Here is a 56,314-nt window from a genome sequence, read left to right on the forward strand (position 1 = left end):
TCGCCATCCATCACGGGGCGCGCCAGCTCCAGCCGGATGGGCGCGATCTGGCCGGCGGTGCCACGCCGCACCAGTTCGCGCAACGAGGCCATCGTGGTATCGACCAACAAACGCGGCACCGGGCCGGTGGCCTGCAGCCAGCGATAGCGCACGGCCGCTTCGCCATGGGCCACTTCCACTTCGACCAATTCCGGGCAAGTCAGGCGCTTGTAGCGCGATAGGGCGACCAGCGCCTGGCCCAAATCCGGCGCATGCAACGCGACGATGGCCGCCACGCCATAACCGCGGGCCAGCCCTTCCGCGCCAAAACGCAAACCCGCCGCGCGATCGCTGATCTGCGCTTCGGCCGCCAGCCAGATCCGGAAAAACTCATCGGTATGCCAGGCATTCGACACCGGCACACCCGCGTGGGCGCACAGTTGTTCGATAGACACGCCCACTTTTGCGGCAATGCCCGGGGCGAAGGAAAAGGTGTTGGGGTAGGGCTTGAGCATGGCGCCAGCATAGGCGGGCGCACCGGGGTGGACAAATCAGATCGCGCCAAAATAGACGCGTGATCTGCCAGACGCCGAAGGTCCTGCCGAGGAACTGACGGCAGCGCAGAAAACAAAAAAGCCAACCCGGCTGGGTTGGCTTTTTTGCGGTAGCTACCTGAATCTCAAGCAGCGTATCTGGAGGCGCGAGCCGGAGTCGAACCGACCTACACGGATTTGCAATCCGGTGCATAACCGCTTTGCTATCGCGCCAATATGACCCGGTGGTGCTGACTAAAAAGGGAAAGTATTGGCACTTTCCCTTTTTATCCTGAATCTGGAGCGGGAGAAGAGTCTCGAACTCTCGACCTCAACCTTGGCAAGGTTGCGCTCTACCAACTGAGCTACTCCCGCAGCGGAGTGTGTTTGCGGGTTGTGTTCGACAATTTAACTGGAGCGGGAGAAGAGTCTCGAACTCTCGACCTCAACCTTGGCAAGGTTGCGCTCTACCAACTGAGCTACTCCCGCCCGGATAAATCATCTTGTACAACCGTTCTTGCTGTGTGCGTTCAGTGGAGCGGGAGAAGAGTCTCGAACTCTCGACCTCAACCTTGGCAAGGTTGCGCTCTACCAACTGAGCTACTCCCGCACTGCGTTCACCGCAAGAGCTGCGCATTATGGAGAAGGCCGCTGGGCGTGTCAACACCCTGATGCGATGAGCGTGGGCTCTGGTTTGCGGACAGCTGTGCTAATCTTGCAGGCTGGGTTGATGGCGGGAAACGCCATGCGGTGCAAGAGCCCTGATCTGAAAGCGTTTTTACGGTTTTAACTGTTTTTAATGTCTAGCCAGAACCGTTGTCGGGTGATCCACAACGTCTGCATGGAGGAATGCCATGTCCCGTCGCGTCGTCACGCTCGCGCATTACTATACCGAGCCCCACATCCAGCAAATGGCCGATAAAGTCGGCGACAGCCTGGAACTCTCGCTCTACGCCAAAGAATGCCAGGCCGACACCATCGTGTTTGCCGGTGTGCGCTTTATGGCCGAGACCGCCAAAATTCTTAATCCGCAAGCCGAAGTCATCCTGCCCGATCGCGGTTCCACCTGTTCGCTGGTCACGCAAACCGATGTCACCGCGCTGAAAGCCTGGCGCGAGGCCCATCCGGACCACGTGCACGTGTCGTACATCAATTCGTCGGCCGAGCACAAAGCGCTGTCGGACTGGATTGTGACCAGCCGCAACGTGGACGACATCATTGCCCACCTTTATGCCGACGGTAAAAAGGTCATCTTCTCGCCCGACCGCAATATGGGCGCTTATCTCAATTTTCAGTACGGCTACGACATGCCGCTGTGGTCGGCCGTATGCGAAGTGCACGACAAGTTTAACCAGGCAGCGCTGGACGAAGCGTTTGCCGGCATCAGCACCGCCAAGTATCTGATTGCGCACCCGGAAAGCCCGCTGCCGGTGTTGCAGCAGGCCGATTACGTGGGTTCCACTTCCGGCATGCTTAACTGGATCAAAAGCTACGCCAGCGAGCCCGATGCCACCATTTTTGTGGCGACGGAAGACGGCATTCTCTACAACATGCGTCTGGCGCGGCCAGATCTGAAAATCGAGCAGGCGCCCATTTACGCCGGTTGTCAGTGCAACCAATGCCCGTACATGAAGCTGAACACCACGCAGGCGGTGCAACGCGCGCAGGCGGGCGAAGGCATTCGCATCGATTATCTAAGCGAAGAACAGATGGATCTGGCGCGCCAGCCGATTGAGCGCATGCTCGAATTCTCGAAACGTTATTACGCGTAAATCGCGCCATCCGCACGGGCGGCTATTTTGAGAGATGCAGGCCAATCTCGGAATGCCGCCCGCGCCATTCATTGCCGAGGATGCACGCACGATGCAATACGACTATCTGGTGTTTATTGGCCGGTTTCAGCCGGTTCACCTTGGGCATTTAAAGGTGATCGAGGCGGCCATGCAGCAGGCGGCCAAATTGATCGTGATTTGCGGCTCGGCACGCCAGGCCTCCAGCCCGCGCAATCCGTTTACGCTGGATCAACGCGAAGACATGCTGCGCGCCGCCTTGCCCACTGAATGGCAAGACCGTGTGTTTGTGGTGGGTTGTTCTGACCGCATGTACAACGATCAGCAATGGGTGACCGAAGTCCAAAACCTGGTGGATAAGGTCATTGCGGTCGATACGCTTAGCCTCGGCAAAAGCGAGGCGCAATTCCGTATTGGCACCATCGGCAGTCCCTCACGCCGACATACCTGGTATCTTGATTTATTTCCGCAATGGCAGCGCGTGGAAGTGGCTGATGAACCCGGCATTGACGCCAGCCATGTGCGCCAATGTTTGTTTGACGATAACGGCGCCGGCTTTGCGCAATCGGCGCCGCGTTTGCCCCACGCCGTATATAGCTGGCTGCAGCAATTTCGCGATGGCGCGACGTATGCGCAATTGGCCGAGGAATATCGCTATATCCAGAATTACCGCAAAGCGTGGGCCAATGCGCCGTATCCGCCCACATTTGTCACTACCGATGCCGTGGTGATTCATTCGGGCCATATCTTGCTGGTACGCCGCAAAAATGTGCCGGGCAAAGGGTTATGGGCTTTGCCGGGTGGCTTTGTAAATGGCGATGAATTGGTGCGCGATGCGGCCATTCGGGAATTGCGCGAAGAAACGCGGCTGAAAGTGCCCGCACCGGTATTAGCGGGTTCGATCCGGGCGAATCGCGTATTTGATCATCCCAAGCGCAGTTTGCGCGGCCGCACCATTACGCATGCATTCCTCTTTGAATTGGTACCCACCGGCGAGGGCTTGCCCAAAGTGCGCGGCAGCGACGACGCCGACCGCGCGCAATGGGTGCCGCTGTTTGAATTCAACCGCATGGAAGCGCAATTGTTTGAAGACCATTTCTATATCGTGAACTGGTTTCTGGGCCAGATCTAAACGCATAGGGTGGGTCGAGACCCACCATTCAAAGCCGCAAACAAGAACGCAATCTATCCTTGTTGATGCCTTCGAATGGTGGGTCTCGAACCACCCTATGTTAGAAGCGGCGGGTCAATTCGGCTTCAACGCGTTGGCCAATGACTTCGGTATCGCCTTCGCTTTTTAGCCGCAGCAATTGCAAAGACCTGCCCGCCAGCGCAATCACATCTCCGCTCAAGTAATGCGGCAATTCGTCGGGCAGCGGATTTTCCGTATCGATCAAGCCCGTCCATTCCGACGGCCCCGATACCTCCGGAATCGTAAAATCCACCTGCTCGTAATGCGCATTCATCAGCAGCAGCAGCGTCGAATCACCCGCAGAACGCATAATCCCGCTGGCTTGGGCGCGGCCATCCATCAGCATGCCAAAGCATTTCATATGCGGATCGTGCCAGTGTTCCTGGCTAAGTTCGGTGGCGTCCGGGGCAATCCAGGTCAGATCGCGCACTTCCAGCTTGTCGTTCCACTCGCCCGTCAAAAAGCGCGCGCGACGTAAGACCGGCAGGGCATTGCGCACCAGCGTCAAGCGTCGCACAAACTCAGTCAGATGCTCACCGCGGGTATCGATATGTTCCCAATCCAGCCAGCTGATTTCATTGTCCTGGCAATACGCATTGTTATTGCCGCCTTGCGAATTACCGAATTCATCGCCCGCCAATAACATGGGCGTGCCCTGCGCCAACAAGAGCGTGGCCAACATATTGCGCTTTTGTTTCTCGCGCAATTCGTTGATGCTTTCGTCGCTGGTTTCGCCTTCTACGCCATGATTCCACGAGTGATTATTGTCGCTGCCATCGCGATTACCCTCGCCATTGGCTTCATTATGTTTGTCGTTGTACGAAACCAGATCATTCAAGGTAAAGCCATCGTGCGCGGTGACAAAATTGACGCTGGCCCAAGGCCGCCGCCCGCGGCGGTTAAACAGATCGCCTGATGCAGTCAAGCGCGTGGCCAATTCGGCGGCCTTGCCTTCATCGCCTTTCCAGAAGCAGCGCGTGGTATCGCGAAAGCGATCATTCCATTCCGCCCAGCCGGGTGGAAAGCCGCCCACCTGATAACCGCCGGGGCCGCAATCCCACGGTTCGGCAATCAATTTAACGCTGGAAAGAATCGGGTCCTGGCGACAGCTATCCAGAAAGCCGCCGCCTTCATCAAAGCCATAAGGTTCGCGGCCCAGAATGGTGGCCAGATCAAAACGAAAACCATCTACGCGCATTTCAGTCAGCCAGTAACGCAGGCTGTCGGTCACCATTTGCAGCACACGCGGGTGGCTTAGATTAAGCGTATTGCCGGTGCCGGTATCGTTGATGTAATAGCGGGGATTATCGGGCAGCAAGCGGTAATAGCTGGCGTTATCAATGCCTTTAAAGCTCAGCATCGGGCCCAGTTCATTGCCTTCAGCGGTGTGGTTGTACACCACGTCCAGAATCACCTCCAGCCCGGCGCGATGGAAGCGATCGACCATATTCTTGAATTCCGAAATCGAATTCGAAGAAAAGTATTGCGGATCGGCGGCAAAAAAACCGATCGTGTTATAGCCCCAATAATTGGCCAGACCGCGTTGCAGCAGATAATCGTCATTCACAAATGAATGAATCGGCAATAACTCCACTGAAGTTACGCCCAGGCTTTTAATGTAATCGACGATTTCGGGCTGGCTTAAACCGGCAAAAGTGCCGCGCAAATGTTCGGGCACATTGGGGTGCAATTGGGTAAAGCCACGCACATGGGTTTCGTACAGCACCGTTTTATCCCACGGCACCCGCACGCCACTGCCGATTTCCCACGAAAAATTGGAATCGACCACCACGCATTTCGGCACGTATTTAGCGCTGTCGCGTTTATCGAAACTCAGGTCGCCATCTTTGTGGCCCACGGTATAGGCAAATACCTCGGGCGCCCACACCAACTGGCCCACGTGGCGCTTGGCATAGGGATCTAGCAGCAATTTGTTGGGGTTAAAACGGTGGCCTGCTTCCGGGTCATAGGGTCCGTGCACGCGATAGCCATACACCTGGCCCGGCGCCAGATCCGGGATATAGCCGTGCCAGACTTCATCGGTGTATTCCGGGAGTTCAATGCGTTCCAGCTCGGTTTGTCCGCTGTCGTCGAACAGACACAATTCCACTTTGGTGGCATGCGCCGAGAACAGCGCAAAGTTAACGCCGTTGCCGTCCCAGGAGGCGCCTTGCGGCACCGGCGAGCCTTCTTTGATTGCGGCCAGATTGACTGCCATTCGTTTTTCTCCGCGTCGGGCGGGTGGTGTCATTGAGGTATAGACAGGATTTAATGCAACCCCAATACAGGGAAACCGCCAGATGTTGCGGCACAGCAAAACCCGGCCGCGCACGAGGGCGCAGTCGGGGCAATGCAATGCGTGAGTAGACAAAAATACGCTCGCAGAAAGCGAGCGTAGAAACGCTTGCGGCCCAAGTTACGGCGCGCGCAAACGCGAGGGTTGGGGGGTTGCAGGCTAACCGCGCCGGACGAAGACTCAATCCAGCGTGGTGGTTTGCGTTACGCCCGGCTTGGTGCCTGTGCCAGCGGGGGTCAGCGCGGTGCCGCCTTCGCTTTCCCAGTCGCTGATCGGCGTAGCGCCCGCAGCGCGGCCGGTATCCACCAGTTTGCTGTGGGCCTGCTGGTCACGCGCATTGCGATACAGCATGACGCCCAATCCGGCCACGGCGGCCAGCAATAATGATCGCTTCATGATGTGCTCCAGTCCCTGAGCCCGGCGCATACGCCCAGGCATCGATCGGGTTACGCCCCGTTCGGTTGAGCGGGGCGTGTGTTGGGTAATGCGGCTGTGGCGCTTACTTGACGGTGGTCTGATCGTCCACCGACTTCACGCCTTCCACCGCGGTGGCGACGGTCTTGATCTGATCCTTGTGCGCGGCGGTATCCACCGTTCCGGTCAGCGTGACTGCGCCATCCTTGGAGGTGACATTCAGCTTCAGCGTTGATAGCCCGGCATCTTTGGCCAGCGCGCTCTTCACCTTGGCGGTCAGGCCGGCATCGGACAACGCCGCGCCTGCCTTGTCGGAATTCTGTTTCAGCTTGTCGCCCGCGTCGGCGGTGGCGGCTTTGATCTTGTCGCCGGCTTCAGACGTGCCCGATTTCACCTTGTCGCTGGTGTCGGAAGTGGCAGCCTTGATCTTGTCCCCCGCCTCGGATGCTTCGGCTTTGATCTTGTCGCCTGCGGCGGAGGCATCGGCCGACAGCGTGCTGCCGGTGCTGCTGCTATCGGTGGCCGGGGCCACGTCGGTGGTGCTGGCCGGCGCCATCGGCGGCGACATCGCATCGGCGCTCGAAGCGGGTGCGGATGCGGTATCTGTCGATTCATTCTTGCTGCACGCGCTCAGGCTTAACGCCAGCAGCGCAGCGGTGATCACAAGGGTCGATTTGACCGGGGAGGGTTGCAGGGTCTTCATGTGCTTTTCTCCGTTGTTTGTTATGCGTGTTGTTGACTAAGGCAGAGTGCCGGGGAAGGCCAGGCTGGCCTTCCGGTTCCGGTTACATGAGAATTTTTATGTGTAGGCAGCAACCCGCGGCTTAATCCCAATACGGGCGGGCTTCGTAATGCTTGTGCGTGTCCAGTGCCCATTCCGGCTGGCTCATGTCGGGCAACTCGCCGGGATGGCAAGCCGGTGCGTTCACCAGCGTTTCTTCTTCCACATTCAGCGTAAAGCAGGCCTGATTGGGGTCCACCGACACCGAGTGCCACGGCACGATGCGCAAAGAACCGCTGTCGGTGCGCAGATCGGGGCGCAGCGACACAATCAGATAAGCCACTCGGCCCTGATAAACGTCGATAACCAGGCCTCGCACATCGCCCAGCGCCAGACCTTCAAAGTCCACCACTTCGCCACCGGCCATTTCGCCCGCGACGGCCAGACGCATGGTCGGGCATGCGGCGCGCCCGGCCGTGGCGGGGCGTTGGCTGGCATTGCTGCGCGTGGAGAAATGCGGGCTGTCGTGCGAGAAGTCGTTTTGCGCTTCGTGCACGTGCGGGGTATCAAATTCGATGCCGTTGTTCAGATTCCAAAGTGCCATGATTGCTGCTCCTGTTTCTGTGGTCATACAGCGGGGTATTCAGCGTGCGCGTTTGCGCTAACTTGCGGTACGGCGCGCTGTATTCCGCGTCGATCCAGTTCTTGTCGTGCCGCTTGATTTATCGGGTGGCCCGGGCGTTCAGGACGCCTGCGCCGCCCAGGCATTCAAGCGGTTGTAAAGCGTTTTAAGGCTCACCCCCAGCACGATGGCGGTCTGACGTTTGTCGCCATCAAAGTGCTGCAGCGTGGCCAGAATCGCGTCGCGTTCCATCTCGGCCAGCGACTGGCCCACGCGCCACGTCAGTGTTTCTTGCGCTTCGTCCTGCGGGCTCCAGCTGCTGAGCGGGGCCACCGAGGCGGCATCCAGCGCATGGTCGGCCAGGATGTAAGCGCGTTGCACGCAGTTTTTAAGCTCGCGCACATTGCCGGGCCAGTCGTAACTGGCCAGCCGGGCTTCGGCTTCGGCGGTAAATTTTTTGCTGGTGCCGTACTGGCGATTCATTTCAGCCAGAAAGTGGCGCGCCAGCATCAGCACATCGCCCTCGCGCGCACGCAATGGCGGCAGATTGATCGGGAACACGGCCAGCCGGAACATCAGATCGCGGCGCAATGCGCCGGCGCTGATGGCTTCAGCCGGATCACGGTTGGTGGCGGCCACAATGCGCGCCGTGCAAGTCAGTTCTTCGGTGCCGCCCAGGCGGGTAAATTCGCCGGTCTCCAGCACCCGCAACAGTCGCGCCTGCAAATCGGGCGACATGGCGGTAATTTCATCAAGGAACAAGGTGCCGCCCGCAGCGCGTTCAAACACACCGGCGTGGGTACGTTGCGCGCCCGCGAATGCACCTTTTTCATAACCAAACAATTCGGCTTCCAGCAATGTCGGCGAAATCGCGCCGCAGTTCACCGGCACAAACGGGCCCGCGCTCCGGCTGCTTTTTTCGTGCACGGTTTGCGCCACCAACTCTTTGCCACAGCCCGATTCGCCGAGGATCAGTACCGGCACATCGGTGGGCGCAACGCGTTCGATCATCGCAAACGCCTGACGCAACGATTTGCTGCCGCCAAACATCCGGCCAAATTGCTGGCCATCGTGGTTGGCAGCGTGACGCGCGCTGGCGGGCTGATCGGCATAGCCCAGCAGTGCGTCATCCATAAAACCGGCAATCCGTTCGTTATGCGTCTTGAGCATTTGTATGTTTTCTCCGCGATGCGTCGCTGATGCGAGTGGTGTCTGGCGCCGCCGGCGCGTGGTTGTACAAATTGCGCAGGCTGGCCATGCCAGAGTAAAGCTTGCAGCGGCCTGTCACATTTGGACCGCGTCCGGTTCTTTTGTAGGCGGGCGGCCACACGCTGTCGGCCGCCTGCCTACGTGCCCAAAGCGACCGTTACGCAGCCACCTTGTCCACGCCCGGACGGTCCCAGAAACGATGGAAACGCATGGCGTGCAACAGGTCTTGCGGCACGCTCTTGCCGGTGCTGTCGGCCACCACAATGCCTTGGTCTTTCAGCGCTTGCGGATCGGTGCCGATGTCGGCCAACGGCAGGTTGGCGTCGTCCAGCACAGCAGCGGCATTCACGCCCACGGCGATCGGTTTGCAATGCATGAACGCTTCGGCCACAAAGGCCTTGGCTTTACCCAGCAAACGCAGGCCGTCGATATGTTCTTTGCCACCCGGCACAAACACAGCGTCGTACAACACCGAGCGCGTGTTTTCCAGCGTGGCATCGGGCGTCACGCTATTGCCTTTGCTGTCTTTAACCGGCGCCAACGTCGGCGCAATCAGGTGCCAGCTGACTTGCTCGGCTTTCAGGGCGGCTTGCAGCGCAGCCACTTCGGCGGCGTCGTGGCCTTCGCCCGCGATGATCGCCACTTTGCGACCGGCCACCGAACCACCCGGATGCACCATCGACAATGCGGGCGACGGCTTGTATTGCGGGGCCAGCTTCGGCGCGGGAATGGCGGGGGCGACCAGGCCCAGGCCCTTGGCCACTTCGCCAGCCAGTTCGGCGTCGATATGCGCCAGGTTTTCTACTACACGTTCGCGCACTTGCAGCGTGTCGCACTTCGACAATTCAAACTTCAGCGCATTCTGCAAATGCTTTTGCTCGGCCGGGGTCAGGCTGACGTAGAACAGCGTGGCCTGGCTGTAGTGGTCGGCAAACAGTTCGGGCTTGGCGCGCAAGAACTCGCCGTCCGCCTTTTGCGGAAACTCTTCATAACCGCCGGGCAGCTTGCCGATATGGGCCGGGGCGTCGGTTTGCAGCGAGCTGGGCGCATAGGCCACGCGGCCCATATCCACGCGTTGCTGGCTAAAGCCATCGCGCTGGAAGTTATGCACGGGACAGACCGGGCGGTTGATGGGGATCTGCGCAAAGTTGGGGCCACCCAGACGCAGTAATTGCGTGTCGGTATAGGAGAACAGGCGGCCTGCCAGCAGCGGATCGTTAGTAAAGTCGATGCCGGGCACCACGTGGCCGGGGTGGAAGGCCACTTGTTCGGTTTCAGCAAAGAAGTTGTCCGGGTTGCGGTTGAGCGTCATCTTGCCCAGCTTGGTTACCGGAATCACTTCTTCGGGGATGATCTTGGTCGGGTCGAGCAAGTCGATCTTGAGCTTGGCCGCGTCGGCTTCGCTGATGATCTGCACGCCCAGTTCCCATTCCGGGTACACGCCGTTTTCGATGGCTTCCCACAGGTCGCGGCGATGGAAATCCGGATCTGCGCCGTTGGTTTTGAGTGCTTCGTCCCATGCCACGCCGTGCGTGCCCAGCAGCGGCTTCCAGTGCCATTTAATAAACTGGCTTTCGCCTGCGGCATTGATAAAGCGGAAGGTGTGCACGCCAAAGCCTTCCATCATGCGATAGCTGCGCGGAATGGCACGATCCGACATCACCCACATGATCATGTGGAACGATTCGGGCGTCAGCGAGATGAAGTCCCAGAACGTATCGTGCGCGCTGGCGGCTTGCGGAATCTCGTTATTGGGTTCCGGCTTTACCGAATGGACAAAGTCGGGAAACTTGATGGCGTCCTGAATAAAGAACACCGGAATGTTATTGCCCACCAGATCAAAGTTGCCTTCGTCGGTGTAGAACTTGACGGCAAAGCCACGCGCGTCACGCGCCAGATCGGCCGAACCACGCGAACCGGCGACGGTGGAAAAGCGCACAAACACCGGCGTTTGTTTGGCCGGATCTTGTAGAAAGCCGGCCTTGGTGTATTTCTCGTTGCCCGGATAGGCCTGGAACACGCCATGCGCAGCCGCGCCACGTGCGTGCACGATGCGCTCAGGGATGCGTTCATGGTCAAAGTGAGTAATCTTTTCGCGCAGCACAAAGTCTTGCAGCAGCGACGGGCCACGCACACCGGCCTTCAGCGAATTAGCGTCATCGCTTTCTTTAAGGCCTTGTTGCGTGGTGATGTTGACCGGATCGAATTCGCGGCGAGCGGCTTCGATAGCGGGCAGATCGGAAGGGGCACCGGGTTTTTGGGGCATGGCAGTTCTCCACGGTTAAGCGCGGCAGGCGCGAAGAGGGATAGGGGAATATCGGATCAACGAGACTGTAACCTTGCTGCTTGCACCAGGCTGTCTACGGTCGGATGAATAGCGGGTAGGAATTGGCTGGGAAAATGTAGGTGTGTTGCAAGAAACTGCGTGGCCTGCGCGCGGCGGCGCACGACGGAAAACGGCCCCCGAAGGGGCCGTTTATTGGCAAGTCGGATACGGGCGTTCAGTAACGATCAAGCGATCATCAAACCCGCGGTACTACGGTCTTACTTTTGCTTGCGACGGCGAGCCGCCACCAGCGCAACCAGACCCAGACCCATCAGGGCATAGGTTTCCGGTTCCGGGATCGGGGCCGAGACGTCCACCGTGCTCAGTTCCCACGAGAATTTGCCGCTGTAGTCAGCCGGATTGCACCAGCTGGTATTGCGATCGGCCAGCGCGATCAGACCGGCAAACAGGCGCACATTGGTAGCGCTGCTGAGGTCGAAATCAACGGTTTCAGACCAGCTGGTGCCGTTGACCTTGTCATACGAATAGCTGACCGGCTTGAAGATGTTCCAGTTTTCCAGCAGGGCGTAGCCCACTTTGAACGATTCAGCGGCCTTGCTGGTAAAGCTGAAGGTCAGGCTGTAATCGCCAGCGGCCAGCGAGCCAAAGTTAAGGCCAGTCCAGCCGGTGGTCCAGACGGTTTTGTTCTTGATGTTGGTGCTGCCCGAATCAATGACTTTGGCGCTGGCCATGCCAGACGCGAGTGCCATGCCCAGGAGTGCAACTGCGGCAAGTTTTTTCATGAGTAAGTGCTCCGAAGGTTTTATGATCGTTGTTCGCTACTGCTGACCCGGATATTAAATTTTCGGTCAGATAAGTCAATATCTTAAAAGCGGCTTAAGAAATCCCCGTCACAGCTATTTGTTTAAAAAACTGACGCAAGCCGCGCCGTTGCTTGTTCCTGACGGCCAAGCCCTGTTTTGCAAAAATGCTGAATGCCGACGAAAGGTAAATTCTTTCAGATTAAATCAAGTATTAGCTTACAGTGATATTCGAAAATAGCCCGGTAGATGGCGCTATGCCTGGCGTGTGGCCGGTTATGAAGGCGCAAGGTTTGCTGCGCGCAGCGGAATATGTTGCGACACGCTTGTAGGCGGAGTTGTCAGGTAGAAATAGCCATGCCGGAGGATGTGAGGAGAGGAGGCAACGCGCTGACGGGCCAGAGTGCACACCGACAAGAAGAAGTGGCGTCCGCGCGGCGCACGCGAGATGGGTGAGGCGGGTCACAAGGAAACGTCAGCATAGGGTGGGACTCGGCGTCCCCGTCAAGACCCACCACCCAAGGCCGCCCGCGCAGAACTGACAAGTTGGCACATCATCGTGAAGCTTAAGCGCAGCGGCATGTCGCTGATGGCTTTGAATGGTGGGGCCAGCCCCACCCTATGGCGAGAAACTTCAGCGCACGCGCCCGCCGCCGGTGGGCCATTGCGCAAACTTCCATTCCTGGTAGTTATCTTTGTTGGCAAAGCCCACATAGCTGGCCGGAAAGTTATCGCGCTTCAGCGGCTTGTCCATCGACTTGCTGTACACGCCCATAAAGCCGCCACCGGGCGCGGCGATATACAGCCAGTCTTCGCCGGTAATCGGGTCTTTATACGCATGGCGCAAAAACCGGCGTGGAAACGGCACGCGGTTATCGCTGATCAGATCATCCAGCGAATGCGGATATTGCATGGCATTGGCGTTGCCCTGCTCGGTGTAATGCTTGATGGCCATGCGGATTTCGTCGCCTTCGGCCAGCAATTGCGTTTCTTTCATGCGGCGGATGCGCGTTTGCCAGACGTCGGCCACTTCCGCCAGATAGATGCCGGTAATCAGCACCATCATCAATGCCCACGCGTAGGCAAAGCCGCGCTGGCGCGTGCCCGACGCCTGGGCGTGCTTACCAGTCTTTGAAATTGCTGCCGTCATGCGCCTGTCCATCCGCACCGCTTTTAACGTCGTACACGCCGGTGCCGTTTTCGGGCGCCGTCACCACCCAGCTATCGCGCTTGCCGGTGATGGGGTCCAGCGGCACTTCGCGCAGATATTTTTTGCTGACCAGTTCGTCCAGGTTATCGGGATAGCGGCCGGTGTCGGCATCAAACTTGTCGATGGCGTCGCGCATGGCGATCAGGTTGTGGCGCAGCACCACTTCTTGCGCGCGATCGGTTTGCTGAAAATAGCGTGGCACCACCAGCGTCAGCAGGCTGGCCATGATGGCCAGAACCACCAGCAATTCGATCAAGGTAAAGCCACGGCGCGAATTACGACACAACATCGGTCACCACTGTCGATAAGGCACGCCGTTAAGACCGACGCCCTCGGATAAGGAGTAAACATCGTACACGTCGCGTCCTTCTTGCGGCGAGTCGGGCGGGCTGGCGTAGCTGCGCTTGCCCCAGGTTTCTTCGTTGCTGCGACTGGCGCAATCGCAAAACGGATCACGCGGCAAGCGGCGCAAAAAATAAATCTTTTTGGCGGTCGGGTCTTTCAGGTCTTTTACGCCGTCCACTAGCAGGCTTAGCGTGGGCGGGTAGCCGGTTTCATCGATCGATTTGTTGATACGGCCATCGTCCACGGCTTGCTTGTACGCATCGATGGCGGCGCGAATCTGCAGCAGATCGCGCTGCAGTTCCTCTTCGCGATTACGCTGCGCGCCGATCTGCCACAGCGGCAACGCCACCGTGGCCAGTACGGCCAGGATGGTGAGCGTCACCATCAGCTCGATCAGCGTAAAACCGCGCGTGCGCCGGGGCAGCGACGTCATGATCGTCAATGCCGCCCCATGGTGCCGCTCTTGGGCAACTGCGTTTCTTGCGCAGGCGCGGGGGGCGGCGTGGGTTGGGCGGGGGGAGGATTGCCCCCTTGTTGTTGCGGCTGCGGTTGCGGCACTTGCGGTTGCGGCGCCGGCTGGATCGGTTGCTGCACAATCGCCGGATTTTGCTGAATACCCGGGTTGCCCGCGCCACTGCCCGAGCTATCGATATTGACGGTGGATTTGCTGCGCAAGCGTAGCGGCTCAGTGGAAATCGAACCCTCAGTGCCGCTATCAAATTGCGTGATATACGAACTCGGCAGCGGCAGATTGCGCACCACGTGCGGCGTAATCAACAGCACCAGCTCGGTTTTGCCTTTTGACGTCGATTTGCTACCAAAAATGCGATCCAGCACCGGCACTTCGCCCAGCCCCGGAATGGCGCTGCCGCTGACCTGATCATTGCGGCTGAGCAAACCACCCAACACCTGGGTTTCGCTATCGCGCGATGCCATCACCGTTTCGGCATGGCGCGTACCTACCTGGTACACGCGCAAGCCGGTTTGCGTGGTGATGGTGTCGACGATATTGGACACTTCCAGCGTCACTTTCATGCTGATATCGCCATCAATCGAAATGGTCGGCTCCACATTCAGCGTCAAACCGACGTCCTGGTAATTGACGTTTTCGCTGGTGACGCCATTGGACGTGGTATTGGTAATCACCGGCAAGCGATCACCAATCAATATCTTGGCTTTTTCTTTGTTTTTGACGCGGATATTCGGGCTGGCCAATACATTGGTATCGCCCTTGTCATGCGTCAGATTGGCGGTAATGGTGGGCGAGCCAAAATTGACCAGCACATTGCTGCGGTTAAACGCCGCCAGGTCGGCCAGACTCAAGGCGCCGCTATATGCGGTATTGGTGGTGGTCGTCGTGGTATCGGTGCCATTGGTGCCGACGGTAGCACTGATGGATTTGGGATATTGAATACCCAGATTCAACAAATCGGACGTGGTCACTTCGAGGATTTGCGCGCTGATATCCACTTCGGATTGCGGCAGATCAATCGCGGCAATCAAACGCTCGGCCACATCGATGGCTTCGGGCGTATCGCGCATCACGATCATGTTAAGCCGGTCATCGATATATACGTCGCGGGTTTTGACCATCTGCTTGAGCATGGCCAGCACTTGTTTGGGGTCGGCATTGCCGACATAGAACGTGCGCATCACCAGATCTTTGTAATCGCGATCTTTATCCGGGCGCTTGGGGTAAATCAGGATCGTGTTTTCGTTAAGGATTTTTTTGTCGAGCTGATTGGTGGCCAGCAACAGATTGATGACGTCTTCCACCGTGGTATCGCGGGCAAAAATGGTGGTTTTAAGTTGCGGCGACACATCGCGATCAAAAATGAAATTGACCTTGCCGATGCGCGAAATAATGTCGAACACGCTGGTTAACGATTGATCGCGGAATTGCAGGCTGATCGGCGTGCGCAATGCCGCGGCCAATTGTGGCTTTAAGTTGGTGCGATTAAGCCGTGTCTGGATTTCGTCTTTAAGCCGGCGTGCCTGCAGATTGCGCGGATTGTCTTGCAGAATCTGGTCGACCGTCACCATCGCGTCTTCGGGATGTTCGGTCTTGATCGTGCCCGCGTACTTGAGCATCGAGGCGTGGCGCAAATCCATTTCGATATTGCTGACCACTTCTTTGGCGCGCAGATTGCCGCTGTCCCATTGCAATACATGCTGGAACGACGCGAGCGCAGTGGCGGTGTCGCCGGTGGCGCGCGCGGCATCGCCCTGTTTGATCAGGTTCTGCACATAAAACTGACGCTGGCGCTCAAAGGTGGCGCGCAGTTTGATGTCGTCCGGATTGGCGCGCAACTGGTCTTGCAACAGCTTGAGGCCGCCTTCGGGGTCGCCTTGCAGAATCATTTGCCGGCCCATTTCGGGCGGCGATTGCATACATGCGCTCAGCAGGGCCAGGGGCAGCACAATCGCCAGCAACAAACGTCGCGGCGGGCTCGAAAACAGGGGTAATGACGCACGCTTCACGGCGTTCCTCCGACGGGCAGTGTCTGCACCTGATTCAGCGGTAAATAGGTAAACGTAATGGCATCACGCGTTACCTGATCGACGCGGTAAATCCCGAGCAGCACTTCTCCTTGTTGTATGCGGCCCAATGCATCGCAGCGAGCGCAGATCACATATTGCTGACCACCCACTTCCACCACGATGCGGTCGTTGGCGCCCTCGTGCCAGCTGGCGATCACCTGAAACGGCAACGGCGGCGCCACCGGCTTGGGTGTGGGCGTGGGTTTGGGCGTTGGGGTAGGGGGCGGTGGCGGCGGTTGCCAGCTCTGGCGCGGAAACAGATCCACCGCGCTGGCGGCGCTGGCGCCACTGGCGTGCGCCGCCGTGGCCGAGGCATTCATCACCGCGGCCACATGCGCCAGTGCGGCTTCGCTGGCGATGGACGCAATGGCGTGGCTGCGCGCGCGCACCGGCATCGCGCCCTCGGCGTTTTCATCTTCGTTACGGCCTTGCCACCACGCGTATCCGGTCAGGATGACGGTAATGGCCAGCACAATCTGCAGCGGGCGCGACAACATCAGCGCACCTCCGTCAGATAGCTCAGCGTGAGTTGCGCGGTCAGGTTGTCGTCGCCGATCTGGCTGCGACTGAACATCAGCGACTCAACGCGCACGCCGGGCAGCGCCTGTAGATCGGCAACCAGGCCGCGCAGGTCGGGGTAACGACCTTGCGCCGGAAACTGAATACCAAAGCGCATCAAGTGGCCGTCACCTTCGCTGACCGATTTGTATTCGCTTTGGGTGATGGCGACATGGTGCGCGTTGGCCATCTCGGTCAGCTGGCGCAGCATGTCGGTAAATTGATCGGGCGTATCCAGCGGCGCGGGCGCGGCGGCTGCGGCGGCGCTGGCCTGGGCTGCCAGGCGCAACTGATGGCGCGCGCTATCGATGGCGATTTCGCGCCGGTCCAAGTCCTGACTGACCGGCACCACTTGCTGCCGATAAATCAACCAGCCCGCCAGCATCAGCGCCAGGCCCACCCAGCCCAGCAAGCCGGCCTGGCGCGGCCATTGCCGCATCCACCATAACAAGCGTGCGCTGTTCATCGGCGCACCTCGCGCCAGGTAAATTCCAGCTGCGATTGCGTGGGCTTGAACGGATCAACCACCTTCAGGCCCTGATGCGCAAACGTTACTTTGCTCACGCGCGGATCGCTGGTCAGGTTGTCGACCAGGCTGAGCGTGTCTTCCAGCGTGCGCGATTCCAGCTCCAGCTTGATGTCATGGTCGGCGGTGACCACTTCGAGTTTGGTCAGGCCGATATCGTTGCTCCAGTATTCCTCCAGCAAAGCCAGCGCCGGGATCGGGCTGACCAACTGGCCTTTGCGGATGGCGGCGACTTTGTCATTCATCGGCGTTTCTTTGCGGGCGGCTTGTTGCGCCTGGTCTTGTTTCTTTTTCAGCCAGGCCACGTCGTCTTCGCGATCCGACACTTGCTGTTGGCGTTGCCGCACGATGTCTTGCTGTGCCAGCGCCCACAGGATGACCACCACGCCCAGGGCAACCAGCACCAGGCCGATCCATGGGGTGGTGCTGGGCTTGCGCTGGAAATCAAGTTGCACTGGCTTCATGCCGCCACCTCGACTGCGGCACGCAGATCTATCGGTTGGCTAAAGCGCGGATGCACGCCGCCCAGCCACTGGATCGGGCCTTGGCCGGACAAGCTGGATAGCGGGATATCGGACGAGCTGACGTAAATTTGCGCCGGCATGGTTTCGCCACCCAGCACCGCGGCGTCGCGCACCAGCGCGGTAATCTGATCGGCGTCGGGCGCGTGGTGGGGCGGCGTGGCGTACGGCTGGGTAATCACGCTGTGCCAGCCTTTGTTAAAGAACAAACAGGTGGCGTATTCGGCTTCCAGCAACACCAGTACAAATTCCCGCGCCTTCAGCCTGGCGTGATGTCGGTTGATTGCGGTAATCAGCAGCGGCTCGCACTGGCTTAGCCGCAATTTGCTGGCGCGCGCCATTTCGTACACGGTCTGGAACAAACCCTGGTCCACCGCCGCCGCCAGCCGCGCCTGGCCAAAACCGCCGGGGGCGACGCGAATGCGCCAGGTGTCGGTGGCCACGCCATATTGCTGCGCCAGCAATACGCGCGCGTAGCCTTCCCAATCGGCCTCGCGCTTGAGCGATGTTTGCCATGGCATAACGGCATAACGCACCCACGGTGCGCCCATCAACAAATGCAGTTGATCCAGCCCCAGGCTGCCGCGCGGCGCGTGCGCCAGCAATTGCTGCAAGCGCAACACGGCGTCATCGCCCACCGGTTGCACGGCGGCATGGGCGCGGTGCAATTGCGGCGTGCCTTTTTTCTGCCCGACGTTGATCCGTGGCCCGCTGGCGAGCAACACGTGGCGGCGGGTCAGCCAGGCGGTGTGCTCAATCCACAAACGTGACACGATTTACTTCCTGCAAAGTGGTTTCGCCGCGCGCCACAACGGCCATCGCGGCCTGGCGCATGCTTAAAAAGCCCAGACTGGCCGCCAGTTGTTTGACTTCGACCGCAGGCGCGCGGCCGGCAATCGCTTGTTTCAGTTCGTCGTTAAGGCGCAAGACTTCGGCGATGGCTTTACGGCCCAGATAACCGGTGCCACGACAATGGTTACAGCCGGTGCCTTTGCGAAAGCGCCAGTGCGCGGTTTGTGCGCGCGTGACGCCCGAGGCCTCTAACAGTTCGTCGTCGGGTGCATCGTCGGTGATGCAATGCGGGCAGATCTTGCGCACCAGCCGTTGCGCCACCACGCCAATCAGCGCATCGACAAAGCTGTTGGGCTCCACGCCCATATGCATAAAGCGGTCGAGTACGGAAAACACGTTGTTAGCGTGCACGCTGGTTAACACCAGGTGGCCCGTTAGCGCCGCTTGCACGGCGATATTGGCGGTTTCGCCGTCACGGATTTCGCCGACCAGAATCTTGTCGGGGTCATGCCGCAAAATGGACCGCAACCCACGTGCAAAGCTCAGGCCTTTTTTATCATTGACCGGAATCTGCAGAATGCCTTGCAACTGGTATTCCACCGGGTCTTCGATGGTGATGATCTTTTCTTCGCCGGTGTTGATTTCCGACAGCGTGGCGTACAGCGTGGTGGATTTGCCCGAACCGGTGGGGCCCGTCACCAGCAGCAGGCCATACGGCTCGGTGGCCAGGCCGCGGATATTGGCCATGGTGCTGTCGTCAAAGCCGAGAATATCCAGGCGCAGTTGCTTGAAGGCATCGCCGCCGTTTTGCTTGTCCAGAATCCGCAGCACCGCGTCTTCGCCATAAATCGACGGCATGATCGAGACGCGGAAATCCACATCGCGGCCATTGGCCAGCACTTTAAAGCGACCATCCTGCGGAATACGGCGCTCGGAGATATCCAGATCGGCCAATACCTTGATGCGCGAGATCACCTGTTCGGCGGTCTCGACGCCGTTGGCGCCGCCGATATGCAATAGCACGCCATCGATCCGGTATTTGATCGACAAGCCGGTGGCGGTGCTTTCCAGGTGGATATCGGAGGCCTTGGATTTAAGACCGTCGTACAGCGTGGAGTTGACCAGCCGCACCACCGGCGAGGCATCGCGCGCGATGGCGGCCAGCGAGATTTCGGTAACGCCTTCGTTGCCGGTTTCGGCATCGGGGCCCGCCTGCATCTGGTCCATGGCGCGATGCGAGGTCTCGAAACTATCCAGCCATGTGCGCACATCGGAGAAATGCGCAAACGCCGTCACATAGCTGACGTTAAGCCGCTGCTGCGCCCAGTTGCGCGTGATGCGATCAAACGGATCGCCCAATACCAGGCGCAGATGGCCTTCGGTGTCTTCGACCAGCACACATTGGCGGCCGACGGCTTCGGCATAGGGCAGCAGATCGTAGCGCGGAAACTGCGCGGTCAGCTCGTCGCGGTCCAGCGCAGGCAGGCCCAGAAAACGGCTGATTTCGGCGCGATAAGTGAGGTCATCCAGCCCCAGCGTTTGCTGGATTTGCAGCGGCAAGGCAGCGTCGGTCTGGGTCTGGCGCAGATGGTTGATCAGTTCGAGCGTTAGCGCGGTCATTGCATGCTCCCGGCTAGCTGGAAGATCGGCATATATAAAAGGAAGACGATGGAGCCGATCATCACGCCGATGATCAGCATCAGAATCGGTTCAAACAAACGGGTAAACATATCGATGGCGCGGTCGAGTTCTTCATCACAAAACTGCGCGGCGCGTTCGGCCATGGTGGCCAGCTCGCCGCTTTGCTCGCCCACGCGCAACAGGCGCTCGGCCACGGGCGTGGTCAGGCCATAACGCGGCAAGGTGGCGGAGACGGTCTGGCCCGCCTTGATATCGACCAGCGCACGCGTTAACGCCAGGCGCATCGGGGTGGGCAATAACTGCGCGGCCAGTTCCATCGCGGCTACCACCGACAAGCCGCCCGACAACAACAAGCCGACCGTGCGATAAAAGCGGGTGAGGGAAAACAGGCGACGATAGCCATCCAGGCTGGGCAAGCGCCAGAACGCTTCCAATAAAGCGGCCTGCACTGCGGGCGTACGCAACAACACAATCGCCAGCGCGATGGTGCCGACGATGCCGGCAAACAACACCGGGCCATGGTCATGCACCAGATTGCCCCACCACAGCAGCACGGCGGCGGCAAAGGGCAGGTCTTTCATGCTGGCGTAAATCTGGCTGAATTTGGGAATCACATAAAACAGCAAAAACAGCATGATGCCGCTGCCGATGCTGATGATGACGGCCGGGTAAACCAGTGCCGAAATAATCTTCTTTTTGACCGAAGCCAGCCGCGATTCGTAATGGTGGTAGCGCTTGAGCGCATTGGCCAGGTGGCCGGTCTTTTCGGCCGAGCCCACGGTGGCGATATACAGTGGCGGAAAATGCTCGGGCATCTGGCTGAGCACGCGCGACATCGGCAGACCTTGATACAACCCGTCAATCAGCCGCGACAACACCACGCGGTTGCCATCGGCGGCGGCTTTTTCTTTGAGGGTTTCCACCGCCTCGACCAGCGTCAGGCCAGCTTCGAGCAGCGCGATCAGCTCTTGCGTAAACAGCGAGAGCGCAAATTCACTTTTGCGAAAGCTGACCCGATGCTGGGCGTGCGCCGACACCAGCTCAAGCCCCTGCGACGACAGGCGCTGCTTGAGCTCGGCTTCGTTGGCGGCCTCCAGGTCCAGCTCTTGCAGCAAGCCGGCCTGGAGCGCTTTGACTTTGTAGCGCATGGCTAGGGGTCAGTGACGCGGGCTGCGTTACTGAAAATACGAGATATCGGCGTCTTCACCCGTGCCGCCTGGCTTGCCGTCAGCGCCATAGGTGATGAGATCGAAATCGTGGCCGTTTTCGCCAGGGCGGCGATAAACATAGGGGTGATCCCACGGATCGTTGGGCACGTCCTTGGTCAGATACGGGCCTTGCCATTTGGCTTCGTCGCCCGGTTTGACGCTAAGTACGGCCAGACCTTGTTCGGTGGTGGGGTAGTGGCCGACGTCCAGCCGGTAATGATCAAGCGCATCGGCCAGCGACTTCATCTGGCTGGCTGCGGTTTTCATCTTGGCCTTGCCCACTTCGCCGAACAGCTTGGGGCCGACGTAACCGGCCAACAGCGCAATAATCAACAGCACTACCAACAGTTCGAGCAGCGTAAAGCCGCGCTCGCGCAGATTGCTTCGTTGCATGGATCGAATCTCGGTTTCTTATGTATTTGTGGTAACAGCAGCCGCAGCCAGAAACGGCGCGGCGACTGCACAGTGACTGTGTTCGTTACGCGCGGGGTTGTTTGTATCGACTGTCGGTGCAGTTACTTGTTTGCGGTTACGCCTTTGTCATGCGCAACTCCATCCTCTGCGCATCCTATACGGCGCATTTTGACGCTGCAAGCGCATTCACGGTGGGGTGAGCAAGGCGCGCAAATGCAGCTTTACCGTAATCAGATCAACTGCATGCGGGGGATGCTTGCCAGATTGCCGTAACTTACGCCAGGCGGCTTAAAGCGACCTTCAAGCGGCGTAAATCAGCAGATTGGTGGGGTGTGACGGCGGTACGGATTGGTATCGTTGTAAGAATTTAACTGTCAATGATGTTGCACACCTGACGCAAAAAAACCACGAAACCGTTTGCGGCGGACGGCGGTTTTGCACGATACCGGTGCATGCGATGGCGGCAGGCTGACGCGTCAGCCATGCAACTCATAATCCAGCACATAACTGTGCCCACCATCTTGCAACACAATCTGGCAGCGCCCGCTAATGCCAAACAGATCGCCCGTGCCCGAATCCGGCACGATGGTGATCGATAACTGCGGCTGGCCGCGCGCCATGGTGCCGCTGTGTTGCAACACAAAACTGCCGCGCTTGCCGTGCAGACTGCCTTCGACGTGCTCGATGGCCACGTAGCCCGCCGAGCCTTCGACCTCCGTGGTGGCGGTCAGCATCTGGCCGCGCCCGGTGGCTTGCAGATCGCCGCTGTAGTACTTGAGCAGTTGCAGGCGGCCCAGCTGCTGCGGCAGCAACGAGGGGGGTGAGGCGTCGGCGTCTGGCGTGGTGGGCGTCATCGAAACCGAAAACGCGCCGGTGGCTTGGGTCATCATGAGCGGCTCCGCACGGATTAACCTGGCTGGTGCTGGGAGCATAGAAAGCGGTAGATGCAGCCGCCAGCAACATCGTGTATCTGGCGGGTATCGGCGGAAGGGCGGGGCGACGGCGCAAGCGTATCTGGCAAGTGCGGGCCATGGGCGGCAGTGTGGCCGGGCGATGGACGAAAAAAAAGACCCGCATTGCGGGCCTTTTTTCAGGGGACGATCAGTAATGCAATCGCTTAGCCGAAGCGCTTGCTTACGGAATCCCAATTCACCAGCTTCCAGAACGCGCCCAGGTAGTTGGGACGGCTGTTGCGGTAGTCGATGTAGTACGCGTGTTCCCACACGTCGGCGGTCAGTAGCGCAACGTCAGCGGTGGTGAGGGGGGTCGCGGCGTTGGACGTGTTGACGATGTCCACCGAGCCATCCGGCTTTTTAACCAGCCACGTCCAGCCCGAACCAAAATTGCCGGCGGCGGAAGCGTTGAAGGCTTCTTTGAACTTGTCGAAAGAACCCCACTTGGCGTTGATCGCGTCGGCCACAGCGCCGGTGGGCGCGCGGTCTGCGTCGGACGGGTTAGGCGCCAGGCTTTCCCAGAAGAAGGTGTGGTTCCACACCTGGGCGGAGTTGTTGAACAGGCCGCCGGCCGGGGCTTTCTTGACCGTTTCTTCGATGCTGAGGTTTTCGAACTCAGTACCTTCGATCAGCTTGTTCAGGTTGGTAACGTAAGTTTGGTGATGCTTGCCATAGTGATATTCGAGTGTCTCTTCGGACATGTGCGGAGCAAGCGCATTTTTTTCGTAAGGCAGGGGGGGAAGGGTATGTGCCATAGATGTATCTCCTCGGTTGGCGGGACTCGGTTTGGCTACTGCGAGGCCACTCGCGGTCGTTTCAAGATCCCGGAAACGGCTTATGCGGAAGTGCGAGTTTATAACAAATGGGGCAGCGGCCAGCGCATTTCAAGCTGGTTTTGCATAAGTCTTATGTCAGCGTAACGCGGCTTTAGTGCCATAGTAGGGCTGTGGTATCGTGCGTGCCTGGACTGGCGCTGCAAGGTGGCCAGGCCCGTTTATCGAATATGCATTCTGAAAACTAGCAAGCGCGGTTGCCACCAGCGCTTCCCGGATGGGTTTTATGACCTTTTTGTCGTTGATCATCGCCTTGGCTCTGGAGCAACTTCGCCCCATCAGTAGTCGCAACCCCGCCTATCTGGCTTTCGTGCGGCTAGCCAATAATCTGGAACGTAACCTCAACGCCGGCGAATACCGCAACGGCGTCTACGGTTGGCTGCTGGCCATGTTGCCGCCGCTGATCGTGGCGATTTCGGTTTATTTTTTGCTGGCGCGCCACAGCCCGCTGATGGCGCTGCTGTGGAATGTGGCCATCCTGTATCTGACCATGGGCTTCCGCCAGTTTAGCCATGCGTTCTCGGGCATTTCGCGCGCGCTGCAAGTAGACGACGTCGATTCCGCCCGCTTGCTGCTGGCCGACTGGACGGGCCAGCACACGTCGCAAATGGGCCCTGACGAGATTTCGCGCCTGGCCATCGAGCAGGGCCTGGTCGATTCGTTCCGTTACGTGTTTGGCACGGTGTTCTGGTTTGTAGCGCTGGGCTGGATTGCCGGGCCGGCGGGCGCGGTGTTGTACCGCACTTCCAGCCTGCTGGCGCAAAAGTGGGGCGCATTCGACAACCAGAATGCGTTTGGCCGCTTTGCCACCATGATGCACGACCTGCTCGATTATATTCCGGTGCGGTTGACCGCCGTCAGCTTTGCCATCATGGGCGACTTTCAGGACGCGGTGGATTGCTGGAATGCGCAAGCGCGCACATGGGCCGATTACACCAGCGGCATCTTGCTAAGCGCAGGCGCTGGCGCCATCGGCATCCGCCTGGGCGATGTGCTGCACCAGGACCACACCGTCAAATTCCGCCCGGAACTGGGCCTGGGTGAGGCCGCCAACCCCGATTATCTTGCAAGCGCGGTCGGCTTGATCTGGCGTTCGGTGTTGTTGTGGCTGGCGCTGATCCTGCTGTTCAGCGCCGCCATCTGGATACGCTAAGCCGGTGATCTGACTGTGCAAAACGGCTGGATAATGACTGGTGCTGACGGAGTAGGAAAAACGCCGACGTAAGATTTGCGTTGGCAGCCTTTGTCAGAATCGACGCGCTGGCGCAAAATTGCGGCTCAGTCACTTGGGAGTCCTTCGCCGTGCCGCAAATCCAGATTGCCGATCGCACCCTTACCGTTGCGAATATCTTTTGTGTAGGCCGTAATTATCAGGCCCATGCGGCTGAAATGGGCTCCAGCATCGGCGCGGAGCCCATGGTGTTTCTGAAACCCAATTCCGCCATCGTCCGTCCCGGCACGCCGCTGCAGTTGCCCGCGTGGTCCCACGAAATCCATCACGAAACCGAATTGGTCGTCGCCATCGGCAAAAGCGGTCGCCATATTGCGCGTGAAGACGCGATGCAATACGTGGCGGGCTATGCGCTGGGCCTGGATCTGACTGCACGCGATGTGCAGGCCGAAGCCAAGAAAAAGGGCCAACCGTGGACGCTGGCCAAGGGCTTTGCCGGCGCTGCCGTGTTGGGCCAGTTTGTGCCCGCCAGCGCCATTCCCAATCCGGCCGACGTCAGCTTTACGCTGCACATCAACGATGCACTGACCCAGCAAGCGCATACGCGCGACATGGCGTTTGATATTCCGGCGCTGATTGCCTGGATTTCCGACCGCTTTGGCCTGACCGAGGGCGATCTGATCTATACCGGCACGCCTGAAGGCGTGGGCCCGATTGTTTCGGGCGACCAACTAATGCTGCAACTGGGCAATGTGTTGCACGACCACTATCAGGTGGCCTGATGCTGATCCGACGGGCAGGCCCTGACGATCTGGCTGCGCTGCAAAGCTGTTTCTTTGCATCGGTGTCGGTATTGGCCGCGCCGCATTACACGCCCGAGCAACGGCGGGCCTGGGTGGAGCGCGCCTTGAGCGATGCGGCGAGCTGGCGCGAAAAGCTGGTCAGCAACACCGTCTGGCATGCACTTGAGGGCGATGTGGTGGCAGGCTTTTGCAGTCTGACCCACGCGGGTCTGGTCGACTGGCTGTTTGTGCATCCGGCGTTTGCGCGCAAAGGCGTGGCGCGGGCGTTGCTGGAGCAGGCCGAAACCATGGCGCGCTATGAAGGCCTGACGCGGATGGATACCTTCGCCAGCCTGGCGGCGCAGCCGGTGTTTGCCGCCTGCGGCTTTACGCTGGACTATCGGCAGGATGTGGACGTCAACGGCATCAAGCTCGAGAACGCCCACATGGTGCGCGAACTCGGCTGATGTCGCGCCGGAGGGCGATCGACGCTCAGCAGGCTTCCAGCGTCGATAGATCCCAGCGCGGGCGTGCCCCGTAGCTGTACTGCGGCGTGGCGTATTGCAGTCGCATCGCGCCAGCAAACGCAATCATCGCGCCATTGTCGGTACACAATTCCAGCGGTGGATAAAACACTTCAAATTTGCGACGGCGCGCGGCTTCGTTCAGCGCGTTGCGCAATTGTTTGTTGGCGCCGACGCCGCCCGCAATCACCAGGCGCTGCATGCCGGTCTGCTGCAAGGCTGCCACGCATTTCTTCAGCAAGACCTCCACCACTGCCTCCTGAAACGCCGCACAGATGTCGGCGCGCGTTTGATCGTCGATGGGCGCTTGCTGGTTGACCAGGTTCAGTACGGCGGTCTTGAGGCCCGAGAAGCTGAAGTCCAGATCGCCCGAGTGCAGCATCGGCCGCGGCAGTTTAAAGCGCGTGGCGTCGCCGGTATCGGCCAGCTTTGATAAGGCCGGGCCCCCGGGGTAGCCCAGATCCAGCAGCTTGGCGGATTTATCAAATGCCTCGCCCGCAGCGTCGTCCACCGTTTCGCCGAGGATTTCGTACTGGCCGATGCCCCGCACCGCCATTAATTGCGTGTGGCCGCCCGACACCAGCAAAGCCACAAACGGAAAATCCGGACGCGGCGTGGACAGTAGCGGCGATAACAAATGGCCTTCAAGGTGATGCACGGCGACGATGGGTTTTTCCAGCGCAAACGCCAGCGCATTGGCCACGCTGGCGCCGACCAGCAGCGCTCCGGCAAGGCCTGGCCCCGCGGTATAGGCAATCGCGTCGATGTCTTTGCGCGTGCGCTGGGCTTCGGCGAGGCACGCTTCGGTTAAGGGCAGCACGCGGCGGATATGGTCACGCGACGCCAGCTCGGGCACCACGCCACCGTATTCGGTATGCATGGCAATTTGCGAATGAATGCGATGGGCCAGCAGGCCCTGTTCACTGTCGTATAATGCGACGCCGGTTTCGTCGCAGGATGATTCGATGCCTAGCACTAGCATGGCGCGCCTCGTCGGTCTGGGTGGGCAAGGGCGCATCGTACCCGTTCATGCAACACCCGAAAAGCACAGGGTTTTGACACGAGGGCTCAGGTCGTGGATAATCCGTGGCTTTCTTCCGGGCACTAAGCCCTAACAACAGGATTTACGCTCGATGCCTTCTGTTCGCGTTAAAGAGAACGAGCCCTTTGAAGTCGCAATGCGCCGCTTCAAGCGCTCTGTAGAAAAAACCGGTCTGCTGACCGAACTGCGTAGCCGTGAGTTTTATGAAAAGCCCACTGCAGAACGCAAGCGTAAGCTCGCTGCCGCCGTCAAGCGCCACTACAAGCGCCTGCGCAGCCAGCAACTGCCCCCGAAGCTGTACTAAGCCGGGTAGGCTGCAAGCCAGATTATGAAAGGCCGCACACGTGCGGCCTTTCCGTCTTTGTGTTACGTCGCCGACGTAACGCTTCAATCGCCAAGAGAAACGGATCATGAGCCTTAAAGTACGCATCACGGACGACATGAAAACAGCGATGAAAGCCAAAGAGACGGATCGTCTGGGCACCATCCGCTTGTTGCTGGCGGCGATGAAGCAGCGTGAGGTGGATGAGCGCATCGAACTGGATGACGCCGCCATCGCCGCCATCATCGAAAAGATGCTCAAACAGCGCAAAGACAGCATCAGCCAGTTTGAAGCCGCCCAGCGCCAGGATCTGGCCGACAAAGAAAAAGCCGAAGTCGCTGTGCTGTCGGCGTACTTGCCTGAACGCATGTCCGATGCCGAAGTGGCCGCGATTGTTGATGCCAGCATCGCCACGCACGGCCAGACGCCCGCGGCCATGGGCAAGATCATGGCCGATCTGAAAACGCAGCTTGCGGGCAAGGCCGATATGGCCGAAGTCAGCAAGCTGGTTAAAGCGCGCATGCAATAAAGGAATGACGCATGATGCCGACCGCATGTACGGGCCTGGCATTGTGCGTTGTCGACCATGGCGCGCATCCCCGAGGCTTTCATTCAGGACTTACTGAACCGCGTTGACATTGTCGACGTGGTTGAGCGCTATCTGCCGCTCAAGAAAGCCGGGATGAACTACTCGGCCTGCTGTCCGTTTCACAAAGAGAAAAGCCCGTCGTTTACGGTGAGCCACTCCAAACAGTTTTATCACTGCTTTGGCTGCGGCGCGCACGGCTCGGCGGTTAACTTTGTGATGGAGTACGAAGCGCTGTCGTTTCCCGAAGCGATTCGCAAACTGGCCGAAAGCGTGGGTTTGCAGGTGCCCGAAGAAGCCGGCGGCGCAGCTGCGGCGCCCAAAGGCGAGCCGGGCGTCTATGACGTATTAAAGGCAGCCAGTGAATATTACCGGCAGCAACTGAAAACCGCGCCAGCGGCCATCAATTATCTGAAAGGCCGTGGCCTGGAAGGGCGCACCGCGGCACGCTTTGGCTTGGGTTATGCGCCGGGCAGCAGCGGTCATGGACTTAAAAAAGTATTCGAAGATTACGACTGGAATAAATTGCTGACCGAAGCCGGGTTGGTGGGCGAGGACGAAGAATCGCATCGCCGCTATGACCGCTTTCGTGACCGTGTGATTTTTCCCATTCTTAATCAGCGCGGTTCGGTGATTGGCTTTGGCGGCCGCATTATCGGCGATGGCAAACCCAAATATCTGAACAGCCCGGAAACGCCGGTATTCCAGAAAGGCAACGAGCTATACGGCTTGAGCCAGGCGCGCACCGCCATTCGCGACAACGGTCGCGTGCTGGTCGTGGAAGGCTATATGGACGTGGTGATGCTGGCGCAGCATGGCGTGGAATATGCCGTCGCCACGCTGGGCACCGCTTGCACCCCGGTGCACGTGCAAAAGCTGTTAAAGCTGGCCGACGAAGTGGTGTTCTGTTTTGACGGCGACAAGGCCGGTCGCAAAGCGGCCTGGCGCGCGCTGGAAAACAGCCTTGAATATCTGGTGGATGGCAAACGCCTGGCATTTCTGTTTTTGCCAGAAGAGCATGATCCGGATAGTTATGTGCAGCAGTTTGGCCGCGAACGGTTTGAACAAGTGCTGACGCAAGACGCCGTACCACTGGCGCAGTTTCTTCTTAGAGAACTGGCCGCGCAGGTCGAACTGGAAAGCGAAGAAGGGCGGGCCCGCCTGGTGCATCTGGCCAAGCCATTGATGAGCAAGGTCACAGCACCCGCCTATGGTTTGATGATCCGTAAACGTCTGGCTGAACTATGTCGGCTGGAGTTGTCTGAACTTGACCCGATTTTGTCAGGTCGCAACGAACCGGCCAGCGCGGCGGCGCCGCAAGCTTACGATGATCCGGGTTATCCGCCTGAATATGACGATGGCTTTGTGCCGCAGCGGCGCTTTAAACCGCGCGACGGTAACAACTGGCGCAATGACGGCGGCGGTGGTCGGGGCAACTGGAAAAGGAAAGGCAACTGGCGTGATCGAGAAGAAGAACGTCCGCGTTTAACGCCGCGCGTGCAGCCCGATATGGTGCAGGGGTTGTTGCAATTGCTGTTGTTTGAACCAGTGCTGGCCACCCGGTGCGAGCCGGTCTGGCTGACCTGGCCCGCGCATGGCGACGAGCTGCTGCAGGATGTGCTGCAATCGGCGCGCACGCATGGCGCGCGCATGAATTCAGCGCAGTTGCTGGAGTTGTGGCGCGATGAGCCGGTGTATACGCGGCTGGCGGCAATGGCCAGCGCGGGCATGGCGCGCTTTGAGCGTTGGTCGGATGAAGAGCGCGAGCTGGAGTTTGCCAACGCGCTCCAGGCGGCCGGGCAAAGTCTGATTCGCGCGGCTACACTGAACCGCAAGGCGGAACTCGAGTACCGCCAGGCACACGGAGGATTGTCTGATGTCGAACGGCAAGAATATATGGCTTTGCTGACGCAGTCCCGCAGCGTCACTTCATAGGCGAATTAACTGCCGATACAAATAAACGACGGCGGACAGCTTGAAATGTGGATACGTGACAATCACTTCCCACTATGAAACTTGATCTGGTTTCTGGCATCCAGAAGCCGGGTTATCTGATATAATCCTCGGTTTTTCCGAATCTTTCCGAGTCTCACGAGTCATGGCGGCAGAACACGATACTGACAAAGTAGACCTCACCCGCGGCACCGCTCCTGGCGGCAAGCACGGCGAAGAGGATCAGCAACTTGATGCTGAAGCCCGTAAGGCAAAATTCAAGTCCCTGATCGTGCTCGGTAAAGAGCGCGGTTATCTTACGTACGCTGAAATCAACGATCACTTGCCTGAAGACATGCTCGACGCCGAGCAGATCGAAGGTGTGATCAGCATGATCAGCAACATGGGCATTCAGGTTTACGACGAAGCCCCTGATGCTGAAGACCTGTTGATGTCTGATGCTACGCCGGCCGTCGCCGATGACGACGCCGTCGAAGAAGCCGAGGCTGCATTGTCTTCGGTCGATTCCGAGTTCGGTCGTACGACCGACCCGGTGCGGATGTACATGCGCGAAATGGGTACGGTCGAACTGCTGACCCGCGAAGGCGAAATCGAAATCGCCAAGCGGATCGAAGACGGCCTCAAGCACATGATTCAGGCGATCTCGGCTTGTCCGACCACCATCACCCAGATTCTGGAGCTGGTGGACAAGGGCCTGAACGACGAAATCCGCATCGACGACATCATCGACGGCTTTATCGACCCCAATGCAGTTGAAGAAGTCGCGCAACCGCCGGTCGAAGTAGTCGAAGAAGAAGAACTCGAAGACGCCGAAGAAACCGAAGAAGAAGACGAAGACGCTGATGGCAGCGCCGTCTCCGCCGCCAACCTGGAACTGCTGAAGGGCCAGGCGCGCGAGCACTTCGATGTAGTGCGCGAGCTGTATGCCCAGATGGTCGCCTCTTTGCAAAAAGACGGCGTGCAAGGCAAGGGTTATCAGGCCGCGCAACAGGGCATCGCAGACCAGTTCCAGAACATCCGCTTCTCGGCGCGTCAGGTGGAAGCCCTGTGCGACCAGCTGCGTTCGATGGTGGATGAAATTCGCGGTTACGAGCGCGAAATCATGGACCTGTGCACGCAGAAAGTCCGCATGCCGCGCGAACATTTCATCAAGACCTTCCCGGGCCGCGAAACCGATCTGGATTGGGTGCAAGAAGAATTGTCGTCGGGCCAGAAATACGCCGAAGTCCTGGAGCGCTATCAGCACGCCATCGTTGAAAAACAAGGCCGTCTGAAAGAACTGCAAGAAAAAGCGATGCTCCCGATCAAGGAGCTGAAGGAAATCAACCGCCAGATGTCCACGGGCGAAGCCAAGGCACGTCGCGCCAAGCGGGAAATGATCGAGGCCAACCTGCGTCTGGTGATTTCCATCGCCAAGAAATACACCAACCGTGGCTTGCAGTTCCTCGATCTGATTCAGGAAGGCAACATTGGCCTGATGAAGGCGGTGGACAAGTTCGAATATCGTCGCGGCTATAAATTCTCCACGTACGCCACGTGGTGGATCCGCCAGGCCATTACCCGCTCGATCGCGGATCAGGCACGCACTATCCGGATTCCGGTTCATATGATCGAAACGATCAACAAGATGAACCGTATCCAGCGCCAGATCCTGCAAGAGACCGGCCTGGAGCCGACGCCGGACGAACTGGCGACGCGCATGGAAATGCCGGAAGACAAGATCCGCAAGATTCTGAAGATTGCCAAAGAACCGATTTCGATGGAAACGCCGATTGGCGATGACGACGATTCGCATCTGGGCGACTTTATTGAAGATGCAGTGACGGTCGCCCCGGCAGAAGCGGCAGTGTATGCCGGCCTGCGCGAAGCTACCCGCGAAGTGCTCGACACCCTGACGCCGCGCGAAGCCAAAGTGCTGCGCATGCGTTTCGGTATCGACATGAGCACCGACCACACGCTGGAAGAAGTGGGCAAACAGTTTGACGTAACGCGTGAGCGTATCCGTCAGATCGAAGCCAAGGCACTGCGCAAGCTGCGCCACCCGACCCGTTCGGAACGCCTGAAGAGTTTTCTTGAAAGCGTGAGCAACGAGCCGTAATATCACGCCTCTTCGTGTGGGCCTGTAGCTCAGTCGGTTAGAGCAGAGGACTCATAATCCTTTGGTCGTGGGTTCGAGCCCCACCGGGCCCACCAGAACAGGTTGCAGATGTAAAAAAGCCAGACATTTCGATGTCTGGCTTTTTTGTTTTCTGGAGCGAAATGCTGCGTTGCAACTGCATAGGGTGGGTCCAGACCCACCAGCCCAAGGCGTACCGAAGAACGCAGACGTTTACACACTATTCCCTGGCTTTGATCGGTGGGTCTAGACCCACCCTATGCGAACAGCGCAGTTAACAGCCGTATTCTTAGTCCTTAACCGTCCGCCCCCATCACTGCTCCGGCACCCCATTCTCCAGCTCCTCCAGCCACAACCGCGCATTTCCATCCGACGGTGCGCGCCAATCGCCGCGTGGCGACAGCGACCCGCCCGCCACCACTTTCGGCCCGTTCGGCACTGCCGAACGTTTGAACTGGCTAAATCCAAAGAAGCGTTGCACAAACACCTGCAGCCAGCGGCGGATGGTGACTAGCTCATACTGATTACGCGCTTCGGGCGGGAATGCTGCGGGCCATTCGCCGGTGCTCGCATCGCCCCAGGCATGCAGCGCCATAAACGCAATCTTCGAGGGCCGGAAGCCGTAGCGCAGGATGTAGAACAGGTTGAAATCCTGCAATTCATACGGTCCGATTTTGGCCTGCGTGCTTTGCAGCGGTTCGCCTGCGGTGGCGGGCACCAGTTCGGGCGAGATTTCCTGGTTCAGGATTTCCAGCAGCGTGGCGTTGACGTCGCCTTCAAACTGGCGCGTTTCGATCACCCAGCGCAGCAGATGCTGGATCAGCGTTTTGGGTAGCCCGGCGTTGACGTTGTAGTGCGACATCTGGTCGCCGACGCCATAGGTGCACCAGCCCAACGCCAGCTCGGACAGATCGCCCGTGCCGATCACCATGCCGTTGTGATGGTTGGCCAGGCGGAACAGGTAATCAGTGCGCAGGCCGGCTTGCACGTTTTCGAAGGTCACGTCATACACCGCCTCGCCGCGCGAGTAGGGGTGGCCCATATCCTTCAGCATCTGTTCGGCGGCCGGGCGGATGTCGATTTCGTGGGCGCTGACGCCCAGCGCCTGCATCAGGCGATGCGCATTGGCTTTGGTGCCTTCGCCCGTGGCAAAGCCGGGCAGGGTATAGGCCATGATGGCGCTGCGCGGCAGGCCGAGGCGGTCGGCGGTCTGCGCGGCCACGATCAGCGCCTGGGTCGAATCCAGTCCGCCCGAAATCCCGATGACCAATGTTTTGCTACCGGTGCTGCGTACCCGTTGCAGCAAGCCCGCCACCTGGATGTTGTAGGCCTCGTAACAATCCTGATCCAGTTGCGCCTTGTTGGCGGGCACAAACGGAAAACGCGAAATCTTGCGCAGCAGACCCAGATCACGTGTCGGTGCATTCAACTGGAATTCAACGGTGCGAAACACGCGGCCATGCACGCGGCGATTGTCATCAAACGTGCCCTGGCGCGCACGTTCCTGGCGCAGCAAGTCCAGATCGATATCGGCGAGGGCAATGCGTTCGCCATCGGGAAAGCGATCGGTGGCGGCCAGCTCCGCGCCGTTTTCATAAATGGTGGCCTGGCCATCCCACGCCAGATCGGTGGTCGATTCGCCGTTGCCAGCCGCCGCATACAGATACGCCGCCAGGCAGCGCGACGACTGCGACTGGCACAGCTGATGGCGTGTATCGGCTTTGCCGACGGTGATATTGCTGGCGGACAGATTGGCCAGCACGGTGGCGCCCGCCAGCGCGCCGGTCGAACTGGGCGGCACCGGCACCCACAGGTCTTCGCAGATTTCGGCGTGCACCACCAGGCCCGGTAAATCGCGCGCAGCAAATAGCAGGTCCGGGCCAAACGGGGCGATCCGGCTGCCGACGCGGATTTCCCCGCCTTCGGTATCGATGCCCGAGGCAAAGTGGCGGCGTTCGTAAAATTCGCGGTAATTGGGCAGATGCAGCTTGGGCACCACGCCCAGCAACTGCCCGGCCTGGATCGCCAAGGCGCAGTTGTAGATGCGGCCGGCGTGGCGCAGCGGCGCGCCCACCAGCAGCAACGTGGCCCAGTTGCCCGAGGCACTGATCAGCCGCTCGATTTCGCGCTCCACGCTGTCCAGCAACACGTCCTGCAGCAGCAAGTCATCAATCGAATAACCGGACACACACAGCTCCGGAAACACCGCCAGCGCTGCGCCTTGGGCATGGCATTGCTGCGCCACGTGGATGATGGCATCCACGTTGGCGTGCGGATCGGCCAGCGTGCAGTTGAGAGTCGCGGCTGCGACACGCGCAAAGCCGTGGTGATAAAGCGAATAAAAAGCAGCGGAGCCAGTCATCGGTAACAGCCAGACAAAGAGGTTCGGCGCGCGGTGGCGCAAGGCTCCCAATATACCACCGGCCGCGCGCCAGGCCGCCAGCCTACTTGGGGCGCGGTGGCTGCAGACTGGCGTCGGCGCGTTGCTCGCCAGCGCGCGTGCGCTTGACGGCAATGGCCACGGCGCGCGCCAGATTGCGCGCTTCTTCCTGGATTGCGGTGTCTTTATCCAGCGTGTCATGGCTGGTGGCATACGGTTCGTAATAGCCGATATAGCGGTCCAGCCGCGCCATCGAACCCGATTCCACCAGGCCCATCCAGTCCAGCCAATCAGTCAGGGCGCGGCGCGAACCTTCGATGCCCGCGACGTCACCGTGCACCAGCACGCCATAAGCGCGGCCCGCCAGATGCTTGGGATAGTCCCAGCCGTCCAGTTCGATAGCCTTGGCTTCGGCATTCTTTTTGCCGTGCGTGCTGCTGGGGTCCGGATTGCCGCCATCGGCGCACACCAGCCGGTCCATCAGCAACTTGAGCGGGCTGGCCACCTGAAACCAATGCGTTGGCGTCACAAACACCACGCCGTGGCAGGCGGCAAAGCGTTCATACACATCGTTCATGATGTCGTTGACCTGGCCCAGCGAATGATTGGGATAGCAACTACAGGGCCAATGACACAACGGCATGGCGGTCGAGACACAGCCTTTGCACGGATAAATATGTAAATCCGGGTCTGACGTCAGCCGCGACAAATCCAGCTTGTCCACATGCATGCCTTGCAATTGCAGCGTTTGCTCGATCAGCCCCATCAGCCGATAGCTTTTCGACATCTCGCCGGGACAGGTGTAATCGTTGCGCGGCGATGCGTTGATAATCAGCACGCGTGACATCGTGGCCGGGTCTTGCTGGCGCTTTTGTGCAGCTTCGATGCGGTCGTGCGCAGCGCGCCATTCCACCGACAAATCGTAATCCGGGTCCTTGAAACCGGGGCCAGCTTTGGCAGTAATCGGCGATTTGCGACCTTCGCTATACGCTTGCCAGGCGATGGCTTCCAGTTTGTCGATTTCGGCCTTGGCCTCGTTAAACGCCGGGTCATAAAAACGCGCCAGATAACGTGCGCGAAATTGCTCGCGGGCAAGCGGTTGCGTCACCTGGCCGGTGCGGGCGGGAGGTACGGCGGCGGGCATCGCGGAAGTCCTTATCAGAGGGGGAGTAGGCTGTCCTGCAGCCTGCGCCGGTCAAATCCGCGCGCCCATCCGGCAACATCCGGCGTGCGCTGTAGGCGGCGCACTTATTTAAAAGACTTGCGACTCGTCCGATACTCGGCGAATACAAATCGCTGCACGCGCGACAAACTGCCGATACAGGTTTCGGTTGTAATACGCTGACCCGGATTGCGTTCCGGGATTACGGGCAAGACCGCCAGGCAAGGCCAACTCACGGCCCGCGCTGGCAACAGGGGAATCCGGATGTCCACCATCTCATCGTTATCGCAAATCGCGTCGTCGCTGGGGACCAGCAATACCGCCAGCAGCAACGCCACGTCCGCCAGCAGCGCCAGCAGTGCGGCTTCCGGTTCCAGCAGCGCCAACACCGCCGCCACGCCGTCCGCAGCCACGCCCAGCAGTACGGTCAGCATCGGCAGCGGCACCGCCGCCAGCGGTTCCACTTATACGTCGGCCGGTCTGCTCAATACGCTGAACACCATCAAGGCCGAAAACATGGCCAGCAACCCGCTGTACAGCCTGGGCGATGGCTCGACGGTGGACAGCGGCAATAGCGATAGCCTGATGAGCATGCTCGGTGGCACCAGCAGCAGCGATTCCAGCACCAGCCTCACCGACACGGTCAACAATCTGCTGGGCCAGATTGAAGACATTAAATCCAACGCGGCATCGACGGCAGCGGCGGCTACGGGCAGCAGCGCCAGCAGCGCGGCGTCCGGCAGCACCAGCACCGATGCGGCCTCGGGCAGCACCAGCACCGTCACCGACGCCACGTCGGCCGACGCGGTGTCCAAGCAGTGGGCCGCCATCCTCAAACAGAATCCGCAAGCCGCTGCGCTGGTCACCAAAAATTCGCTGGATCAGAACCTGATCAGCAACCTGCTTGCCACGTCTTAAGCCGCCAGCGCGGTGTCCTGGCGTTCGCGCCGGATAATCGGATTGAGCGTTTGCGGCGGCATGGTCGGTGGCGCCAGCAAACCGCGCGCCTGGGCAATGGCGGCTGCCTCCGTGCGGGTAGTGGCCTGCAGCTTGCCCAGGATGGCCGCCACATGCGATTTGGCAGTGCCCACCGAAATCCCCAGCATGGTCGCAATCGCCTTGTTGCACGCGCCTTGCGCCATCACCCCCAGCACATCCAGTTCACGCCGCGTCAGCGACACGCGCGACAAGCTGTCCACCAGCCGCTGCGACACCGAATCGCACACATAGCGATTGCCGCGTTGCAGCGCCAGCACGCCGCTCACCAGTTCGTGCCGTTGGCAGTCGGTCAGCACATAGGCATGCACGCCCAGATCCAACGCCTGACGCACTTCCCATTCGCGTTCTTGCGCCGTCACGATCATTAACCGCGGTGCGCTGGCGGGATAGTCGGACTGGCCGCGCAGGCGCGTCATAAACGCGATGATGGTGTCGTAGTCGCCCACCAGCACGTCCACGTTGCTAAAGCTGGTCTGGCCGATCTGGCTGGCGTCGGTGCGGGTTAACAACAGGCCGGGTTCTTCGGCCAGCAGCGCCGAGACACCGGCACCAATTACGGGATTACGGTGAGCCACCAACACCCGGGTATGCATTTCTTTGCTCATGTCGTTGCTCCAGATTCAAAAGGCAGTTTGAAATCGTGATCCCTGGCGTGGTCCGGATAGGTGTCCCGCCGGGGTAGCTGTTCTGTTCGGTCGAGGGATGGTCAACACGATAAACAACGCTGAACAAACGCAAATCCCTGATTCGTGATCCTGGCGTACTACCCGAAAGGGTAAGCGCCGATATTTAATGCCTGCCCTCATCGGGCGAGTGCGACAACACAATGCGGCGGCCAAACATGCGCGCATCCAGCGACCACGCCCCGGGCCCCAGCAGCGCCAGCGCCGCCGCGTTCATGGTCAGCAACAGCGCCATCGGCAGCAGTGGCGGCAAGCACCAGCGCAAGCCGGCCAGTTGCAGCAGCACGACCACGCCCGCCGTCATTGGCGTAAACAAACCCAGCGCCAGCAACGCCGCCAGCACGCCAACGGCAATATCGACGCCTGCCCATGGCGTGTTGGCGCAGCAGCCGTATAAGGGCAGCGCAATGGCCGTGGCCGCGCGCAACAACAGCAGGCCCACGCCGGGCGCACCAGCGGGAAACATGGAATAGAGTCTTTGCATCGGGCCAGCTTAGGCAGCCCGCACGCAACCCACATCCTTCGATCCACGCGGCTTGCGCTCACCCGGTCGGGTTAGTCGCGCCTACGCTGTGCGCCGGTGAGGCGCATCGAGATAGTTGTAGGCGGTGGCCGGACAAGATGCAAATGACAATGGCGTTGCCCTGCCGTCGCCACGTCAGGAATTGCCCATGGTTGAAAGCACCGCGTTTTTAACGATAACGATGCACCTGGGCACTAGGGCAGGCCGCGCAAATGCTTTAAAGTGTGGGCCCGCGCGCGTTACGGCACATGCGGGCATTGCTTCCGTCTGTCGGTTATGCTTCCGCCAATTATCGTATTCACCACAATTAGCCTATCACTAGCCATTTCCATTTTTGCTACAAAATTACTTTATGAGTAAAATTGCCTGCCAAAATGTCAGTTAACGATGGCGGGCGCAAACGATTCCGGCTGCTTGCCTTTTTCGCGCGCTCGCACTTTGCGCGGCATTCCTCGCTTCAGGACCTGACCTATGTTCACCACCGCTGAAACCGCCATCACGCCGCGCCCGATTACCGTGCTGGCCGTCGACGACCACCCGTTGTTGCGCGAAGGCATTGGCGGCGTTATTGGCAGCCAGGCCGATATGCATCTGGTGGGCGAAGCATCCAACGGGCGCGAGGCGGTGGAGATGTATCTGGCGCATCGGCCCGACGTCACGTTGATGGACATCGTGATGCCCGAAATGGACGGCATCGAGGCGCTGACGCAAATCCGCCGGCAAGACGCCAAGGCGCGCATCGTGATGCTGACTACCTATCGCGGCGACGTGCAGGCGCTTAACGCCATCAAAGCGGGCGCCTCGGGTTATTTGCTCAAAAGCATGTTGCGCAAGGAACTGCTGGAAACCATACGCTCGGTGCACGCGGGCCAACGCCGCATTCCGCCCGAGGTGGCGATGGAATTGGCCGAGCACGTCAGCCAGGACAATCTAAGCCAGCGCGAGATCGAAGTGCTGCAACAAGCGGCGGCGGGCCGATCCAATAAGCGCATTGGCGCGCAGTTGTCGATTTCGGAAGAAACCGTCAAAGCGCATATGAAAAACATCCTGGCCAAATTGATTGCCAACGACCGCACGCACGCGGTGACGATTGCGCTCAAGCGCGGGATTATTTCGGTGTAACGGGTCTGCGTGATGCGCCTGGCCCACCATAAAAAAACGCGCCTGTAACAGGCGCGTTTTTGTTGCTGAACACCGGTGCGATTACAGCTGCGACAAGGTGGTGGCGTTGAATTTCTGCCCCAGCGTGGTTTCCAGATTATTGATCGCGCCTTCCAGAATGCTGAAGATTTGCGCGCGATCGCTGGCTTTACTCAAGTCCAGCGTGGCATCGGCCGGCACGCTGACTTGCGCGCGTGCGGTATCGAAGGCAGCACGTGACGTCGCCGCCGGAATAAACGCCGCCTTGCCCGTGCTATCTACGTACGACAAGGTGCCAAACACATTGGCAAACACCGTTTGCAACTGCGTCAGATTGAACGCGACGTGGTTGTTGGGCGTGACCAGCGTGGTTGCGCTGGTGGTCGGGATCGGATTGCCATACAGCTGATCCAGGTAATAACGCACCTGATACGGATATTGCGCGTAGGTATCGGTCTTGCCCCACACCGAGCTGAAATCATTGACCGTGGTCACCGTGCTGGCGGTAGCCGTTGCGCCCAGCTTGCTGTAGCTGGACATCAACGGGCCATAGAAGCCCTGGTTGTAGGCCACGTTCAACAACACATCAAAGAAGTTGTTGGGCAGCGTTTTAAAGGTCACCAGCGCCTGGTCAAACGCCGGTTGCCACGGTGTGGTCCAGCCGCCGGTGCCCTTGCCGGTTTCCACCAATGCAACAAAATCGTTGTAGTGGAAATAACCCGTCAGCATCGGGCCGTAATACTTGTTGTTAAACGAGGGCGGGGTGACCTTGGTGTATTGCGTGGCGGCATCGGCCATCGAGTAGCCGATGTTTTTTTGCAGCGCCACGTAATTGATCAGCGAATGCCCGGCAGGCGCATAACCGCCCGACACCATATCGGCCGCGTAATTGTTGATCTGATACGGGCCGCCCTGGCCCTGGCCCATCACGGCTTGCTGGTCGGCGGACGGATCGATCAGATCGCCCGTGGCTTTGTACAGGCCGGTTTCGATGTTCTCTTGCAGCAACTGGCCCAGGATGGAACCGTAGAGGAAATCCTTGTTGAACTGGATGCCGGGGTAGTACGTCTGCACCAGATGGCCTGTCATCACGCCAGCAATGATGTTGGACATGAACAGATCGGTGTAATTGTCACCATCCAGCGTCAGCGTATCTTGCGCAGTGCCTGCGCCCAGCAACAGATGGAAGTTAAGCGTGCCGCTGCTGACCAGGCTGCCGGACGGGGTTGGCGCGGGTGTCGGCGTCGGTGTTGGAGCGGGCGTTGGAGCGGGTGTGGGCGCCGGCGTTGGAGCTGGTGTCGGCGCCGGCGTTGGTGCGGGAGTTGGTGCGGCGTCGGAGCCGGGTCGGCGTTGCGCCGCCACACGTGGCTTGTCTGGTCCACGGCTGGCCGCTGCCATCGCTGCCGTTGTTGGTGGCCGGGTTCACGCCTTGAGTCCACCAGTTGGCCTTGTAGTTAACGCCGCTGACGCTAACGATGGCGCCAGCGGAATACGCGGTGGTCGCGTTCCATGCCGCCGCGCAGCTGCCCGCTGGCGTCGGCGCCGGAGTGGGTGCCGGGGTCGGGGCGGGCGTTGCAGCAGGGGTTGGCGTCGGCTTCGGCGTGGGTGCGGGAGTCGGCGCAGGCGTAGCGACCGGTGTCGGTGTCGGCGTGGCGGCGCCGGTATCCGCGCCCAGGTCCTGCCACAGGCTCGGTGTGCTGGCCGGGTTCCAGTTGGCGCCCACGTAATCGGTTTGCGTCACCAGCGCTTTGTAGTCGTGGCCGTTGTACAGCACCACGGTGCCCGCGCTATAGGTGCCGCCGTCCACCCAGGCCGGATAAGCCATGGCGACGGTGCTGGCGCCACCAAAAATCAGCGCGCACGCGCCCGCCAACCGGCGATATGTCGGTTTTTTCATCGTTTCCATCCTCTATCTTCGTGTTTGTTTTATCGCCCCTTGAAACGGGGCTGCTGCAGTCTAGTTCAGCTTTTTATAATGTGAAGCCGCACGCAGGATGAACGCGAAGGCCGATAAGACAACTGGTGCGCCAGATCACGTCGCGGCACGGTTTTGCTGCCCCATTGCGGTGCCCAGACGCTGCGCGCCCAGCCACAACTGCTCGGTTTGCAGCGGGCCAAAGCCCAGCCGCAAGCCATGCACCGCGCGCTGGTCCGCGGCAAAGCTGGCGCTGTCCGGCACGCGCACGCCCAAAGCCAGGGCATCGTGCTGCAAGCGCGCCATATCCAGCCAGTCAGGCAAACGCAACCACAAGGCCAGACCGCCATCGGGCAAATCAAACTGCGCCTGGCCGCCCACATGCTGGCGCAGCGCGTGTTCAAATTCGGCGCGGCGTTGCTGGTAGATGCGCAGCGTGCGGCGAATATGGCGTTTCAGCTCGCCGCTTTGCATCAGATCAGCCACCGCCAGTTCAGTCACCGCATTGCCTTGCCGATCGATGGCCATCACCTGCGCGGCGCATCGTTCAATCAAGGCCGTAGGCCCCGCGATATAACCCACGCGTAACCCGGGAGCGAGCACTTTGGACAGCGAGCCGATGTACACCACCTGGTCGGGCGCGGCGCTGGCCATGGGGGAGGTGGGGTGATGGGCGAACTGGAATTCATGATCGTAATCGTCCTCGACGACGGCAAAGCGATGCCGCGCCGCCAGCGCCAGCACCTGCAAGCGGCGCTCGGCGCTGAGCAAGGTGGTGGTGGGAAATTGATGATGCGGCGTCAGATACACCGCCTTGATCGCATGCGCCTGGCACAGGGCCTCCAGATGTTCGGGCCGCATGCCGCCCGCATCCTGTTCAATGCAGACTATGCGCGCACCCGCCGCAATAAACGCCGCGCGTGCGGGCGGGTAGGTCAGCGCATCCATGGCCACCACATCGCCCGGCCGCACCAGCACGCGCGCCGCGACGTAAATGCCCATCTGGCTGCCGCGCACCACGCACAATTGTTGCGGGCCAAGGCTCAGGCCGCGCTCCAGATTCAGCATCGCGGCAATCTGCGCACGCAGTTCCAGCTGGCCGCGCGGGTCGCCATACGCCAGTTGCCCGGCGCGCGCCGTGCTGATCAAGGCGCGACGATAGGCGCGGCCCAGCACATCAAACGGGATCAAGCGCGAATCGGGCACGCCGTCGGAAAACTCGATCACTCGGGCCGCGCTGGGGGCGGGCTCGCTCCAGCGGGGGCCATGTAACGCGTATTGCGCTTGCTGCGGTGGCGTCGCCGTCAAGACGCTCACGCCGCGCGCCTTGTCTTGCGCCGTCAACAAAGCGGGCGCCACGCGCGTGCCGCGGCGGCCTTCCGCCACCAGCCAACCTTGCGCCACCAACTCGTCATAGGCCTCAACGACGGTCTTGCGATTGATGCCCAATTGCTGCGCCAGTTCGCGCGTGCCGGGCAAGAGTGCTTTGCCGGGCAGCCGACCCTGGCGTATCGCCACCGTCAATTGGTGCACCAGCTGCAGATGTAACGATTCAGCGGCGGCACGGTCCAGGCTCAGTTTGAGTTTCCACACGCGTTGCATTCAGGCTCCGGACCAGTCTGGACCAGTGAAGTTTAAAAAACTGGCGGATTTTACCCATCCAGAAACTGGCTAGCATCCTGCTCCTTAATCGCTCTTCAAGGAAGCCCGCATGCCCGCCCCTCAGCCCTTACCCGCCCCGTCGTCCTGTCGGCTTACCGTGCTTAAGGCACAGCGCCTTGCGCCGCACGTGCTGCAACTCTGGCTGCAAGCCGAAACCGCATTCCGGTATCGCGAAGGCCAGTTTTTAAGCCTGATGCTGCCCGATGGCGCGTGCCGCAGTTATTCGATGGCCAATGCCTACCACTCGGCCGGGCGCATCGAGCTGAATATCCGATTGATTGAAGGCGGCCAGGTCTCGGGCTGGCTGGCGCAGCATGCCGCGCCGGGGCTGGCGCTCAGCGCCACTGGGCCATATGGCGATTGTTGCTGGCAAGCGGGTGCGGCCAGCGTGGACATCATGCTGGCCACCGGCACCGGTATTGCGCCGATCAAGGCGATGATCGAACAACGCCTGCAATCGGGCCTGACGCGGCCGCTGATCGTGTATTGGGGCGCGCGCCACGTTGATGACCTGTATCTGCAGGAGCTGTTTGCGCAGTGGATGTTGCTGCACCCGCTGTTGCGTTTTGTCGGTGTAATTGACGACAGCGCCACGCCTGCGCGCACCGTGCAAGGCTGCGCCGCGCAAGACCATCCCGATCTAAGCGCCGCCCATGTCTACGCCTGCGGCGGCCCGGCCATGGTGCACGCGGCGCAACAGTTGCTGACCACGCAATGCGGCTTGCCGCTGGAGAATTTCCACGCCGATGCCTTCGAACCCGCCAGCGTTGCTGCCACGAGTGCGCCGACCGCTGGCGTCACCCTGCAGGTAACGGATCGCGCCGGGCAAACGCAGCCACTGACCGTGGCGGTGGGCCAATCGCTGATGCAGGCGTTGGCGGCCGCGCAAGTGTTGCAAGGCGTGTGTGGCGGTAAAGCATCGTGCGGCACCTGCCGGGTGGCTTTGCCCGAACCATGGTTGGCGCGCCTGCCCGCGCCCGCGCGCGCCGAAGCCCGCTTATTGCGCGCGCTGGAACAGCCTCAGCCCAACCAGCGGCTCGCCTGCCAGATTGCACTCAACCCCGAGCTGGATGGCTTGCAGGTTTCGTTATAAAGCCCGCGCCATCGGTACTTATTGCCCATTACTTATTAACTCGACAAGGAAACCTGATATGAACGCGCCAACCCAATTTACCGCCGAACAAGTCGGCGCCGCCTACGATCCCGAAAAGCTGCTGCTGGTGCGCTCCAAAACGCGCGACGCCATCCTGCGTATCGCCGCGCAGGTCAAGCCGGGCATGGTGGAAGAAGACGCCGTCGAAATGGCCAAGGACATTCTGGAAGAATGCGACATGCTGCGCGGCTGGCACGATGTGTATGTGCGCTTTGGCACCAATACGCTCAAGACCTTCGGCGCGCCGTCCGACCCGGGCATCGTGCTGGGCGAGGATGATATTTTTCTGCTGGATATCGGCCCGGTGTGGCAGCAATGGGAAGGCGATGGCGGCCAGACCTTTGTGACCGGCACCGATCCGGAAAAAAAACGCTGCGCCGATGACGCCTGCGCCATCTTTCATGAAGTGCGCCAGCATTGGCTGAAGACCGGCGCCAGCGGCCGCGAGCTGTATGAATTTGCCACGGCCTGTGCCGAAAACCGCGGTTGGGAACTGAACCTGGATTTGTCGGGCCACCGCATCAGCGATTTTCCACATGCCGCCATCCACGAAGGCCCGATGGCCGAAGTCGAATTCAAACCCTCGCGTTTGCTGTGGGTGCTGGAAATCCACATTCGCCATCCGGACCACACGTTTGGCGCGTTTTATGAAGACATGCTGCTGGAAGACAGCTACTTCTAATCTCAGCGGCGGCCACACCCGCACAAAGAAAAAGCCCACGCAGAAGAGGTACGTGGGCTTTTTTGGGTTGCCTGCCAGGCCGGAATTTCAAAGCTTAAATCAGCGCATGCGCCAGTTGATCCTGCTGCAGCCGTACCAGCACTTCGGCCAGCGAGTCGGCCACTGGCAAATCGCCCGCCAGCGCCACGGTGGTGGGGGACGGACGCAGCAGGTAGCCATATGTTGCGGCTTTCAGCATGCCGATATCGTTCAGCGCATCACCCACCGCCAGCACATCTATGCCATCGCGAATAAGCGTATTCACCACATCCTGCTTGCCTTGGCGCTGGGCAAAGCGGCATTGCGTGATAAAGCCATCGGCATCGGTGTCCAGCCGGTGCGCCATCAGACGCGGATAGCCCAAGCCCGGCAAAAAGCTTTCGGCCAGTTCTTCAAAACAGTCGGACACGATAAACACCGCGCGATCACGCGCCAGCACATCCAGAAAACGGCGCGCATCGCGGTAGGGCTGCAGCATCGACACAATGGCGCGCACGTCCGACAGGCGCAGATTGTTTTCACGCAGGGCCTCGATGCGGGCGCGCATCAGTTTGGGGTAGTCGGGCTCTTCGCGCGTGGTGCGGTTCAACGCCGCGATGCCGGTGTGGCGGCTGATATGCGGCCACAACTCGGGCACCAGAACGCCTTCAAGATCGATGCATGCAACTTTCATGGTATTGGCTCCAGATCGGGCAATTTGCGATTCATTAAGCGGCACGGGGCCACGACGGCGTAACGGTGGGTTGCTCATCGTCCTACTCCCGAAAACAACAGCGAAAAGCCCAGACCCACCAGCGCTGAGCCAATCGCACGGTTAAGGATGTACTGGCGTTGCAACATCAAAGCGCGCAGGCGCGGGGACGAGAAAAACAGCGCCACCAGGCTAAACCACACCCAATGCGCAAACGACATGAAGCCGCCCAGCAACAGACTGGTGCCCAATGAGGTATTGGCGTGCATCACCTGGGTGTAACAGCTGACCACAAACAGCATGGTTTTGGGGTTGAGCGCATTGGTCAGAAAACCGGTGCGAAACGCGGCGCGCAACGATACGGCAGCGGCTTCGCGCCCGCTTTCAGTCGCCTCGTTGGCGGCGGCCACCGGGTGGCTGAAGATCGATTTAAGGCCGATGTACACCAGATAGCCCGCGCCGATGATCTTCATCACCATAAACAGCGCCGGCGTGTGCTGCACCAGCACGGCCACGCCAAAAATCGTATAGAACACATGCACCTGCACACCCAGCCCCACGCCCAGCGCGGATAACAGACCGGCGCCACGGCCTAGTTGATAGCTGTTGCGGGTCACCATGGCAAAGTCAGCGCCGGGGCTGATGACGGCCAGGATGGTAATGATGGCGACTGCGGCAAATTCATTCATTGTGTAGTTCTCCCAGGCAAAAAAAGGCGCGCCGACGCTCGACGACGCGCCACCGAGGTCGACGCGGTTATTTCTTGCTGAACGTCACCACCAGCACGTCGCGATACGCTTCGCGCGTTTCGTCCAGTTGCACGATGGGCGTCACGCCATGCATCACGCGTTCGTCATTGACGATGGCGGTATCAAACGGCTGCATCAGCGTGAAATCAGTCAGAAAGTGTTTGTTGCGGTCATAGATGCGCGTGGTGCCGTTCACCACGTTCTGGCGATGCACCATCATCATGAACACATAGTTGACACCGTCGCGGTGCACGCCTTCCGGGGTGGGGTTGCCGGCTTGCGCGCCCTGGGCGTAAATGCGGAACTGATGCGCTTCGATGTGCCAGGCAAAGTAGGGCGACAGCGCGCCAAACGTTTCGCAGCACAAGCCCAAGATGGACTGCATGACTTCGCCGTGCACCGTGGCGTCTTCAAACGGCGCAAAGTCGCGCGCAATGCCGCCGTTGAGGCTGTTGTAATCCACGCTCTGGTAATGCGGCTGATGTTTTTCCAGATACGCCTGGCGGCCCGAAGGCAGCGCGCTGAAGGTGGCATGGCGACGATAGCGATAGGTGCCGCCATCGCGCATGAACTGATCTTGTTCCAGCCGGTTCCAGCTATCGGCAAATTCGGTCCAGGCCTGGCTGTCGTGCTCGATATCCAGACCCAGCAGTTGTTGGGTTTTCTGCGCGTTCAGAAAGCAAAAGTCTTTGCGGGCGACCAGATTGCATAGTCGCTCCACATCGGTGCTCTGGCTGTCAGGGGTTCTCGTGTACAGATCTTGCGCATGTTCAACGACAAGTTGTTCCATCGGATTGCTCCAGATCGCAGTCAAATTTTTAAAGCGCACGTGTGCGCCGTTCTCACCGAATGCACAGATGTATGCGCCTGCTGGCATCATGCAGTTTGTGCTGTGATTCGGCTTGCAGAGCCCGTAGGCCGTGATGCCGAAGTCATTATTGACAGCTTCACGTCAAGAAAAAAGCGATTAAAATGCAGTTTTTACGTGAGGAATATTCACAGATGCGTTTGCCTCCGCTTAACACATTGCGCGTATTTGACGTGGCCGCCCGCACGCTCAGCTTTGTAAAAGCTGCGGAGGAATTGCACGTTACGCACGGTGCCGTCAGCCGCCAGATCCGCCAATTAGAGGAAGCGCTAGGGGTGGAACTGTTCCAGCGCCGCAACCGCGCGGTGTTCCTCACCGACGCCGGGCTGGCGCTACAGGCCGCCACCGCCTCGGCGTTTGCGCAGCTGATTACTGCCATCGGCAAACTGCAGTCGGACGAAACCGGCAATGTGATCGTGGTGTCGTGCGAACCCACCATCGCGATGAAATGGCTGATACCGCGGCTGCCACGATTTCAGCAGGCCTATCCCGAACTGCAGGTGCATTTGTATGCCGCAGGCGGGCCGATTGATCTGGTGCGCGCGGGCGTGGATGTGGCCTTGCGGCGCAATGATTTTCAGTGGGATGAAACCTGGGACACCTGGCGCGTGGGCGAAGAATCGGTGGGGCCGGTGTGTGTGCCGCAACTGGCGCCGGGCGAGGGGCCATGGCAGGGCAAATTGCTGCATACGCTATCGCGACCCAATAGCTGGGCCAATTGGGCCAAAGCCACCGGCCACGAAATCCGCGCCACCGGCCGCATCAATTACGAGCACTTTTATTTATGCGTGCAAGCGGCCGCGGCCGGCATCGGTGCGGCCTTGGCGTCGTGCTATATGGTGGAAGAAGAACTGGCGGGCGGACGGCTGATTGCACCGTGCGGCTTTGTGCCGGATGGCTCCGCCTATTATTTGCTGTCGCCGCGGCGTATCCACGACGACAGCCGTTTGCTGCGCTTTGCCGAATGGATTACCGCCGAAATGGCGGCCACCCGTGACAAAGCGCGCACGCTAACGGCTTAGGCTAATCCGGCCCGCAGCCACACGCCCGCCAACGCACGGCTGCGGGCGCGCGATCAGCCGGCCAGCGCCTTCAATGCAATGCGCGTGGCTTCGGCCAGCACCGTTTCGGGCGGATCGGCGTCTTTATGTTTGCTGCCTACGTAGATGGCCATGCAGATTGGCGCTGCGCCGTTGCCGGGCCACAGCACCGCAATATCGTTGGTGCTGCCATACGCCCCGGTGCCGGTTTTATCGCCCACCATCCAGCCCGCAGGCACACCGGCGCGAATGCGCTTGTCGCCCGTGGTATTGCCCTTCAGCCATTCGGACAGCAAGCCGCGTTCGTGCTCGGGCAAGGCCTCGCCCAGCACCAGCGTTTGCAGGCTGCGGGCCATATCCGCCGGCGTGACTGTATCGCGCACGTCGCCCGGTATCGAGGTATTGAGTTCGGGCTCCATGCGATCCAGCCGGAAACTGGCATTGCCGGTTTTGCGTGCAAACGCCGTCACTTTGGCCGGGCCGCCCAGGTAACGTAGCAAGGCATTGGCCGCGCCGTTATCGCTGTATTCAATGGCCGCTTTGCACAGATCGCTGACGATCATGCCGTCGGCCACATGCTTTTCGGTGATGGGCGAATGCGCGGGTAGCTGCTTGTGCGTATACAGCAGCCGCTCCTGCAACACACGCGGTTGGCGCTTGCGTTCGTTCAGTACGGCGGCGGCCAGCATGAACTTGAAGGTACTGCAAAAGGCAAAGCGTTCGTCGGCGCGCCAGTCAAAGCGTTTGCCGTTGCCGGTATCAAAGGCGCTGACGCCAATGCGGATGTCGGAAGCGTGTTCCAGCGCGGCCATTGCAGCGGCCAGATCGGGGCTGGCGCTGGTGGCGGCAGATGCGGCAGCGGCCCATGCTCGGCCGGGCAGCGCAAAGGCCAGCGGCGTAAGTGCGGCTATCTTCAGCAAATTACGGCGCGTGGCCGAAAGGCCGGGCGCGGACGGCTTCTCGTGGGATCGGTTCATTGCGGTCATCTCGGTAGTGGGGTCGGGTTGAATGCAGCCGGTGCAGCTGGCGACTATCCACTGCTTGCGCGGGCATGACAAACGAGGATATTTTTAGCCAGCCCCCACAAAATCTATGGTCTGCGATGAACAACCCCCATTTACCGCTGAACGCTTTGCGCGCGTTTGAAGCCTCGGCGCGCCATCTCAACTTCACGCGTGCGGCGCAAGAACTGAACGTGACGCAAGCCGCCGTCAGCCAGCAAGTGCGCGCGCTGGAAGAGCGGCTGGGCGCGGAATTGTTCAAGCGGCTGCCACGTGGTCTGGGCTTGACCGACGAAGGCCGCGCCTTGTTGCCGGTATTAACCGACGCCTTCGGCCGCATCGCGCAGGTGCTTAAGCAGTTTGAAGGCGGGCATTTTCGCGAAGTGCTGACCGTGGGCGTGGTCGGCACCTTTGCCATAGGCTGGCTGATGCCTCGGCTAACAGCGTTTGCCCAGGCGCACCCGTTTATCGAACTGCGGTTGCTGACCCATAACAACCTGGTCGATCTGGCGGCTGAAGGGTTGGATCTGGCGATCCGCTTCGGCGATGGTGGCTGGCCCGGCACGCAGAACGAACTGTTGCTGCAAGCGCCGCTCACGCCGCTGTGCGCTCCCGCGGTGGCGCAGCGCTTGCGCAGCCCGGCCGATCTGGCGCGCGAAACGTTGCTGCGTTCTTATCGCGCCGAAGAGTGGCACGACTGGCTGACCGCCGCAGGTTTGACACCGTGGGCGGTGAGCGGGCCGGTGTTTGATTCGTCGCGTTTGATGGTGGAAGCGGCCCTGCAAGGCGCGGGCGTGGCGTTGGCGCCCTGGCAGATGTTTGAGCGCGAACTGGCGGCGGGCCAGTTGCTGCGGCCGTTTGCGCTGGAACGGGTGGAAGGCGCGTACTGGCTGTCGTGGCTCAAATCGCGCCGCATCACGCCCGCGATGCAGGCGTTCCAGACGTGGATTTGCGCGCAGCTGTAATCAACTGTGGAATTCGATTTCGGCGCTGTTGAGCGCCAGGATCGGCACGCCAAAGCTCTCGATATTCTGCAGCGTGGCGTTGTGGTGAGTGCGGATCAGCTCGGCCGAGGCGTGCGGCTGATCATGCGTGGTATGCGCGTCGGCGGCCAGCGTCACGTAATAACCCAGCCCGGCCGCGCGCCGCGTGGTGGTATCGACGCAAAAATCGCTGGCATAACCGCAGATGACCACATGCTTGACGCCCAGCGCATCCAGTTGCGCTTGCAGATCGGTGCGCAAAAACGAATCGGGCGTGGTTTTGCTGATGCGCAGATCACCCGGTTCGGTTTGCACGTTGCGTTGCAATTGCCAGCTATCGCTGCCCGCCGACAACGGCTCATCGGCGCGGGTGTGCTGGATGAAAATCACCGGCACCTGGGCGGCGCGGGCCCGCGCCGTCAGCGTATTGATGCGCGCGACCACATCATCGGCCTGCCACGGGCGTGGCAGCGGATCAAACAGACCTTGTTGCACATCGATAACTAGAACAGCGGTTTGCATGACAGGGGCTCCAGGTGCGAAGCCGGAAGTTTACCAAGATGCAAGGCGGTGGGCGGCGTTTCATAGCGGCGCGCTAAAGCCGGGCAGGGCGACGAGGGCGCGGGCCAGATAATCCAGCAACAAGCGGGCGCGCAAAGGCTGATACCGGCGCTGCGGATACACCAGCCACGCGGGTTGCGGCTGCCCGTTCCATTCCGGCAACACGCGCATCAGACGCCCCTCATCCAGCAGATCCTGCACCAGCCATGCGGGCGTTAAACACAAACCGGCGCCGTGCAACATGGCGTCGCGCAAGGCCAGCGAACTGTTGCTGCGATAGTGCGCGCTGGCCGGGATGGCCATGCGCTGCTGCGCCGGGCCCAGCAATTGCAGATCGCCTGCGCTGAGCCATGCATTGCGCAGCCATTGTTGCCCTTGCAGCAAATCGGCGGGTGTATGCAATGGCGGCGCAGCGTGCAGATACGTCGGCGCGGCCACCAGCCAGCGCGGGCTATCGGCCATGTGTCGCGCAATGGCATTGCCGGGCGGCGGCCCGCCCAGACGCAGTGCGATATCGACGTTTTCTTCGGTCAGATCGATAAAGCGATCGTTGAGCACCAGCTCCACCTCGATGCGCGGATGCTGCTGCATAAACGCCAGCAGCAAGGCATTCAGCCGCAACACGCCCAGGCTGACCGGCGCGTTGACGCGCAAGACGCCCACGGCGGTTTCGGCCTGGTCGCGCACATCGGCCAGCGCGGCCGCGTATTCCTCCAGCACGCCACGCGCTTTGGGATAAAAGCGCTTGCCCGCTTCCGTCAGCGCCAGGGTGGTGGTGCTGCGTGTCAGCAAGCGCGCGCCGACGTGCTTTTCCAATGCCGCCACCTGCTTGCTGGCGGTGGGTTGGGTTAATGCCAGTTCTCGCGCTGCAGCGGACAAACTGCCCAGTTCCACCGCGCGCACAAGGCACTGCATTGCTTTCAGATGATCCATACAGCCATTCCAATGTGGCATGAAGTGTATGCAGTTTAGCCTTCTACTCGATCCGGATGGCATGGGCCACGCTACGGCCTTCACCCCAACCGGAGCGATCCCATGCCGTGTTTTATGCGTAATACCTTGTTGAGTTTGACCGCCGTGCTAAGCCTGAGCGCCCTGCCCGCGCACGCGGACTGGATCACCACATGGACCGCCAGCCCGCAGCGCGCCTGGCGCGCCGACGAACTGCCGCTGCCCACGCGCATCCCGACTCAATTGCAGGACCAGACCGTGCGCCAGACGCTGCGCGTCAGCGTCGGCGGCAAGGCCGTGCGCATTGCGCTATCCAATTTGTATGGCCAGCAACCGCTGCAAGTGGCGGCCGCCAGCCTCGCCGCAGACCGCAATGCCGCGCCCATCCCTCTGCGCTTTTCCGGCATATCCGACGTGAGCGTGGCGGCGGGCGCGCAGGTGTGGAGCGATCCGCTGCCGCTGCCGATACCGGCGCTAAGCAGTGTGCAGATTGCGCTGTATATTCGCGCCGCCACGCCGCTGACCACCTTCCACTGGGACGGCAAACAAACCGCGTACATCGAAGCGGGCGACCAGACCGCGCACAGCGTGGCGCGCGCCAATGCCATGCCGATTGAAGCGCGCTTGTGGCTGACCGCGGTACAAGTGGATGCCATCGCTGATCCGGGTGTGGCGGCGTTGGGCGATTCGATCACCGATGGCAACGGCGTGCCGCTGGACAGCAATCAGCGCTGGACCGACGCCTTGGCCGCCGCCTTGCCCGGCCGCGCCGTCCTCAACGCCGGTATTTCTGGCGCGCGTTTGCTGCAAGACGGCATGGGCGAGCGCGCCAGCGCGCGGCTGCAGCGCGACGCGTTGGCGCAAGCCGGTGTGCGCGATGTGGTGGTGTTGCTGGGCACCAACGATATCGCCTGGCCCGGCAGCAGCTTTGCGCCGTCTGCCGCCTTGCCCGAACTGGCCCGCCTGCAGCGCGGCTATCTGGCGCTGATCGCGCAAACGCATGCGCGCGGCCAGCGTATTTTTTTAGGCACCTTGCCGCCGTTTGCCCATGCGCTAGAAGGCTCGCCCATCCTCCACTACGCCAGTCCCACTAAGGACGCCTTGCGCCAGGCACTCAATGACTGGCTGCGCGCGGGGCAGGGCGCGGACGGAGTGATCGACTTTGATGCGCTGTTGCGCGATCCGGCCCGGCCCACGCAACTACGCGCCGAATACGACAGTGGTGACCATCTGCATCCGGGCCCGGCGGGCAATGCGGCGATGGCTGCGGCTGCTGCCGCGATCCTGCAAAAATCGACGTCGGCTGATGCAAAATTTTGAGATATTTGAGAGCTGAATTTGCCGCTTAATCAATAGCTTGTGTGCGAGTTGCGGTGCTGCATCAAACATCAGTTAAGTAAACTCGGATTTGTCCTTTGCGCGACGTGGCGCGGGTGTCTCAGGATGCCAGGTTGATCAACCGTACGAGGACAAAAACAAATGCTACGCCTGCACCCACTCGCTTTATCTTTAGCCGCTGCGCTGTCGATATCAGCCGCGCTGGCCGCTACCGCACCCAAAGACGCCACCGCCCAAACCCGGGCCGCCAATGCCGCCGTGCTGCAACAATTGCCGTTTGCCGACCAACAGGATTTTGCAGACGCCCAACGCGGCTTTGTGGCCACGCTTAGCCCGATGACCATCAAAACCGACAGCGGCCTGGTGTCGTGGGACCTGACCAGTTACGACTTTATCAAGGGCGACGCGCCCGCAACGGTCAACCCCAGCCTGTGGCGGATTGCCCAACTGAACCTGGCCAATGGTTTGTTCAAGGTCACCGACAAGGTGTACCAGATCCGCGGCTTTGATCTGTCGAACATGACCATTATCGAAGGCAAAACCGGCCTGATCATTATCGACCCGCTGGTGACCGCCGAAGTGGCACGCGCCGGGTTGGAGCTGTATTTCAAGCACCGCGGCGTCAAGCCCGTGGCGGCCGTCATCTATACCCATAGCCATGCCGACCACTACGGCGGCGTAAAAGGCGTGACCACCGAGGCCGATGTCAAAGCCGGCAAAACGAAGATCATCGCGCCAGAAGGCTTTCTGGCTGAAGCCGTCGAAGAGAACGTGCTGGCAGGCAACGCCATGAGCCGCCGCACGCTGTACCAGTACGGCGCATTGCTGCCACGCAGCGCCCAGGGCCAACTGGACGCGGGCCTGGGCAAAACCACCTCGTTTGGCACCTTTACCCTGATTGCCCCCACCGACACCGTTAAAAAAAGCGGCGAAAAACGCACGGTGGATGGCGTGGAAATGGAATTCCAGATCGCGCCCGGCACCGAAGCGCCCGCTGAATTCCTGATCTGGTTTCCGCAGTTCAACATGCTGAACACGGCCGAGGACGCCACCCACACGCTGCACAATCTATACACGCTGCGCGGCGCTCAGGTGCGCGATGCCAATAACTGGTGGAAAACGCTGAATACCGCCATCAACAACTACGGCGGCAAAGTGGACGTGGTGATCGCGCAGCATCACTGGCCGACGTGGGATCGCGCGCGCATCAACACCTTTCTGAGCGACCAGCGCGATATGTTCAAGTATCTGCACGACCAGGTGCTGCATATGGCCAACCGCGGCTACACCATGACCGAGATCGCCGAGCGCATCCAGCTGCCGGCCAGTGTGGGCAACAAATGGGCGCAACGCGGCTATTACGGCTCGGTGAACCACGACGCCAAAGCGGTCTATCAACGCTACCTGGGCTGGTACGACTCCAACCCGGCGCACCTGTGGGCGCTGCCGCCGGCTGAAAGCGGCAAACGCTACGTCGAATTCATGGGCGGCGCGGACGCCGTCATCGCCCGGGCGCGGCAGACCTTTGCCGCAGGCGACTACCGCTTTACCGCCGAAGTGCTCAGCCACGTGGTGTTTTCCGACCCGACCAACCAGGCCGCACGTGAACTGGAAGCCGACGCGCTGGAACAACTGGGTTATCAAACCGAAAACCCCACCTGGCGTAATGAGTTTTTGATGGGCGCCTACGAACTGCGCAACGGCGTGCCGAAAGCACCGGGCGTCAGCACCGCCAGCGCCGACATGGTGGCCGCAATGAGCCCGGAACTGTTGCTCGACTACATGGGCGTGCGCCTGGACGGCCCGGCCGCAGTCGGCAAACATTCGCGCATCAACTGGCAACAACCGGACGGCAAAGTATTCGCGCTGGAATTGCGCAACGGCGTGCTGATCTACTCGGCCGATAAACCGTTCGACAAACCGGACGCCACTTTGCGAATCGACAAGATCGGCTTTGCCGAATTGCTGATGGGCGGAGCGCGGCTGGATCAGCTAACCAGTGCTAACAAGGCGACGGTGAGCGGGGATAGAGCGCAGGTTGAACAGATGTTTGCACTGCTGCAGACGTTTGATCCGATGTTCCCGATTGTTGCGCCGGATACTGTTCGGTAATTGGGGTTAATCAAGGGCCGCAATCTCTGGATTGCGGTTTTTTTGCGCCTGCTGATAACAGCGCGAATGGGGCGTGTGGATTTACCGAAAACCAATCCTGACAAGCCGTTTGGGCTGTGGCTCAAAGTAAAATAACAAAAATTGAAAGCTTATTCTTGTATTTAAGACAGTTTTATCCGATTGTTTTTAAGTGCCGCGTCGCCGGCAGCAATGGGCGGTCCTGTCCCTCCACTGATCACATCGGAGATTTATTTATGCGTTTGTCTTTCATTTTGTTGGGCGGAGTGTTGCTATCCCCACTAGCCATGGCCAATTCGTATGTCATTGATACTGCCGGGTACACGTTAACGATCGGCGGCATTGCTGATGCGCCCACGCTACAAAGCTATGATTTTTTCTCGCAGCGACCATTTGGCGAGCCTGGCGTGCAAGAAGCGCTGTCTGGCCAGTTCACTTTGCCCACTATTGATTTACCTGCAGGGAGCCAGTATCAGAATGAGTTCACCTTGAGTCTGGTGATCAAACCGGGCTGGGCCTTTAATTACCTGACCTTTAGCGCTTCAAACCTGACTTATCTGTCATCGGGTACCGAACCGCTTCCCACGTTCTCCGCAAAGTGGAACGCCACGGCCTACGGTAGCGCTGCAGCCGATACGGTGGAGCTTCCGATTACAGAAGGCTATCTGGAGCAGCCCGGTTGGAAGACCGGCGATCTGCGCTACGCCTACTACTGGGTTGACGAGCCCTCCGTTGGCGCCAGCAATTACCCGCTTGACCTCGCAACCCATCCTTATCAGGTCGATCTGAATAATTTACTGACTTTAAGCGAACCGGATGGAAGCACCGCGTTGGGTACATCCTTCACGCCGCTTGTTGATGTCTCCGTGATGCGCGCCGTACCCGAACCCGAAACCTGGGCGCTAATGGGGCTTGGTCTGGTCGGCATGGTGGGTGCACGACGCAGCAGGCGTGTAAACCGCGTGAGGTAACACCCTGGATTCGAAGCGCGAGGACGATAGCAGACGCAAATGTTGCGGACTGCAACGGCAGGCATCGGTGTACACACCGCAGCAAGCTTGTAAGCCAAGCGCACGAGCATCTGTGGGTTGTGGTCATTCGGAGCAGAATTGCGGAAAGGATTTGCAGTTGGCGCGGGCCAGATAGCCGGCCGACGAAAGCAAAAAAGCCCTGACTAATCAGGGCTTTTTGCATTCATTCTGGCGGAGGCCGTGAGATTCGAACTCACGGAGGACTCACATCCTCGGCAGTTTTCAAGACTGCTGGTTTAAACCACTCACCCAGACCTCCATTCAGACCGGCAGAGCGATCTGAGGCGCGTATTCTAGCCGCAAACGGCGCGGCTGCCCAGCCGGACTTGCGTCCTGGCTTTGGGGCTTTACGCGGCGATCTTTTCCAGGACTGAAAATTGCGCAATGGCAGTGCGCGGGCCGCGTTCGGTGGCTTGCGCCAGACGGATGCGGTAGGCCTTGCCTTGCGCCGAGAGCCGGAATTCGCGGTTCTCATCGGCGTGGTGTTGCGGCACGATCAAAAAGCGGCCGGGCGCGGGGTTGACACTGTCGGGGCAATACAGCGCCAGCACGCGGCGCTGGTCGGGCAGCGAGGTCAGTTCCACCGCCACCGGGCTTTGCGACAACGTTTCGATGCCCACGTGCACTTCGCCGTCGCGGCTGCGGTTAATGCGGCGGATGGTGCCGATGGTAAACGGCTTGTTGCCGATACCGCTCATGCACACGATCTCGCCTACCAGCAGCTTGTCGTCGTTGGCGATGCGATAAGTAAT

The 56,314-nt window shown here is 60.0% G+C and carries 54 protein-coding genes and 6 tRNA genes (2 of these 60 only partly in view); 19 read left to right on the forward strand and 41 right to left on the reverse strand.

Annotation, left to right across the window (positions count from 1 at the left end; all coding sequences use genetic code 11):
* The 5 genes from WG78_RS02560 to WG78_RS02580 form a co-directional block, all read right to left on the reverse strand.
* A protein-coding gene (locus WG78_RS02560; RefSeq protein ID WP_053936233.1) for an AraC family transcriptional regulator crosses the window boundary here: on the reverse strand, positions 1-494 show its 5' end (the start). The gene continues 532 nt to the left of window position 1, outside the view; only the first 494 of its 1,026 coding nucleotides appear in the window; the start codon lies at positions 492-494; its stop codon lies beyond the left edge, outside the window.
* Between the two features lie 178 nt (positions 495-672).
* Positions 673-746 (reverse strand) — tRNA-Cys (locus WG78_RS02565).
* A gap of 65 nt (positions 747-811) precedes the next feature.
* A tRNA-Gly gene (locus tag WG78_RS02570) sits at positions 812-887 on the reverse strand.
* Between the two features lie 38 nt (positions 888-925).
* A tRNA-Gly gene (locus tag WG78_RS02575) sits at positions 926-1,001 on the reverse strand.
* A gap of 45 nt (positions 1,002-1,046) precedes the next feature.
* Positions 1,047-1,122: transfer RNA gene (locus WG78_RS02580), tRNA-Gly, on the reverse strand.
* 244 nt (positions 1,123-1,366) lie between these two features.
* Here WG78_RS02580 and nadA point away from each other — a divergent pair.
* Both nadA and WG78_RS02590 read left to right on the forward strand, forming a co-directional pair.
* Positions 1,367-2,284 carry a quinolinate synthase NadA gene (nadA, locus tag WG78_RS02585; RefSeq protein ID WP_053936234.1) on the forward strand — a complete coding sequence of 306 codons (918 nt, stop codon included), beginning with the start codon at positions 1,367-1,369 and terminating at the stop codon, positions 2,282-2,284.
* A 91-nt stretch (positions 2,285-2,375) separates the two neighbouring features.
* Positions 2,376-3,434: a bifunctional nicotinamide-nucleotide adenylyltransferase/Nudix hydroxylase gene (locus WG78_RS02590; protein WP_053936633.1), complete on the forward strand. Its 1,059-nt coding sequence runs from the start codon at positions 2,376-2,378 to the stop codon at positions 3,432-3,434.
* A 100-nt stretch (positions 3,435-3,534) separates the two neighbouring features.
* On the opposite strand, the gene glgX is transcribed toward WG78_RS02590, so the two are convergent.
* From glgX to WG78_RS02690, 20 genes are all read right to left on the reverse strand, one after another.
* Complete coding sequence (gene glgX / locus WG78_RS02595) at positions 3,535-5,712, reverse strand: glycogen debranching protein GlgX (RefSeq protein ID WP_053936235.1); 2,178 nt, start codon at positions 5,710-5,712, stop codon at positions 3,535-3,537.
* Positions 5,713-5,970: 258 nt separating this feature from the next.
* Positions 5,971-6,186 (reverse strand): hypothetical protein, encoded by a 216-nt coding sequence (locus tag WG78_RS02600; protein ID WP_053936236.1) that lies wholly within the window; start codon positions 6,184-6,186, stop codon positions 5,971-5,973.
* 103 nt (positions 6,187-6,289) lie between these two features.
* On the reverse strand, positions 6,290-6,907 hold the full coding sequence (locus WG78_RS02605; protein WP_083458731.1) for a BON domain-containing protein: 618 nt from the start codon (positions 6,905-6,907) through the stop codon (positions 6,290-6,292).
* Positions 6,908-7,028: 121 nt separating this feature from the next.
* Positions 7,029-7,529: a PRC-barrel domain-containing protein gene (locus WG78_RS02610; protein ID WP_053936238.1), complete on the reverse strand. Its 501-nt coding sequence runs from the start codon at positions 7,527-7,529 to the stop codon at positions 7,029-7,031.
* Positions 7,530-7,667: 138 nt separating this feature from the next.
* The gene (locus WG78_RS02615) at positions 7,668-8,717 is read right to left on the reverse strand and encodes a sigma-54 interaction domain-containing protein (RefSeq protein WP_236691966.1); all 1,050 of its coding nucleotides are present in this window, start codon (positions 8,715-8,717) and stop codon (positions 7,668-7,670) included.
* A 196-nt stretch (positions 8,718-8,913) separates the two neighbouring features.
* The gene (locus WG78_RS02620) at positions 8,914-11,022 is read right to left on the reverse strand and encodes a catalase (protein ID WP_053936239.1); all 2,109 of its coding nucleotides are present in this window, start codon (positions 11,020-11,022) and stop codon (positions 8,914-8,916) included.
* 278 nt (positions 11,023-11,300) lie between these two features.
* Positions 11,301-11,825 (reverse strand): PEP-CTERM sorting domain-containing protein, encoded by a 525-nt coding sequence (locus WG78_RS02625; protein ID WP_053936240.1) that lies wholly within the window; start codon positions 11,823-11,825, stop codon positions 11,301-11,303.
* A gap of 652 nt (positions 11,826-12,477) precedes the next feature.
* Positions 12,478-12,993, reverse strand: coding sequence for a hypothetical protein (locus WG78_RS02630; RefSeq protein ID WP_083458732.1), 516 nt, complete (start codon positions 12,991-12,993; stop codon positions 12,478-12,480).
* Positions 12,965-13,342 carry a type II secretion system protein gene (locus WG78_RS02635; protein WP_053936242.1) on the reverse strand — a complete coding sequence of 126 codons (378 nt, stop codon included), beginning with the start codon at positions 13,340-13,342 and terminating at the stop codon, positions 12,965-12,967. Before WG78_RS02635 ends, WG78_RS02630 begins: the two co-directional genes overlap by 29 nt.
* Positions 13,343-13,345: 3 nt before the next feature.
* Positions 13,346-13,831 (reverse strand): type II secretion system protein, encoded by a 486-nt coding sequence (locus WG78_RS02640; RefSeq protein ID WP_053936243.1) that lies wholly within the window; start codon positions 13,829-13,831, stop codon positions 13,346-13,348.
* 5 nt (positions 13,832-13,836) lie between these two features.
* A complete protein-coding gene (locus WG78_RS02645; protein ID WP_152969036.1) occupies positions 13,837-15,879 on the reverse strand; it encodes a secretin GspD/PilQ domain-containing protein in 2,043 nt (680 codons plus the stop codon).
* Positions 15,876-16,436, reverse strand: a complete 561-nt coding sequence (locus WG78_RS02650) for a hypothetical protein (RefSeq protein ID WP_053936245.1) — start codon at positions 16,434-16,436, stop codon at positions 15,876-15,878. The genes WG78_RS02645 and WG78_RS02650 overlap by 4 nt, the downstream gene beginning before the upstream one ends.
* Entirely contained in the window at positions 16,436-16,963 is a 528-nt protein-coding gene (locus WG78_RS02655) for a hypothetical protein (protein WP_053936246.1), read from the reverse strand. Before WG78_RS02655 ends, WG78_RS02650 begins: the two co-directional genes overlap by 1 nt.
* Positions 16,960-17,487 (reverse strand): hypothetical protein, encoded by a 528-nt coding sequence (locus WG78_RS02660; protein ID WP_053936247.1) that lies wholly within the window; start codon positions 17,485-17,487, stop codon positions 16,960-16,962. Before WG78_RS02660 ends, WG78_RS02655 begins: the two co-directional genes overlap by 4 nt.
* Positions 17,484-18,317, reverse strand: coding sequence for a hypothetical protein (locus WG78_RS02665; RefSeq protein WP_152969037.1), 834 nt, complete (start codon positions 18,315-18,317; stop codon positions 17,484-17,486). The genes WG78_RS02660 and WG78_RS02665 overlap by 4 nt, the downstream gene beginning before the upstream one ends.
* The gene (locus WG78_RS02670) at positions 18,298-19,956 is read right to left on the reverse strand and encodes a GspE/PulE family protein (protein WP_053936249.1); all 1,659 of its coding nucleotides are present in this window, start codon (positions 19,954-19,956) and stop codon (positions 18,298-18,300) included. Before WG78_RS02670 ends, WG78_RS02665 begins: the two co-directional genes overlap by 20 nt.
* Positions 19,953-21,125 (reverse strand): type II secretion system F family protein, encoded by a 1,173-nt coding sequence (locus tag WG78_RS02675; protein ID WP_053936250.1) that lies wholly within the window; start codon positions 21,123-21,125, stop codon positions 19,953-19,955. The genes WG78_RS02670 and WG78_RS02675 overlap by 4 nt, the downstream gene beginning before the upstream one ends.
* A 27-nt stretch (positions 21,126-21,152) precedes the next feature.
* On the reverse strand, positions 21,153-21,578 hold the full coding sequence (gene gspG, locus WG78_RS02680; RefSeq protein ID WP_053936251.1) for a type II secretion system major pseudopilin GspG: 426 nt from the start codon (positions 21,576-21,578) through the stop codon (positions 21,153-21,155).
* 497 nt (positions 21,579-22,075) lie between these two features.
* Entirely contained in the window at positions 22,076-22,489 is a 414-nt protein-coding gene (locus tag WG78_RS02685; RefSeq protein WP_053936252.1) for a DUF3224 domain-containing protein, read from the reverse strand.
* A gap of 227 nt (positions 22,490-22,716) precedes the next feature.
* Positions 22,717-23,307, reverse strand: a complete 591-nt coding sequence (locus tag WG78_RS02690; protein WP_053936253.1) for a superoxide dismutase — start codon at positions 23,305-23,307, stop codon at positions 22,717-22,719.
* 304 nt (positions 23,308-23,611) lie between these two features.
* Here WG78_RS02690 and WG78_RS02695 point away from each other — a divergent pair, with 304 nt between their 5' ends.
* The 3 genes from WG78_RS02695 (at position 23,612) to WG78_RS02705 (ending at position 25,805) form a co-directional block, all read left to right on the forward strand.
* Positions 23,612-24,538 (forward strand): CobD/CbiB family protein, encoded by a 927-nt coding sequence (locus tag WG78_RS02695; RefSeq protein WP_053936635.1) that lies wholly within the window; start codon positions 23,612-23,614, stop codon positions 24,536-24,538.
* 149 nt (positions 24,539-24,687) lie between these two features.
* A complete protein-coding gene (locus WG78_RS02700; RefSeq protein WP_053936254.1) occupies positions 24,688-25,338 on the forward strand; it encodes a fumarylacetoacetate hydrolase family protein in 651 nt (216 codons plus the stop codon).
* A complete protein-coding gene (locus tag WG78_RS02705; protein ID WP_053936255.1) occupies positions 25,338-25,805 on the forward strand; it encodes a GNAT family N-acetyltransferase in 468 nt (155 codons plus the stop codon). Before WG78_RS02700 ends, WG78_RS02705 begins: the two co-directional genes overlap by 1 nt.
* A gap of 25 nt (positions 25,806-25,830) precedes the next feature.
* Here the strand turns inward: WG78_RS02705 and tsaD are convergent, their stop codons facing one another.
* A complete protein-coding gene (tsaD, locus tag WG78_RS02710) occupies positions 25,831-26,844 on the reverse strand; it encodes a tRNA (adenosine(37)-N6)-threonylcarbamoyltransferase complex transferase subunit TsaD (protein WP_053936256.1) in 1,014 nt (337 codons plus the stop codon).
* Positions 26,845-26,995: 151 nt separating this feature from the next.
* Here tsaD and rpsU point away from each other — a divergent pair, with 151 nt between their 5' ends.
* The 5 genes from rpsU (at position 26,996) to WG78_RS02735 (ending at position 31,958) form a co-directional block, all read left to right on the forward strand.
* Complete coding sequence (gene rpsU / locus WG78_RS02715) at positions 26,996-27,208, forward strand: 30S ribosomal protein S21 (RefSeq protein ID WP_053936257.1); 213 nt, start codon at positions 26,996-26,998, stop codon at positions 27,206-27,208.
* 106 nt (positions 27,209-27,314) lie between these two features.
* Positions 27,315-27,755 (forward strand): GatB/YqeY domain-containing protein, encoded by a 441-nt coding sequence (locus WG78_RS02720; RefSeq protein ID WP_053936258.1) that lies wholly within the window; start codon positions 27,315-27,317, stop codon positions 27,753-27,755.
* Positions 27,756-27,812: 57 nt separating this feature from the next.
* The gene (gene dnaG, locus WG78_RS02725) at positions 27,813-29,747 is read left to right on the forward strand and encodes a DNA primase (protein WP_053936259.1); all 1,935 of its coding nucleotides are present in this window, start codon (positions 27,813-27,815) and stop codon (positions 29,745-29,747) included.
* Positions 29,748-29,910: 163 nt separating this feature from the next.
* Positions 29,911-31,863, forward strand: a complete 1,953-nt coding sequence (gene rpoD, locus WG78_RS02730) for an RNA polymerase sigma factor RpoD (protein ID WP_053936260.1) — start codon at positions 29,911-29,913, stop codon at positions 31,861-31,863.
* Between the two features lie 18 nt (positions 31,864-31,881).
* A tRNA-Ile gene (locus WG78_RS02735) sits at positions 31,882-31,958 on the forward strand.
* A gap of 236 nt (positions 31,959-32,194) precedes the next feature.
* On the opposite strand, the gene WG78_RS02740 is transcribed toward WG78_RS02735, so the two are convergent.
* Both WG78_RS02740 and WG78_RS02745 read right to left on the reverse strand, forming a co-directional pair.
* A complete protein-coding gene (locus WG78_RS02740) occupies positions 32,195-34,243 on the reverse strand; it encodes an NAD(+) synthase (RefSeq protein WP_053936261.1) in 2,049 nt (682 codons plus the stop codon).
* Positions 34,244-34,325: 82 nt separating this feature from the next.
* Positions 34,326-35,405 (reverse strand): flavodoxin family protein, encoded by a 1,080-nt coding sequence (locus WG78_RS02745; RefSeq protein ID WP_053936262.1) that lies wholly within the window; start codon positions 35,403-35,405, stop codon positions 34,326-34,328.
* Positions 35,406-35,687: 282 nt separating this feature from the next.
* Here WG78_RS02745 and WG78_RS22295 point away from each other — a divergent pair, with 282 nt between their 5' ends.
* Positions 35,688-36,341, forward strand: coding sequence for a hypothetical protein (locus tag WG78_RS22295; protein ID WP_152969039.1), 654 nt, complete (start codon positions 35,688-35,690; stop codon positions 36,339-36,341).
* Here the strand turns inward: WG78_RS22295 and WG78_RS02760 are convergent.
* On the reverse strand, positions 36,338-37,027 hold the full coding sequence (locus WG78_RS02760; RefSeq protein WP_053936265.1) for a response regulator transcription factor: 690 nt from the start codon (positions 37,025-37,027) through the stop codon (positions 36,338-36,340). The genes WG78_RS22295 and WG78_RS02760 overlap by 4 nt on opposite strands.
* A gap of 184 nt (positions 37,028-37,211) precedes the next feature.
* A complete protein-coding gene (locus WG78_RS02765; RefSeq protein WP_053936266.1) occupies positions 37,212-37,571 on the reverse strand; it encodes a hypothetical protein in 360 nt (119 codons plus the stop codon).
* A 528-nt stretch (positions 37,572-38,099) separates the two neighbouring features.
* On the opposite strand from WG78_RS02765, the gene WG78_RS02770 reads away from it, so the two are divergent.
* Positions 38,100-38,750, forward strand: coding sequence for a response regulator (locus WG78_RS02770; protein ID WP_053936267.1), 651 nt, complete (start codon positions 38,100-38,102; stop codon positions 38,748-38,750).
* 81 nt (positions 38,751-38,831) lie between these two features.
* On the opposite strand, the gene WG78_RS23000 is transcribed toward WG78_RS02770, so the two are convergent.
* From WG78_RS23000 to pdxR, 3 genes are all read right to left on the reverse strand, one after another.
* On the reverse strand, positions 38,832-39,881 hold the full coding sequence (locus WG78_RS23000; protein ID WP_169788454.1) for a chitin-binding protein: 1,050 nt from the start codon (positions 39,879-39,881) through the stop codon (positions 38,832-38,834).
* Positions 39,882-39,957: 76 nt separating this feature from the next.
* Positions 39,958-40,665, reverse strand: coding sequence for a carbohydrate-binding protein (locus WG78_RS23005; protein ID WP_169788456.1), 708 nt, complete (start codon positions 40,663-40,665; stop codon positions 39,958-39,960).
* 135 nt (positions 40,666-40,800) lie between these two features.
* Positions 40,801-42,285, reverse strand: a complete 1,485-nt coding sequence (gene pdxR / locus WG78_RS02785; protein WP_053936270.1) for a MocR-like pyridoxine biosynthesis transcription factor PdxR — start codon at positions 42,283-42,285, stop codon at positions 40,801-40,803.
* 109 nt (positions 42,286-42,394) lie between these two features.
* Here pdxR and WG78_RS02790 point away from each other — a divergent pair, with 109 nt between their 5' ends.
* Together WG78_RS02790 and WG78_RS02795 are read left to right on the forward strand one after the other, a co-directional pair.
* A complete protein-coding gene (locus tag WG78_RS02790; protein ID WP_083458735.1) occupies positions 42,395-43,438 on the forward strand; it encodes an FAD-binding oxidoreductase in 1,044 nt (347 codons plus the stop codon).
* Between the two features lie 58 nt (positions 43,439-43,496).
* A complete protein-coding gene (locus WG78_RS02795; RefSeq protein WP_053936272.1) occupies positions 43,497-44,180 on the forward strand; it encodes a M24 family metallopeptidase in 684 nt (227 codons plus the stop codon).
* Between the two features lie 94 nt (positions 44,181-44,274).
* Here WG78_RS02795 and thrH read toward each other — a convergent pair whose 3' ends face one another.
* The 3 genes from thrH to WG78_RS02810 all read right to left on the reverse strand — a co-directional run bounded on the left by thrH (position 44,275) and on the right by WG78_RS02810 (position 46,449).
* Positions 44,275-44,892 (reverse strand): bifunctional phosphoserine phosphatase/homoserine phosphotransferase ThrH, encoded by a 618-nt coding sequence (gene thrH / locus WG78_RS02800; RefSeq protein WP_053936636.1) that lies wholly within the window; start codon positions 44,890-44,892, stop codon positions 44,275-44,277.
* Between the two features lie 74 nt (positions 44,893-44,966).
* Positions 44,967-45,599: a LysE family translocator gene (locus WG78_RS02805; RefSeq protein ID WP_053936273.1), complete on the reverse strand. Its 633-nt coding sequence runs from the start codon at positions 45,597-45,599 to the stop codon at positions 44,967-44,969.
* A gap of 67 nt (positions 45,600-45,666) precedes the next feature.
* Positions 45,667-46,449, reverse strand: a complete 783-nt coding sequence (locus WG78_RS02810) for a 2OG-Fe dioxygenase family protein (protein WP_053936637.1) — start codon at positions 46,447-46,449, stop codon at positions 45,667-45,669.
* A gap of 212 nt (positions 46,450-46,661) precedes the next feature.
* On the opposite strand from WG78_RS02810, the gene WG78_RS02815 reads away from it, so the two are divergent.
* Positions 46,662-47,549, forward strand: a complete 888-nt coding sequence (locus WG78_RS02815; protein WP_053936274.1) for a LysR substrate-binding domain-containing protein — start codon at positions 46,662-46,664, stop codon at positions 47,547-47,549.
* A 53-nt stretch (positions 47,550-47,602) separates the two neighbouring features.
* Here the strand turns inward: WG78_RS02815 and bla are convergent, their stop codons facing one another.
* Positions 47,603-48,544: a class A beta-lactamase gene (bla, locus tag WG78_RS02820; protein WP_053936275.1), complete on the reverse strand. Its 942-nt coding sequence runs from the start codon at positions 48,542-48,544 to the stop codon at positions 47,603-47,605.
* Positions 48,545-48,669: 125 nt separating this feature from the next.
* Here bla and WG78_RS02825 point away from each other — a divergent pair, with 125 nt between their 5' ends.
* On the forward strand, positions 48,670-49,533 hold the full coding sequence (locus tag WG78_RS02825) for a LysR family transcriptional regulator (RefSeq protein ID WP_053936276.1): 864 nt from the start codon (positions 48,670-48,672) through the stop codon (positions 49,531-49,533).
* On the opposite strand, the gene WG78_RS02830 is transcribed toward WG78_RS02825, so the two are convergent.
* Both WG78_RS02830 and WG78_RS02835 read right to left on the reverse strand, forming a co-directional pair.
* Positions 49,534-50,073: a cysteine hydrolase family protein gene (locus tag WG78_RS02830; RefSeq protein ID WP_053936277.1), complete on the reverse strand. Its 540-nt coding sequence runs from the start codon at positions 50,071-50,073 to the stop codon at positions 49,534-49,536.
* Between the two features lie 60 nt (positions 50,074-50,133).
* Positions 50,134-51,045 (reverse strand): LysR family transcriptional regulator, encoded by a 912-nt coding sequence (locus WG78_RS02835; protein WP_053936278.1) that lies wholly within the window; start codon positions 51,043-51,045, stop codon positions 50,134-50,136.
* Positions 51,046-51,147: 102 nt separating this feature from the next.
* On the opposite strand from WG78_RS02835, the gene WG78_RS02840 reads away from it, so the two are divergent.
* The 3 genes from WG78_RS02840 (at position 51,148) to WG78_RS02850 (ending at position 55,502) form a co-directional block, all read left to right on the forward strand.
* Entirely contained in the window at positions 51,148-52,383 is a 1,236-nt protein-coding gene (locus WG78_RS02840) for an SGNH/GDSL hydrolase family protein (protein WP_053936279.1), read from the forward strand.
* Positions 52,384-52,542: 159 nt separating this feature from the next.
* Positions 52,543-54,513, forward strand: coding sequence for an alkyl/aryl-sulfatase (locus WG78_RS02845; RefSeq protein ID WP_053936280.1), 1,971 nt, complete (start codon positions 52,543-52,545; stop codon positions 54,511-54,513).
* 254 nt (positions 54,514-54,767) lie between these two features.
* Complete coding sequence (locus WG78_RS02850; RefSeq protein ID WP_083458737.1) at positions 54,768-55,502, forward strand: PEP-CTERM sorting domain-containing protein; 735 nt, start codon at positions 54,768-54,770, stop codon at positions 55,500-55,502.
* A 229-nt stretch (positions 55,503-55,731) separates the two neighbouring features.
* Here WG78_RS02850 and WG78_RS02855 read toward each other — a convergent pair.
* Positions 55,732-55,821 (reverse strand) — tRNA-Ser (locus WG78_RS02855).
* 88 nt (positions 55,822-55,909) lie between these two features.
* Positions 55,910-56,314, reverse strand: partial view of a cyclic-di-GMP receptor FimW-related protein gene (locus WG78_RS02860; RefSeq protein ID WP_053936282.1) — the final stretch only. Its footprint extends 1,122 nt past the window's final position; only the last 405 of its 1,527 coding nucleotides appear in the window; its start codon lies beyond the right edge, outside the window; the stop codon is at positions 55,910-55,912.

The organism is Amantichitinum ursilacus (assembly GCF_001294205.1).
Classification (GTDB): Bacteria; Pseudomonadota; Gammaproteobacteria; order Burkholderiales; family Chitinibacteraceae; genus Amantichitinum; species Amantichitinum ursilacus.

Coding starts and splice junctions, on each gene's coding strand:
- WG78_RS23005 (WP_169788456.1), bottom strand. CDS start 40,665: ATGAAAAAACCGACATATCGCCGGTTGGCGGGCGCGTGCGCGCTGATT.
- WG78_RS02720 (WP_053936258.1), top strand. CDS start 27,315: ATGAGCCTTAAAGTACGCATCACGGACGACATGAAAACAGCGATGAAA.
- tsaD (WP_053936256.1), bottom strand. CDS start 26,844: ATGCTAGTGCTAGGCATCGAATCATCCTGCGACGAAACCGGCGTCGCA.
- WG78_RS23000 (WP_169788454.1), bottom strand. CDS start 39,881: ATGTCCAACATCATTGCTGGCGTGATGACAGGCCATCTGGTGCAGACG.
- WG78_RS02670 (WP_053936249.1), bottom strand. CDS start 19,956: ATGACCGCGCTAACGCTCGAACTGATCAACCATCTGCGCCAGACCCAG.
- WG78_RS02660 (WP_053936247.1), bottom strand. CDS start 17,487: ATGAAGCCAGTGCAACTTGATTTCCAGCGCAAGCCCAGCACCACCCCA.
- pdxR (WP_053936270.1), bottom strand. CDS start 42,285: ATGCAACGCGTGTGGAAACTCAAACTGAGCCTGGACCGTGCCGCCGCT.
- rpoD (WP_053936260.1), top strand. CDS start 29,911: ATGGCGGCAGAACACGATACTGACAAAGTAGACCTCACCCGCGGCACC.
- WG78_RS02590 (WP_053936633.1), top strand. CDS start 2,376: ATGCAATACGACTATCTGGTGTTTATTGGCCGGTTTCAGCCGGTTCAC.
- rpsU (WP_053936257.1), top strand. CDS start 26,996: ATGCCTTCTGTTCGCGTTAAAGAGAACGAGCCCTTTGAAGTCGCAATG.
- WG78_RS02630 (WP_083458732.1), bottom strand. CDS start 12,993: ATGACGGCAGCAATTTCAAAGACTGGTAAGCACGCCCAGGCGTCGGGC.
- WG78_RS02650 (WP_053936245.1), bottom strand. CDS start 16,436: ATGTTGTCGCGCCCGCTGCAGATTGTGCTGGCCATTACCGTCATCCTG.
- WG78_RS02840 (WP_053936279.1), top strand. CDS start 51,148: ATGCCGTGTTTTATGCGTAATACCTTGTTGAGTTTGACCGCCGTGCTA.
- WG78_RS02640 (WP_053936243.1), bottom strand. CDS start 13,831: ATGACGTCGCTGCCCCGGCGCACGCGCGGTTTTACGCTGATCGAGCTG.
- WG78_RS02810 (WP_053936637.1), bottom strand. CDS start 46,449: ATGGAACAACTTGTCGTTGAACATGCGCAAGATCTGTACACGAGAACC.
- WG78_RS02850 (WP_083458737.1), top strand. CDS start 54,768: ATGCGTTTGTCTTTCATTTTGTTGGGCGGAGTGTTGCTATCCCCACTA.
- WG78_RS02745 (WP_053936262.1), bottom strand. CDS start 35,405: ATGCCCGCCGCCGTACCTCCCGCCCGCACCGGCCAGGTGACGCAACCG.
- WG78_RS22295 (WP_152969039.1), top strand. CDS start 35,688: ATGTCCACCATCTCATCGTTATCGCAAATCGCGTCGTCGCTGGGGACC.
- WG78_RS02835 (WP_053936278.1), bottom strand. CDS start 51,045: ATGGATCATCTGAAAGCAATGCAGTGCCTTGTGCGCGCGGTGGAACTG.
- bla (WP_053936275.1), bottom strand. CDS start 48,544: ATGAACCGATCCCACGAGAAGCCGTCCGCGCCCGGCCTTTCGGCCACG.
- thrH (WP_053936636.1), bottom strand. CDS start 44,892: ATGAAAGTTGCATGCATCGATCTTGAAGGCGTTCTGGTGCCCGAGTTG.
- WG78_RS02805 (WP_053936273.1), bottom strand. CDS start 45,599: ATGAATGAATTTGCCGCAGTCGCCATCATTACCATCCTGGCCGTCATC.
- WG78_RS02815 (WP_053936274.1), top strand. CDS start 46,662: ATGCGTTTGCCTCCGCTTAACACATTGCGCGTATTTGACGTGGCCGCC.
- WG78_RS02760 (WP_053936265.1), bottom strand. CDS start 37,027: ATGAGCAAAGAAATGCATACCCGGGTGTTGGTGGCTCACCGTAATCCC.
- WG78_RS02675 (WP_053936250.1), bottom strand. CDS start 21,125: ATGCGCTACAAAGTCAAAGCGCTCCAGGCCGGCTTGCTGCAAGAGCTG.
- WG78_RS02825 (WP_053936276.1), top strand. CDS start 48,670: ATGAACAACCCCCATTTACCGCTGAACGCTTTGCGCGCGTTTGAAGCC.
- WG78_RS02695 (WP_053936635.1), top strand. CDS start 23,612: ATGACCTTTTTGTCGTTGATCATCGCCTTGGCTCTGGAGCAACTTCGC.
- nadA (WP_053936234.1), top strand. CDS start 1,367: ATGTCCCGTCGCGTCGTCACGCTCGCGCATTACTATACCGAGCCCCAC.
- WG78_RS02625 (WP_053936240.1), bottom strand. CDS start 11,825: ATGAAAAAACTTGCCGCAGTTGCACTCCTGGGCATGGCACTCGCGTCT.
- WG78_RS02740 (WP_053936261.1), bottom strand. CDS start 34,243: ATGACTGGCTCCGCTGCTTTTTATTCGCTTTATCACCACGGCTTTGCG.
- WG78_RS02790 (WP_083458735.1), top strand. CDS start 42,395: ATGCCCGCCCCTCAGCCCTTACCCGCCCCGTCGTCCTGTCGGCTTACC.
- WG78_RS02770 (WP_053936267.1), top strand. CDS start 38,100: ATGTTCACCACCGCTGAAACCGCCATCACGCCGCGCCCGATTACCGTG.
- glgX (WP_053936235.1), bottom strand. CDS start 5,712: ATGGCAGTCAATCTGGCCGCAATCAAAGAAGGCTCGCCGGTGCCGCAA.
- dnaG (WP_053936259.1), top strand. CDS start 27,813: ATGGCGCGCATCCCCGAGGCTTTCATTCAGGACTTACTGAACCGCGTT.
- WG78_RS02830 (WP_053936277.1), bottom strand. CDS start 50,073: ATGCAAACCGCTGTTCTAGTTATCGATGTGCAACAAGGTCTGTTTGAT.
- WG78_RS02765 (WP_053936266.1), bottom strand. CDS start 37,571: ATGTTTCCCGCTGGTGCGCCCGGCGTGGGCCTGCTGTTGTTGCGCGCG.
- WG78_RS02690 (WP_053936253.1), bottom strand. CDS start 23,307: ATGGCACATACCCTTCCCCCCCTGCCTTACGAAAAAAATGCGCTTGCT.
- WG78_RS02615 (WP_236691966.1), bottom strand. CDS start 8,717: ATGCTCAAGACGCATAACGAACGGATTGCCGGTTTTATGGATGACGCA.
- WG78_RS02685 (WP_053936252.1), bottom strand. CDS start 22,489: ATGATGACCCAAGCCACCGGCGCGTTTTCGGTTTCGATGACGCCCACC.
- WG78_RS02845 (WP_053936280.1), top strand. CDS start 52,543: ATGCTACGCCTGCACCCACTCGCTTTATCTTTAGCCGCTGCGCTGTCG.
- WG78_RS02795 (WP_053936272.1), top strand. CDS start 43,497: ATGAACGCGCCAACCCAATTTACCGCCGAACAAGTCGGCGCCGCCTAC.
- gspG (WP_053936251.1), bottom strand. CDS start 21,578: ATGCAACGAAGCAATCTGCGCGAGCGCGGCTTTACGCTGCTCGAACTG.
- WG78_RS02620 (WP_053936239.1), bottom strand. CDS start 11,022: ATGCCCCAAAAACCCGGTGCCCCTTCCGATCTGCCCGCTATCGAAGCC.
- WG78_RS02610 (WP_053936238.1), bottom strand. CDS start 7,529: ATGGCACTTTGGAATCTGAACAACGGCATCGAATTTGATACCCCGCAC.
- WG78_RS02600 (WP_053936236.1), bottom strand. CDS start 6,186: ATGAAGCGATCATTATTGCTGGCCGCCGTGGCCGGATTGGGCGTCATG.
- WG78_RS02705 (WP_053936255.1), top strand. CDS start 25,338: ATGCTGATCCGACGGGCAGGCCCTGACGATCTGGCTGCGCTGCAAAGC.
- WG78_RS02605 (WP_083458731.1), bottom strand. CDS start 6,907: ATGAAGACCCTGCAACCCTCCCCGGTCAAATCGACCCTTGTGATCACC.
- WG78_RS02635 (WP_053936242.1), bottom strand. CDS start 13,342: ATGTTGTGTCGTAATTCGCGCCGTGGCTTTACCTTGATCGAATTGCTG.
- WG78_RS02655 (WP_053936246.1), bottom strand. CDS start 16,963: ATGAACAGCGCACGCTTGTTATGGTGGATGCGGCAATGGCCGCGCCAG.